The sequence below is a fragment of the Acinetobacter sp. WU_MDCI_Abxb74 genome, from assembly GCF_025513915.1.
GTDB classification, from domain to species: Bacteria; Pseudomonadota; Gammaproteobacteria; order Pseudomonadales; family Moraxellaceae; genus Acinetobacter; species Acinetobacter calcoaceticus_C.
Map to the genome: position 1 here is coordinate 1 of NZ_JAHPRP010000017.1, position 44,575 is coordinate 44,575.

Genomic DNA, 44,575 nt, shown 5'->3' on the forward strand with positions numbered 1-44,575 from the left:
CGGAGCATAGCACAGCCTGGTAGTGCACCTGGTTTGGGACCAGGGGGTCGTAGGTTCGAATCCTACTGCTCCGACCACTTAAAATAATATTTTAAGATCGGCGAAGTATCGCATGATAAGCATCATCGGTTAAGCGCCTGTAGCTCAGTTGGATAGAGCATCCGCCTTCTAAGCGGATGGTCACAGGTTCGAATCCTGTCAGGCGCGCCACTCGGTAGCTTGGTACATAGAACTATTTGATGGTGGATGTAGCTCAGTTGGTAGAGCCCTGGATTGTGATTCCAGTTGTCGCGGGTTCGAATCCCGTCATTCACCCCAATTTCGGAGCATAGCACAGCCTGGTAGTGCACCTGGTTTGGGACCAGGGGGTCGTAGGTTCGAATCCTACTGCTCCGACCATATTTAGAAGCGTTCAAGCTTTATAAAATATCCCAAATATTAAAAAGAATTTCTTCTTATCTTATAGATAGAAGAAATTTTTTTGTTTTCTATTTAAAAAATCTAATTCAAACGCATTTCAATGCTTGAACTCGTTTCCTTATACACATATAAGCTCTGTTCTCTGTTCTCTGTTCTCTGTTCTCTGTTCTCTGTTCTCTGTTCTCTGTTCTCTGTTCTCTGTTCTCTGTTATTGATATTTCTGTCTTAACTCATCTTTTTCTTGTTCTGATAAAAATGCGATTTTAAGACCGTTTTCTTGAGCTGTATAAATTTGCTCAGGAGTTAATCCTGCCAATGGGGCAGCACTTAAATATTCATGTTGTATCTCAATACCTTCTACAGCAGGGTCATCCGTATTAATCGTTGCAAGCACACCATGTTCTAAAAAAGTTTTTAATGGATGTTGTGCTAGTGAGGGTACTGTGTTTGTTTGAATGTTTGAGGTGAGGCAAGATTCAATGCCAATTTTATGTTTAGCTAAATAATCTAACAGCTTCAAATCTTGAACTGCTTTAACACCATGTCCAATTCGTTCAGCACCTAATTCTTGAATGGCTTGCCAAATACTTTCTGGGCCGGCAGCCTCGCCTGCATGCACCGTAATGTGCCAACCTGCATCACGCGCTTTTTTAAAGTGATCAATAAATAAATTGCCCGGAAAGCCAAGCTCATCTCCAGCAAGATCTAAAGCTTTAATATCATTTTTATGGGCAAGTAGAGCATTTAATTCTTTTTCGCAGGCTTCTTGACCAAAAGTACGGCTCATAATCCCAATTAAATTCGCTTTTACCCCGTAAGTCTGACTGCCTTCTTTTACACCAGCTATAACCGCTTCAACAACGCCTTCAAGTGGTAGTTGATGGGTCATTCCCATATAACCCGGTGAAAAACGCAGCTCTACATAGTCTAGACCTTGCTGTGCTGCATCTTGCATATTTTCAAATGCAATGCGTTTACAGGCATCTAAACTTGCTAACACTTTTACACCCCAATCCAGCTTAGATAAAAAACTTAATAAATCTGGTTCATTATTAATCACTTGTACGTGTGGGCGTAAAGATTCAATGTCGTAGGCAGGCAAATCTAAATGGTATTGTTGCCCTAACTCTAAAATGGTTTGAATACGGATGTTGCCATCAAGATGGCGGTGTATATCTGTAAGTGGAAGCGTTTTAGTAATCATAAATTTCTTCTTATCTGTTCGTATCAATTCATCATGCCTGTTTGGCACAATTGATAGAAGTTTGGATTTGCTATGTTTTTGTGAAAAGGGTTTGGTTGAGTTTTTTGAACTTAAGATATTCGTTTAAGTTTTAATTTTGATGACATTGTTCTGGCCTAAGAAGATAACGCAGTCTGTGTAAGATACAAGTACCAAGATTTTTATTGTTTTTAATCTCGCTGAGCCTGCCTCTTGTTGACTATTTAAGAATAGATTGGCTAAAGAATGGTCATTGGTATTTTGCCTTTTAGTTGTAAAGATGAGCAAAGGCTTGCTAAAGACCAAACTGATAAGGCGATTAATTTATCTGTAGAAATCTATTTCTAGCAAGTAAATGAAAAGAAGAAATAGGAAGCGTTCAAATGAAGTCGGTACTTTGTCATCAAGCAAAATTAGAAGTGGTAGACCAGCCAAAATTAACGCCTGCAAAAGGGCAGGTGTTATTAGAAGTGGTTCGATGCGGGATTTGTGGCTCTGATTTGCATATGCAACATCACTGCGACCACATGCATGATTTAGCCGCACGTGTTGGGTTTAATGGTTTAGCAAAATCTACCGATCCATTCGTACTGGGACATGAGTTTTGTGGCAAAGTTTTGGATTATGGTCCAAAAACTCGTCATAAATTTAAAGCCGATACACTCGTTTGCGCAATGCCTCTTTTAAATGTAGATCAGCATGGTTATTTGTCTACAGGGCTTTCACCAAATGCTTCGGGTGGCTATGCCGAGCAAGTACTAGCTCAATCGAGTTTAATGTTTGAAGTGCCCAATGGTCTAGATGCAGATAGTGCTGCCATGACTGAACCTATGGCGGTTGCATTGCATGCCGTTCGCCGTAGCCGCGTGAAAACCAGTGAACCTGCTATTGTGATTGGCTGTGGTCCTGTTGGGCTAGGTGTTATTTTAATGCTTAAAGCCGCTGGGGTTAAAACCGTAGTTGCTAGTGATTTTTCATCAAACCGCCGTAAGCTTGCCGAGCAATGTGGTGCCGATATTGTGGTAGATCCTAAACAGACATCGCCATTTGCCAACTGGAAAGAGTTTGGTTTGCTGGGCAATGTTTCTGATGCAATTAATATGGGCATGGGGCTGTTTGATAAGTTACAAGCGACACGCTTACCATGGTGGCATGGATGGCGCATGATTGATAAATTGGGTGCTCTGCCAAAGCGTCCCGTTATTTTTGAGTGTGTTGGCGTACCGGGTGTTTTACAGCAAATTATTGAAGGTGCACCTTTGTTTTCCCGAATTGTCGGGGTGGGCGTGTGCATGCAAAGTGACAAAATAGAACCTGCACTTGCGATTAATAAAGAGTTAGAAATTCAGTTTGTGTTGGGCTATACACCGCTTGAGTTCCGAGATGCGCTACACATGATTGCAGAAGGTAAAGTGAACTGCTCACCACTGATTACCGGTGTTGTAGGTTTAGAGGGGGTTACGAGTGCATTTGAAGCGTTACGCGACCCTGAACAACATGCCAAAATCTTGATTGATCCGAAACGTAGTGGTTCAGGCATTCAATTGATGAGTCATTAATTCAAAGTCATTTATATTTAATTAAAAAGGTTGTGATCTCATCACTCACAATCTTTTTTTATGAGTATGGATGTCGATATTAGGTATAAAAATCTATTCCTAGTTTGTACTACTTTTTAGCTGCTCTAATTCGTGGTGAATCCAGTCAACAAATTTCTGAATGGTTGGGGTTATGTCTTGGCTTGAGTGAATGAGATAGTACTTTCGGCTGCCTTTTAATTTTTTATTGGAAACAATCACAAGTTCTTTTTTTTGTAGTTCAGATTCAATCAACATTTGCGGGATTAAGGCCATTCCCATGTCATGACTGGCAGCAACTGCAAGCATCGAAAATAACTCATGGCGTTGTCCATCAAAAGGTTTAGGATGCTGCATCTGATGGGTGAGAAACCATTCTTGCCAAATGCTAGGCCGAGTCGTTTGTTGAAGTAAGGGAATTTTTAGTAAATCCTCGCAGCTTAAGTCATAGGTATTTTCATTGATCATCATGGCATCTGGAAAATACTTTTCGATCAGCCTTGGTGAGCAAACAGGTACAATTTCTTCATCCATTAAATAATGGGCTTGTATGCCGGGCCAGTGGTCAATCTGCTGCTGTGTACCTGCAAAAATAGCGGCGTCAAAAATATTGTCGTTAAATAAAAAAGGTTTGGTACTGGTTTCTAAATGAACCGTAATTTCAGGGTATCTTTGATTTAAAAGATGAAGCTTGGGTAACAGCCAGCGCGTTGCAAAGGTAGGCACCACGCCTAGCTTTAATGTTCCGCCTAAACCCTTATGAGAAATCACATCTGCCGTACATTTTTCTAGCCCTAGTAAGTAGGGTTTAATGCTTTTAAAATATTGTTGGCCCGCAATAGTTAGCTCGACGCCGTGCCGAGTGCGTATGAATAATTCAACACCTAAGAAATCTTCTAGCTGCTGAATTTGGCGAGAGACTGCGCTTTGCGTAATACATAACTCTTGGGCAGCATAGGTATAACTTAGATGTTTTGCTGCACTTTCAAAGCAAATCAGGCCCTGAATTGACGGGATACTTCTTCGCATAAATAAAATCCTTTTATTTGTCGTCATATTTCAAAAAAGCATATGACCTAAATACAGATAGCAGAGTTTAGTCTAAAAATAAGCCATTTTTAATGAAATACAACCAATTAATTATCTAAATTTAATGTGACTTATTTTAAATATGCGTAAGTCGCATATCTGCATGAAGATTTATCGTTTGATTACTGCATTTTTCACGCATAACATCGAGTTAAATAAAGAAGATCAAATCAAGCAGAGGATGCGATGAATCACATGGTGACAACTAAAAAAGCAAAAGTTCAATTTAATTGGCAAGACCCATTTTTAATTGAGCAACAGCTTACCGAAGATGAACGCATGATTCGTGATGCGGCTCATGCCTATTGCCAAGAACGCCTGCAACCACGTGTACTTGAACAGTTCCGTCATGAAAAAACAGATCCATCTATTTTTCGTGAAATGGGAGAGCTTGGCTTATTGGGGCCAACTATTCCTGAGCAATATGGCGGCGCGGGTTTGAACTATGTGAGTTATGGTTTGGTTGCGCGTGAAATTGAATATGTCGATTCGGGCTACCGCTCTATGGCGAGTGTGCAAAGCTCATTGGTGATGGTTCCAATTCATGAATTTGGTACCGAAGAGCAAAAGCAGAAGTACTTACCTAAATTGGCAACGGGTGAATACATTGGCTGTTTTGGTTTAACAGAACCTGACCATGGCTCAGACCCAGGCAGTATGATTACCCGTGCTAAAAAAGTTGACGGCGGTTACCGTTTAACTGGCGCAAAAATGTGGATTACCAATAGCCCAATTGCTGATGTGTTTGTAGTGTGGGCAAAAGAAGTTTCTGCGGAAGGTAATGTGGGTGATATTCGAGGCTTCATTTTAGAAAAGGGTTGGGAAGGGCTATCTGCGCCTGCCATTCATGGCAAGGTCGGTTTACGTGCATCGATTACGGGTGAAATTGTGATGGATAACGTTTTTGTACCCGAAGAAAATGCATTCCCTGAAGTTCGAGGATTACGTGGTCCGTTCACTTGCCTAAATAGTGCCCGCTATGGCATTGCATGGGGTGCAATGGGTGCTGCCGAGTTCTGTTGGCATACCGCACATCAATACACCATGGACCGTAAACAATTTGGTCGTCCGTTGGCTGCAAATCAATTGATTCAAAAGAAACTTGCAGATATGCAAACTGAAATTGCATTAGGCTTGCAAGTAGCTTTACGTTTTGGTCGTATGAAAGATGAAGGCATTGCGTCAGTTGAAGGCACATCTTTAATTAAGCGTAACAACTGTGGAAAGGCGCTTGATATTGCTCGCATGGCACGCGACATGATGGGTGGAAACGGTATTAGTGATGAATTTGGTGTGGCACGTCATTTAGTTAATCTTGAAGTCGTAAATACCTATGAAGGTACACATGACGTTCATGCCTTGATTTTAGGTCGTGCACAAACAGGCATCGCGGCATTTAGTAACTAACTCATTCATTTTTAAAAGATGGAGGTGTTCTTTCAAGAGCACCTTTAGGGATTTTTACGCAAAAAATTTATGGATAATGACAAGATTCATCGTAAGGATACTCATGTGAAGATGCGCCTCTGTGTACTTAAATTTGAATGTAAGATAATGAAAAGTATAGAAGATTAAGTCATACAGAAAACATAAGTAAGCTATCGATGACTCATTTGGGAAAATGAGGAACTAAAGATGAACAATGACGTTCAGGCAATATCGAAAGAGTTAAGAACTACATTTCCAAGCAATCTTGGAACATATGAAAAGATCGGACCTCATACATGGAAATGGGCGTTGCTATTTGCCTATTTTGCGATGGTGGTCGATGGCGTTGATATTATGCTGCTGTCTTATAGTTTGACCAGTTTAAAGGCAGAGTTTGGTTTAAGTACCTTTCAAGCGGGTGCATTGGGGAGTGCTTCTTTGGCAGGAATGGGCGTTGGCGGTATTTTGGGTGGTTGGGCATGTGATAAGTTTGGTCGCGTGCGAACGATTGCCAACTCGGTAACCTTCTTTTCGGTAGCGACTTGTTTATTAGGTTTTACGCAAAGCTTCGAGCAATTTATGGCTTTACGCTTTATTGGTGCTTTAGGAATCGGAGCACTCTATATGGCTTGTAATACCTTAATGGCTGAATATGTGCCAACCACTTACCGTACAACCGTACTGGGCACGTTACAGACTGGTCAAACAGTGGGTTATATTGCTGCGACGCTATTAGCTGGTGCGATTATTCCAGATCATGGCTGGCGTGTTTTGTTCTTTCTGACCGTAGTTCCTGCTTTCGTTAATATTTTTCTACAACGATTTGTGCCAGAGCCAAAATCTTGGCAGTTAACCAAAATTGAAAGTTTACAAGACAACAGACAGCCTAAAGAAATTGTAGCGACTGAGAAACCAAAAAGTAGCAGTATCTATAAGCAAATTTTTAATAACTTTAAGCACCGTAAAATGTTTTTGTTGTGGATGACTACAGCATTCTTCTTACAATTTGGTTATTACGGTATTAACAACTGGATGCCAAGTTATTTAGAAACAGAAGTGCATATGAACTTTAAAAACTTAACCAGTTATATGGTGGGTTCATATACAGCAATGATTTTAGGCAAAATTTTAGCAGGTTATCTTGCTGACAAATTTAACCGCCGTGCTGTTTTCGTGTTTGGAACAATTGCCAGCGCCGTGTTCTTGCCAATCATTATTTTCTTTAATACGCCTGACAATATTTTGTATTTATTGATCACTTTTGGCTTCTTATATGGCATTCCATACGGTGTAAACGCGACGTATATGGCTGAAAGTTTTTCAACTGATGTACGCGGAACAGCCATTGGCGGTGCCTATAACATTGGTCGTGTTGGGGCAGCTATTGCACCTGCAACCATTGGTTTCTTGGCATCGGGTGGTACGTTTACTATGGCATTTATTGTGATGGGCGCTGCATATTTTGTTGCGGGTGTATTGCCAGGCTTATTTATTAAAGATCGTCAGTACGATCCGCAAAAACAATCATAAACAATGAAGAAGGTGCGTTGAGTACCTTCTAAAAAGATAAGGAAGGGTATCGTTATGGGTGCATTACAAGGAATTCGGGTTTTAGATTTAAGTCGTGTGCTTGCGGGACCGTGGTGTGGACAAATCTTGGCAGACCTTGGCGCAGAAGTCATTAAAATTGAACGTCCTCGAGTTGGTGATGACACCCGTATGTGGGGACCACCATGGATGCCCAATCAAGACGGAAACATGACCCGTGAATCTGGCTATTTTCAGTGTACCAACCGTAATAAATATTCTGTTGCTGTGGATATTACAACTCCAGAAGGTCAGGCCTTAATTTATGAAATTGCCAAGACTGCCGATGTTGTAATTGAAAATTATAAGACAGGATCTTTGACTAAATATGGTTTGGATTACGCATCATTAAGTGAGTTAAACCCAAATCTTGTTTATTGCTCGATTACTGGTTTTGGGCAAGATGGTCCACGTGCAGAAGAACCCGGTTATGATTTTATTATTCAAGGCATGTCTGGCTTAATGAGCATTACTGGTGAACCTTATGATGTCACAGGCGGTGGTGCGCAAAAGGTTGGTGTGGCTGTGGTAGACATTCAAACTGGATTGTATTCAACCATTGCCATTCAAGCGGCCTTGATTGCACGTTCGCACACAGGGCGTGGTCAATATATTGATATGTCACTCCTTGATGTGCAGGTTGCGGCACTGGCAAATCAGGGAATGAACTATTTAGCCTCAGGTAAAGCACCACAGCGCATGGGTAATCAGCACCCAAGTATTGTGCCGTATCAAACCTTTAAGGCTAAAGATAAAGAATTTATTATTGCGTGTGGTAACGACAAACAGTTTAAAGATTTGTGCATTGCGATTGGTTATCCAGAGCTGCTCGAAAATGAAAAATTTGTGCGTAATCAAGACCGAGTAAAGTATCGAGATGAACTAATTCCTTTATTGTCGGAGCACTTTTTGCAGAAAACCGCTAAAGAATGGGTCGAGATGATTCATGCGCTTAAAGTACCTGTAGGTGTTATCAACTCTATTGAAGATGCCTTGGCTGAACCACAAATTGTACATCGCAATTTGGTGGTGAATATTCCTCATCGTTTAAATGAAAACTTTCAAACGATTGGCTCACCGATCAAGTTGTCTGATACTCCAGTTGAATATCATCACGCACCGCCAGAGCTCGGTGAACATACCGCTCAAATTTTATCGAGATTTAAAACAACTGATGAATTAGCAGCGTTAAAAGAGAAAGGCATTATTGATGGGGAAGTTTCGTAGCTAAAATTCCATTTATTCAATTGCAGCTATCGGGCTGCAATTATTAATTTTGATTGATATTAAATAATTGATTAATAGAATTTTTCATATTTATCGCAAGTGCCTCATCGAAGCCATCGACTAAAAAACGACTAATTAGCCCTTCAATCACCGTATAGATTAGTTCAGATAAAGTTTCACCATTTTGCATATTGCAGTTTGACGCAATCAGTACTTTAATCCATTGCTTATGGGCTTTAGAAATAGAAATAATGTCTTGATCATCTTGGTTAGATTCAGCGACCGCTCTTACAAATAAACAGCCCTTAAAAAAATCTTGTCTAAACCAATTGGTGTGCCAATCAAGAATTTTATTAATAGCCTCTAACCCCGTTGCATCTCCCACATAACCTAAAAGGCTTTGCTTAAAGCGTTCATCACGAGCAATCAGTACAGACTGAACCAATTGATTTTTATTTTTATAGTAAGTGTACATGGTGGTTTTGGAACAGCCAGACTCATCGCGAATCAGGTCAACGCCAACGCCAACAAAACTATTTTCATTAAATAACTTCTCGGCTGTATCTAATATTTTTAAGGCAGATTTTGACATAAAAATTTTCCAAAAAATAAAATAGTACAGATCTGTACTATTTTGAATTTTATCTATATGCTTTTTAAAAAGCAACTTTTTGTTAGAGGAATAAAACAATGTTCTCGATCTTTCATGGCAAAGAAAAACTGGCTCCATCGCCCACTAAAGTTGATATTTTAAGAAGTCTTATTGGGGGTACAGTCAGTATTTTTATACTTCTGTGGTTGAGTAAACTTACACATAATATCTTTATTATGGCGCCGTTTGGTGCGACCTGTGTATTGCTCTATACGGTGTCACAGTCTCCTTTGGCACAGCCGAGAAATATTATATTTGGGCATCTTATTTCGGCTTTTGTGGGATTGTTTTTTCTAAAATTTGCGGGTGTTTCTATTTTTACAATTGCTTTTTCAGTGGGTTGTGCCATTGCACTCATGCAAGTTTTTAAATGTGTTCATCCACCTGCGGGTGCCAATCCTTTGGTTATTTTGCTTACCGCGAGCAGCATACATTATGAGTGGAGTTTTTTGATTTTCCCTGTTTTGGTCGGCGCAGTGTCTTTAGTCTTGGTGGCGATGCTGATTAATAATATTAAAGCGAGCACGAAGTGGCCGATGTATGGCTTAGGAATTTTCAATAGTAAAAAGTAGGGAAGGCATGAAGTGTTCTAAGCCGAAAAACAATAAAAGCATTCACTACGCCAAGATAGTGAATGCTTTTGTGAAATTATGATTTCTTGGAAATACGTTCTTCGATGGCAAATTTGAGTAAAGAAGCACTGCGGTAAAAACCATGTGCGAACTTTCCAAATGGCATGGTAATAAAGAATGTCATGACCGTGGCTAAATGGAAAATCAGTAAAAGTGCCATGTAAGGGGTATTGCGAAATGCCATGAGTGCTAGCCCTGAAGCGCTAACGATAAGTAGAAGGAAGATAAAGCCTCGATCTATAGGTTTTTGCTCGCCGTCACCATGTAACGGATGGCGTTTAAGATTTAAATAGAGTAAGCCAGATGGCCCGACAACTAAGCCAATTCCACCTAAAGTTCCTAAAATCACAGGCAAGCTTAGGTAAGGATAAGGTGCATGTAGGTCAAGAAAGTAGTGATATAAAGTCGCTACGCTTGTAGCTGCAAAGCAGAGCATAAAGCCATAAAACGTCAGGTGATGGAACACACGGCGGATTTGTGTGTAGCGGTCATCTTGCTCATTACAGCCTTTGCCATGTCCACCATCTAAATATTTAAGCGTTAATACATTTTGGGTGGCTTGGAGCAGGTCGGGTTTCTCAACTTTGCCATGGATGACTTTAGAGGTTTGTCGCCAAAATTTACTAATTCCAATGCCGAGCAGAACAATCGCAATGGTAAAGGTTGCTCCAAACAATAGAGCTAAAAAGTTATGCGGGAAAATCGCATAGAAATTACCTTGGTAGCCTGCAAATAGGTCGGTGCCTTTGTACCACACCACACCTAACATGCAAAAAAAGAAAATAAGTGTTAACGCCGAGACAAACGGAATACCCACAGACTTATAAAGTCTACCTAGCGGTTGAGGCGTAGCAAACTCTTGGTAAGTTTCCAAACGTACTTGCGCCATTGCTTTTGGAATGTTTACACCAAACTCATGTGGTGGAGCATATTGGCAAGCGTGTAGGCAAGCACCACAGTTATGGCACAGGTTTGCGAGGTAATGAATATCGGCTTGATTAAACTCAAGGCGTTTGGTCATGGCCGCAAATACAGCACAAAATGACTCACAGTAACGACAAGCATTACAAATCTGTAGGGCTCTTTGAACTTCTTGCTCATGGTCAGAGAGCTGAACAACTGGAATTAGGGCTTTGCTATTAGCATTCATGTTCAACTCCTTGTGAAAGTGCATAGTGGGCTGCATTTTTTCCGGCAATTCGCCCAAACGTCGTCCCGATCGACATGCCAACGCCTGCGGTATAACCCTGACCGAGTACGTTACCTGCCATCATTTCACCTGCGACAAACAGGTTGCGGCTAGCTTTATTGTTAAAACGCACAGCAGCATCGTCTTCGACTTTTAAACCTAAATAGGTAAAGGTAATGCCGGGTTTGAGGGCATAGGCATAGAAAGGTGGGCGATCAAGTGGAACGGCCCAGTGGGTTTTGTTGGGCACAATATTTTCGGTAGTGCAGTCATCTAAAACGGTATGGTTAAAGGTGCCTTGCACGCAAGATTGGTTAAACTCTTCTACGGTGTGGCATAAGGTTTTTGCATCTAGCCCGATTTTTTCGGCTAACTCTTGAATGCTGTGAGCTTTTACACCCGCAAACACAGGTGGCATAAAACGACCAATCGCTTTTGAGTCAATAATTGAATAGGCAATTTGCTGAGGCTGTTTGGCAACAAGGCGGCCCCAAATCGCATAACGTTTTGGCCAGAAGTCTTCGCCTTCATCGTAAAAACGTTCGGCTTTGTTATTGACCACAATACCCAATGAAACGCAGTCAATTCGGGTACAAATGCCGCCGTCATATAAGGGTGCTCGTGCATCTACGGCTACGCAGTGTGATTGCGATGGATCACCAATAATATCGGCGCCTTGATCCATCATAAATTTGAGTAAGTTGCCTTGATTAAAGCGAGTACCACGAATAATGAAATTATCGGCAGGCCATTCGCCATTTTCATTTTGTCCCCATGCTTCTCTTAACCATTCTAGATTTGACTCAAAACCACCTGCGGTCAATACACAGCTTTTTGCTTTAAACACACGACCATCTTCAGCAATCGCTGCTTCAAACTGTCCTTGGTTTAACTTTAGATCTTTAATTTTTGTGTTGTATAAAATTTCGATGCCAAGCGCTTGGGCACTACGGTAATACGCATTAATGAGGGCTTTACCGCCACCCATAAAAAATGCATTGGTACGTGCAACATGTAAAGCACCCGATAGCGGCGGCTGAAAATTCACGCCATGTTTACGCATCCAGTCGCGGCAGGTTGCTGTGCTACGAATTACAAGTCGTGCTAAGTGTTCATTGGTTTTTCCAGCAGTTACTTTAAGCAGATCTTGCCAATATTCTTCTTCTGAGTAGACATCAACCAATACATCCTGGGGAGCGTCATGCATGCAGCGAAGGTTACGGGTGTGTTGTGAATTACCACCACGCCATTCTTTAGGCGCTGCTTCTAGCACCAGCACAGAAGCGCCATTTTCCTTTGCAGTGAGCGCGGCACACAGTGCGGCATTCCCACCACCAATTACAATCACATCATGCATGGATTTCTCCCTTTCTCAGCTAGGGCTAATGTAGCTTTAAAAGGGAGGGTGAAGTGAGAGGCTAAGCTTGAATGGGTGTTTATTAAAAATAAACACTAATGGCTTAAGTGTTTATGAGTTCCGCACCGGGCCAGCATTTTTCATTAACTAAGTTGGTGACACAGGCTCGAATCACCACTTTAGTGGCTAAAGTGGCAGGCGAAATTTCTTCTTCAGAGAGACTAATTAAATAGTTAATACGTTCAATGGCAGGTTCTACAATGCGTAGCAAACATAAGTCTTGCCGAGAGTTTAATGCTGCACCCGCAGGTTGGATGGTTGCCATTTCTAGATGGCTAATACTTTCCATTAGCAAATGTAGCCCATCAATTTCATAGGTGACTTTAAGTTGATGAATTTTCTGTTCGAGCAACAAGCGCAGTCCATGTCGTTGGCTTGGTAAAATAAGCGGAAGTTCTTTCAGTTGTGGATGGGTAATGGTTTGAGTGTCGATACAGCTTTCAAGATAGTACTGGCTCAGCACTTCTTTAGGCGAGATTAAAAACATTTGCTCTTTGACTAGAGGCTGTATGGCCCACTGCGGGTCGACATCGTCGCTAAAGATAATTGCAACATCGAGTTGTCTTGCATTGACCAATGTTTTGAGATCGCCCGATAAGCCTTCAATTAAACGGACTTTAATGTCGGGGTAACGATTTCTCATGAGCTTTAAAAAATGTGTGCCTATAACAGCCGCGACACTCGGCGAAAACCCCACGGTGACGTGGCCACTTAAGCGTGAAGAATGTGCAGAATCTACGGCATGGTCTAGGTGTCTAAGCGCAAGTTGAACCTGTTGAAAAAAAGCCAAACCCGCAGGGGTGGGAACTGTACCCAGCGCGGTACGTTGTAAAAGGCGAATGGAAAGCTCGCTTTCTAATTTTGAGATTTGCTGACTTAATGCAGAAGTTCCAATATCGAGATTTTTTGCAGCTTTACCCAAGCTTCCTGACTCGATCACTGCAATAAAATACTTTAACTGTTTGAGTTCCACGGTAAATACTACATTAACCTTTATTGATGATTCTACACTGGTTTATTACTATATATTTTGTTCTATTGCTTTGAGTAAACCGGCAATAGAGTAGAGGCAACATCACCTCAAGACGTTGCCTTTTATAGCTTTTATTGTTTGACCTGCTCAAGACCTTGTTCTTCAATAATTTGTGTTGCTTGTGGTGATTTCACAAACTGGATTAATTCTTTTGCCACTTTTTTATGTTCAGAATTTTTACCAATACCAGCCGCAAAAATGGTGACTTTTTGATAAGGTGCAGGAATTGGCCCCACTAACTCAACTTGTCCATATTTGCCAGTAAAAGGTTTGATTTCACTAATTTGTTGGAAACCAATATCAAACTGGCCTTCGGCGATACGCTTTGCAACGCGGTCACCTACCACTTTTTCCGCTTTACCAGAAATTACTTTGTATTCCACAGACGGGAAGCTTGGGAAAACATTCTTTTCAAGATGCGTGCCGCTTGCACTTGCTGAATAGCCTATGTGCTTTGCATTTAATAAAATCTTTTCGAATTTTGCAGCAGAACTAATGTCTGGTTTTGGGGTACCTTTAGGAATAGCCATGCCAATGCTTGAATTAACCAAAGCACTTTGTGAATTTGGGTCTACATAACCCTTTTCTGCAAGCTTGTTTAGTTCAGGAGCAGCTAACACCACCACATCAAAATGTTCACCACGATCGAGTCGATTTGGGATTGCCGTTGGTGATGCACCCATGGATGAACCAGACGAGAGGTGAACCGTGTGACCAGTTTGCTTTTCAAATATTGGAATGAGTTTTTCCATAGATGAGTAAAAACCACCTGAGCTAATCACTTCGAGTGTATCTGCATTAACAAAAGTAGATACTAAGCCCGCACCAGCTAAGCAAATAGTTTTGAAGATAGGGGACTTTTTCATAGTGCCTCACTTTAATTGTAAAAGAGCACAGTACGGTGACTTAGGGTCTGCCGTACTGTTCAGTAAAATTTCAGGTTAAGTAGTTGTTTTAAGCGCTAACCTTCACAGGTTCAGCAATTGCTTCAGAATTTTTCTGTTGAGAACCGCGGCATAGATATAAGCTTGAGATGAGGCTACATACCGCAGCTAACATCAGCCAGAATGCTGGTGCACTTGCATTACCCGTGTTTTCAACAAGATATGTACAGGCAATGGGGGTCATGCCACCAAAAATAGCGGCTGCAAGACTAAACGCTAAAGAGAAGCCGACTGTACGTACACGTTTTGGCATCACTTCGGCTAGTGTTGCCACCATAGTTCCGTTGTACATACCAAAGAAAAATGAGAAGTACGCAAGCGTAATGAGGAGGTTAGAAAAACTAATATCACTTACTAACCAGCTTAAAACTGGATAAGTTGTAAATATGGCAAGGGTAGTAATACCGACTAAAATAGGACGACGGCCAATTTTGTCTGAAAGTAAACCACCAATTGGCAACCAGAAGAAATTCGACAAACCAACAAATACAGTCGCTAAAAGGCTATCGGTTACCGACATTTCTAAAGTACGTTTTGCATATACTGTTGTGTAAACCGTAATAAAGTAGAACGTTGTTGTGGTCATGGCACTCATCATCATACCGGCAAGCACAATACGCCAGTTGCTCACCAGTGTGCTGAAAATCTCTTTAGAAGTTGGATGAGTTTTTTGAGCTTTAAAGTCTTCGGTTTCTTCTAAAGTACGGCGGAATAAAAAGATTAAAGGAATAATCAAACAGCCAATTAAGAACGGAATACGCCAGCCCCATTCACCCACTTGAGCAGTCGTTAAAATGGTGTTAAGCCAATAGCCAAGTAATGCAGCAAACACAACCGCAATTTGTTGGCTGCCAGACTGCCAGCTTGTGATAAATCCACGGTTTTTATCTGTTGCAATTTCAGCTAAATAAATAGAAACACCGCCAGATTCAACGCCTGCCGAGAAGCCTTGCAATAGGCGTCCAATCACCACCAAAATTGGCGCAATAATACCAATGGTTTCATAACCTGGCACAAAGGTAATTAAGATGGTTCCGATTGCCATAAGGCTTAAGGTCACAATAAGACCTTTACGTCGTCCAACTCTGTCGACATAAGCACCCAAGAAAATAGCGCCAAGAGGGCGCATAAGAAAGCCCGCAGCAAATACGGTAAATGTCATCATTAAAGAGACATATTCATTTTCAGAGTGGAAAAATTTTGCTGCGATATAAGTGGCATAGAAACCAAAAAGAAAAAAATCGTACTGTTCTAAAAAGTTGCCACTCGTTACATTTAATATTTTTTTTAAAGTAGCCCTAGGGTTATTCACGACATCCATTGAAGACCTCCTTGGCCTGACAGAATGGAAACATTCACGATTTTCGAGGTCGGACCTAAATCGGTTCAATCAATAAACCTAAATAAAAATGGGTTTGAGATGAGATTTAGAGAGACCCTTCGTAGAAAATGTGATGTCTTGTTTCCAGTTCAAACTACACATCTATATTTCGATAAACAGAAAACCACTTATCATTCGGACGAAAATGTAATCTCAAAAAGCAGGAGGGAGTGAGAGGGCAAAATTAATTGGGTGTTTAATATAATTAATGACCTTTTATAAAATAATTTCAGAACAAGGCCAGATTTGATTTTGAATAAGCTCTTTCACACACGCTTTAATTGCTGACTTAGCAGCGAGTGCCGCAGGGGATAATTCTTCTTCGGCAAGGCTAACCAAGTAATTGATTCGTTCAACTTCTGGATCAACCAATTTGAGCAATTGAAGCTTATGTTTGTATTCTTGCAGACAAGCACTTCCGGGGCGGACGCTGGCAAGTTCAAGATGAATCAGGCTATCCATGAGTAAGTGTAGACCATCAATTTCATAGACGACATTAAGCTGTCCAATCTTGTGTTCAAGTAATTTTCTTAAACTGTGACGCTGGCGTGGCAGCACTAAAGGAATGTCACCAATTTGTTGAGACTGAATAATTCCACTTTTGATGCATTCGGCAAGACCGTATTTTTCTAGTACTTCTTTTCGCGCCATTAAATACATTTGCTCGCGTACCAATGGTTGTATTGACCATTGCTTATCAATTTCATTGGTAAAAATAATGGCAATATCAAGCTGACGCGAATTAATGGATTGAATCAGGTTACCCGACAGTGTTTCGACAATCTCTAGACGAATATCTGGATAACGTTCAGACATTAATTTCATTAAAGGGATGCCAATTAAGGCGGTAATGGTGGGTGGAAAACCTAAGCTGACATGGCCTGAAAGCCTTGCAGAGTGAGCAGCATCAACAGCAAAGTTAATCTGTCGTAAAATGAGTTGAGAATGTTTTAAAAAGGCGAGACCAGCAGGAGTTGGTGTGACGCCAAAGGCATTACGCTGCAGCAAACGAATGCTTAACTCTTGTTCTAGTTTACTAATTTGTTGACTAATTGCTGAAGCACCAACATCAAGTTTTTGGGCTGCCTTACCAATACTGCCTGCTTCAACGACCGTCAAAAAATACTTTATTTGCTTGATTTCCATATATAAATGTCCGTATTAATTTTAGTAAGTGCCAAATTTTCATAGATTTTTTGTATATTAACAGCTGTATATTCTCTTATAAATAATTATCCATTCTCATAAAAGTGATCTTTAACTTTATATTCTAGGAATAATAAAACGATCCTTTTCAGTTTCTCTCACTCCCTTTGCTTGGATTTTTAAGCCTATTTAATTTTACTAATGCCCCCTTTAAATTGTTGGTATCACGATGATTTCTTATTCTGTGCTTTAATCTCCTCAAATTAGAAAGGGAGAGCATTAAATGCATGATGCATTAAAAAATATGATGGGTTTGCAAATTATGAAGAAGCGTACCTGATTAAATAACTATTGGAAAAACGTATGAGTATTTTGCTCACTTGGTCAGAAGGAAAGATTGGGTAAATAGGTTTATTTATTTGAATATTAAACGTTACCCATAGCATGGATATGTAAAAGACAACTCAATAGATTACTTTTTTATTATCTTATTGTTATTCATCAGTATTAATTAAAACCAGTATTTTTGGATATTTTTGCAAAGGTTTTAATTACTCATTATAGATCTGGTGATTGTCATAACTTTCCCTCCACTTAGCTATTTCTTTTAGTCGGTTGATTCGTAATTTTTATAGTAACGCAGCATTGCTGAAGTTCGCTGTGAAAGAGCGCATTTCAAAACACAAGATTAAAACTAAAAACCGGTAAACATGATCGTGCCAAGGAGGTCGATTATGGCGATTGGTAAAAATCAAAATATGAATAGAGCAAAACGTTATAAGGATGTATGTAACATGAAAAATTTAACTTTACTCGCATTAACATGCGTCAGTGTGACAATGGCTGGGTGTGGTTCAGGAAATGCTTCTAAAGAGGCTGGTCAGCCAAAACGTCCGGAATGTATAGCCCCAGCAAAGCCGGGTGGTGGGTTTGATATGACTTGTAAATTAATCCAATCTGGCTTTAAACAAACAGACCAGCTCAAAGACCCAATACGCGTAACCTATATGCCAGGCGGGGTAGGTGCCGTAGCCTATAATAAGATCGTAAACAGTGATCCTGCTAACAATGATGCGGTGGTTGCATTTTCGACTGGTTCACTCTTGAACTTGGCACAAGGAAAATTCGGAAACTTCACTGAAAAAGATGTGAAATGGTTGTCTGGGGTCGCCGTCGATTATGGTTTGGTTTCGGTACATAAAGACTCACCGCTGAAAAACCTTGATGACTTGATGAAAGTACTACGAGAAAACCCAAAAGCACTTAGCTTTGGTGGTGCTGGAAGTGTGGGTGGTCAAGACTGGATGCAAACAGCCATGTTGGCAAAAAAAGCAGGTATTAGTCCGGCCAATTTAAGATTTGTTGCACTTGAAGGTGGTGGGGAAGTGCTGACTTCATTACTGGGACAACATATTCAAGTTGGGGTAGGGAATATCAGTGAAGTAAGTTCATACCTAGAGTCTGGCGATATTCGGGTTTTGGCAGTTTTTGCACACAAGCGTTTAGACGGGAAGTTCTCAAAATTACCTACCGCAAAAGAGCAAGGCTATGACATAGAGTGGCCGGTAATTCGTGGTTTCTATATGGGACCACAGGTCAGTGATGAAGCCTATGGCTGGTGGAAAAATGCCTTTGATAAAATGATGGCAAACCAGAAATTTGAGGCAGTACGTAACAATCAAGATTTACTCCCATTTCAGCTGACGGGTGAAGAACTCACTGCCTATGTATATAAGCAGACTGAAGAAATGCGTCAGTTGTCGCAAGAATATAAATTATCAAAATAGCAAACAGGCTGAGCAGGGAAGCTATTTTTCAGCTCAGCTTTTTTTTTGAGGATAGAGGATGAAATCTGAACGGATTCTTACGGCTATTATTACGGTTTGCGGATTATTTTTGTTGATTCATGCAAGCAATTTTGAAGCCCCAATCTCCTACGATCCAGTAGGCCCTAAAGCTTTTCCTATTTTATTAATGGGGTTAATTACAGCGAGTGCAGCGTATCTAACTATTCGACCAGCCATTATGTTTGAACCCGTTGAGTTGGGGTGGACAAAACATTTAGTCGTTAAGTTAGCGTTGTGTGCGGTGGCTTTAACGTTATATGCATTAGTTTTTGAATGGCTAGGCTTTATTGTTGCAACTCTATTAATGACCATTGCACTGGGCAAACTTTTCCATGGCAAAACCATACCGGTTTTGGTGACAGGTTTGGTACTTAGCATGAGTACCTACTATATGTTTGACCGTTTCTTGGATGTGCCATTACCACTTGGATTTTTTGGTTAAGGATGACCCGATATGGATGTATTAAATTTTTTAATGATGGGGTTTGAGGTTGCCTTGCAACCGCAGAATCTTCTAATTGCCTTTATTGGCGCATTTATTGGAACAATTGTAGGGTTATTGCCAGGTTTAGGTCCAATTAATGGTGTGGCAATTTTATTGCCGTTTGCTTACGCCTTGGGTTTACCCGTAGATAGTGCCTTGATTTTATTGGCAGCAGTTTATTTGGGCTGTGAATATGGCGGACGTATTTCAGCAATTTTATTAAATGTACCCGGAGATGCTGGGGCAATTATGACCACGCTAGATGGATATCCATTGGCACAGCAAGGAAAAGCAGGGATCGCACTGTCTTTGTCATCGGTCAGTTCCTTTGTTGGGAGTACTGTTGCCTTTATCGGGATTGTATTGTTCGCTCCTATATTGGCGAAATGGGCAATTGCCTTTGGTCCAGCTGAATATTTCGCCCTGATGGTCTTTGCAATTGTCTGTTTAACAGGTTTAGTCAGTACACAACCATTTAAAACCTTAATTATGGCACTCATGGGCTTAGCGCTTTCAACTGTGGGAATGGATGCAATTACAGGTGTGTATCGCTTTACCTTTAATAGCGTGGGTTTAAGTGACGGAATTGCTTTTACTACTTTGGTTATTGGCTTATTTAGTGTAAGTGAAATTTTATTATTGCTTGAACGTACCACGATTGGTAACGTTGCATTAAAGCAAGGGAAACGTTCACTTTTCAATCTCAAAGAGTTCTTTTTCTCTTTATTTACTATTATTCGCAGTTCAGTGATTGGCTTCTTCTTGGGCATTCTTCCTGGAGCAGGTGCAACAGTTGCAAGTGCAATGGCCTATACCACTGAACGAAAAATGGCAAAGGATAGTAGCAAATTTGGTAAAGGTGACTTACGTGGGCTTGCTGCACCCGAAAGTGCTAATAACGCAGCAGCTTGTGGTTCATTTGTACCAATGTTGACACTAGGTGTGCCAGGCTCGGGGACGACTGCGGTGATGATGGGCGCGTTGCTTATGTACAACATAACACCAGGTCCACAGTTATTTGTTCAGCAACCTGTACTGGTGTGGTCACTGATTGCATCTTTAATGGTGGGTAATATCATTCTGTTGGTATTGAACTTGCCACTGGTGGGTTTCTTTGCCCGCATGTTAAGTATTCCTAATTATATTCTGATCCCGATCATTGCAAGTGTCAGCTTTGTTGGGGTGTATGCTATTCATAGCAATATCTTTGACTTGTTGTTATGTATGGGCTTGGGTGTATTTGGATATATTTTACGAAAATTTGATTTCCCATTAGCACCGCTGATTCTTGGTTTCGTACTTGGAGAGTTGATGGAATCAAATTTACGCCGTGCCTTGTCGATTTCTCAAGGGGAACTTGGCATCTTGTGGAGCAGTAACATCAGTATGGGGCTTTGGATCATGTCAGGATTGTTAGTAATCTTGCCAATCGTTCGTAAGTACTTGTTTATCAAAAAACAACAAGCTTAATAGGACAGCAATAATAGTCAGCATTCGTTGACTATTATTGCTCAGAATTATGGAAAAAATAAGCTCAAATCTCAAAGGATTAGCAATTGCTCTACTCGGAGCTTTAATTGCCAAATATTTACATATTCCCCTGCCTTGGTTGCTTGGGCCTTTATTGACAGCCTTATTGTTCGGTAGCGTTGGCCATCCACTTGCCTGTGTTCCCCATTGGCGACGCATAGGGCAGGTCATTATTGGTATGGCCTTAGGCCTATACTTTACACCAGCCTTAGTACAAGCAGTGGCAGCATATTGGGGTTTTATTCTAATTGGGTTGGCATGGTCACTTGCGTTGGGTACGTTACTGGCTGGTTTGCAATATCGAGTGAATGCCTTGGATTGGGCAACTGCATGGTTTTCTTCTGCCATTGGTAGCGCCAGTGAAATGGTGAATATTGCAGAACGGCATCAAGCTCAAGTTGAGAAAGTCGTTGCTGCCCATAGTTTGAGAATTGTGATTTTGGTTGTGCTGGTTCCAATTTTTATGGAGCTTTATTTTCATGTCGAATGGACTGGTTTAAATATACCAGTGTCGGATCAATTTAGCTTTTTTCAGGTCGTATTGCTGTTTTGTCTGGCCCTATTTGTTGGTAAGATTTTTCAATTTTTTAATCTTTTGAATGCTTGGATTTTGGGGCCACTCGCCATTATCGGGTTATTGTCATTTTGTGGAATACTGCAGATGAAATTGCCTGAATGGTTTACTGCCTTTGGTCAAGTCTGTATTGGTTGGTCATTAGGCAGCAAATTTCCATTTAGGTTTTTAAGAAAAAATAAAAAATTCATTGGGATAACATTGATATTCAATCTGCTGGCTTTGGTGTTATCGATCAGCTTTGCGTTATTACTGGTCAACTTAAGCCATACGGAAAAACAAATCTTGATTTTAGGCCTTTCCCCTGGAGGCATCGCAGAAATGTCACTGATGGCTAAAGCTTTAGGACTCACGGTGCCTATTGTAGTTGCCTTTCAACTCTCAAGATTAATTTTTGTAATTCTCACTACACATTTCTTTTATCAACGCAGTCTTCAACTGTTTTTTAAATCTAAAAAGTAAGTAAGACATTTCAAACAGCTGAAAAGGCTATTTAAGGGGAGAGTATATCTACAATTTTTGTAAATGGATGAACACCACGCTTTATTGAAATAAAACAAATGGAATTTAAAATGAAATTGAAGTCACCTAAGACTCGACTAACGGTATTTATAGCTAGCTTGACGACTATTACTACATTTACTCATGCCAACCAGAATAGTGAAATTGAACAATTGCGTACTGAAGTGAGTGAACTTCGACAAATGCTTCAGGCTCAACAAGCAACACCTGTGACTAGCGTACAGGTTCCATACGTACCTACAGCAAGTGTTGGCGCGCCGGCAGAAAAAAATAATCAAGCTATATTCAAATGGCAAACAAAATCCGGTGCTGATGTGAATTTGTACGGATTTGTTCGTGCTGATACTGCCTATCAGTTTGAAGGTGCGAAAGGTATGTTTAACCGCATTAATAGTGTGTTACTAGAAGGAGATCCTGATAAGCAATCTACTGAAGATCGCTTGGATTCGACCGTAAATGCCTCTCGTATTGGTTTAGATTTTAGCACTCCTGTAGGAGAACAAACGTTAAAAGGAAAACTTGAAATAGATTTCCGTGGTGGACCGAATAAAGATAATGCCCGTCTGCGACATGTCTATTTAAATTATGATCGTTGGTTGATCGGTCAAACGACGTCTACTTTTCTTTCCACTGAAACCGCGCCAGAAATGCTAGATTCAAATACCGCTTTAGGTGGGGGTACCAATCGTAATCCAATGTTGCGTTATTCAGGGCCAATCAATACATCCACCTCTTATTTCTTAAGTTTAGAAAAAGGCAATGATGAGAACCGTCTGCCTTTACTGGCAAGTAAATTGAAATATGAATTTGCCACTGATAAAGGTGTAATGACTGCACGGGGTCTGATTCAAGAAGTACGTCTACGTAATGAAAATGATGAAACTAAAATGGGATGGGGGGCTGCACTAGGTCTTCGTTATAAAATCACGCCATCCTTATTATTTAATAGCAACTATTCGCATGTTTCTGGAGACAATAAATTATTACTGGCTACTTCTGATAATGTCCGTCATATTCAAAACGGAGATGATGTCGAATTAATTGATTTTGATGCATTTCAAATGGGCCTTACTTATCAATTTAATAAAAAACTAAGAGGCACAATAGGACATGGTGCACTGATCTATGAAGATAAAGACGTAATAACAAAAGATGCAAATAAGAAATTACAACAGAGCTGGGCTAATCTGATGTTTAAACCCAATAAACCCCTAACTTTGGGGGTTGAATATATTTATGGCGAGCGCAACACGGTAAGCCAGCAAGTAGGGAAAGATAAGCGCATAGAAATGATGGCGAAATATGAATTTTAGATGAGAGCTTACATTGCTGATGTATGTACTATTTTAACCAGTGACTATATATCCGATAACTTTATAAGCTAAAGCGAAGGTATATAAATATCATCACTTTAGCATTTCTAGTTTGGTGTGCCGTGATTTATAGAGATATGAAGGATTGGGAAATTTATCATGCGCTTTAATATCAACAGCAATAAATACAAAAGTTTCTTAAAAAATTATCCGAAAGTTTTAAATCTTTGTCGTCTTTAATCTTGAGTTCAAAGCGAATTATCTCATTTCAGAGAGGCTATCTTATAATTTTTAAATATGGCATCCACAGTCAACGAATTGGCGTTTGGGGCTAAGCGCATCACTCAAAATCTAAATAAAGTGAACAATCAAAATAAAAAAATCCAGGATGGATCCATGATTTTTGTAGTAAGAAATAGAACATTAGTATTGGGAATCGCTTCAATTTGTACAAGTGCATTACATGCTGCGGCATTTGATAAAACAGGCCAATCCGTCTCAGCATTTTTACAACCGGGAAATTACTTTGAAGCAAGTTTAGGTGTGACAGATACTGATTTAAAAGGAGTGGAATCTGGTACGAACCCTTCACATCAGTCAATTTCCGATATTGCCAATACAGATTATCGGCCGACTGCGGCTTTAAAATTTCAGCTTGCACCGCAGTATTCATTTGGGTTGCTTTACGATCAGCCTTTTGGGGCTGACACCGAATATTCTGGAGTAAATGGCTTTGTCGCAACCCCGAAAGACACAGTCATGCTTCCCGGTATTACGACTACAAGCCTTGCAAATGCTACTTCTGGTCAAGTTCCCACAGGAAATGCAAAATCAGAATTTGATATTCAAAGTTTTAGCTTCATTGGGGGATATCAGCCTACTAAAAACTGGAATATTTTTGCAGGGCCGGTTTATCAAACCTTCAAAAGTCAGGTCAATTTAAGAGGCAATGTATTTAGTCTTTATAATGGCTATGACTTTCAAACTAAAACTGTGGGCGATTGGGGGTGGTTGGCTGGACTGGCTTATCAAATTCCTGAAAAGGCCGTTAAAGTTTCGCTTACCTATCGCTCTGCCATTACCCACAAAGTAAACGCAACTGAAAATGCACCGTTAATTGATATGTTAACGACTCAGCAAGGACGCGATTTAGTTAGCCAACATCTCGACTATATGATTTCTATCGGGCAGATGACTGAGCAAAAGAAAAACTATTTAAATCACATTATTTCAGCGTTACCTAATGGCGAAGGCTCTGGTACAACCAAATTTAAATCTCCAAACTCAGTGAATTTAGAGTTTCAAACGGGTTTACGTCAGGGAACTTTACTGTTCGGTAGCTTGCGTTGGGTAAATTGGAGTGATTTGGCACTACAACCTTATCGGTTTGGTGAAATTTCAAAAGTTGTCGGGGGCTTATCGACGCCAAGCCGTCCAGAAGGGTTTAATTTGGTTCGTTATGATGATGACCAATGGACTTTAAATTTGGGAGTAGGGCAACGTTTTTCACCTAAATGGTTAGGCTCTGTGTCAGTGGGGTGGGACTCTGGCGCGGGTGATAAAGTTTCAACGGGTGGCCCAACCAAGGGATATTACAACTTAGGAGTGGGAGCCCAATACAGTCCAACCTCGCAATACTTTATTTCTGGTGGTGTGAAATATTACTGGTTAGGCGATGCAAAAGGTCAGCTTGGCGCGCAGGCCGGTAGTGATTATTATGTAGGGGAGTTTAAGGATAATCACTCTTTAAGCTATGGATTAAAAATAGGATATAAATTCTAAATAATACAAAAAATTAAAAGAGGAAATAGAGAATGGATTCATTGATAATTACCATATTCTTACCCATAGCTTTGGCCATTATTATGGCTGGTATGGGGCTAGAATTAACCCTCAAAGATTTTAAACGTGTTCGCCAGCACCCCAAAGCGGTGTTTGTTGCATTGTTTTGCCAGCTCGTTATTTTAGTGGCTATTGCATTTATTATTTGTAAGGTTTTTGCTTTACCACCAATGATTGCTGTCGGGCTGATGTTACTTGCGGCTTCACCGGGGGGTGCCACTGCAAATTTATTTAGCTATTTATATAAGGGCGATATTGCACTTAATATTACTTTAACTGCGATAAATTCAGTGCTTGCTGCTTTTACATTGCCATTGATTGTGAACTTTGCATTACTACATTTCGTTGCAAGTGAACAACACGTTGGATTGCAATTTTCTAAAATAATTCAGGTGTTTGTTATTATTTTAGTTCCCGTCATCATTGGGATGTTGATCAGACATTTCTCACCAAAATTTGCAGAAAGGTTAAATAACCCCGTTCGTGTTTTCGCAATTGTATTTTTACTTTTTGTTATTGCGCTCGCGATTGCCAAAGACTATCAAAAACTTCTCAATTACATTGGGTTAGTGGGTGGAGCAACTTTACTTTTCTGTATTTGTAGTCTTTTGATTGGTTATTTGGTGCCTCGTTTATTTGGTATTAATAGCTTTCAAGCCAAAGCCTGTGCTTTTGAAATAGGAATTCATAACAGTACCTTAGCGTTAACAATTGCTTTAACTGTTATGGCGAGCTCAGACGCAGCTATGCCAGCAGCCGTGTATTCAATCTTAATGTATGTAATGGCAACGCTGTTTGGTACATTATTGAATCGATTAGAAAAGAAAGATTTAGCTAAAAACAAAATAATTATTAACTAACTGCAAAGATTATTAAAACGGAGCTTTATTCATAATGATCAAATTTTTTAAAAATACCTTATTTTTAGGGTTGTCGACTTTGATTTCAGGCTATGGAACTGTCCTTCATGCAGAAGCAAGTCCAACAACTTTGCCAGCGGTTTCACAAAAAGCGTTAAACATTATTGATGGGCAAACAGAGTGGTTAAGTAAGGTCTATAAAGACATTCATGAGCACCCAGAATTGGGATTTATGGAAACGCGTACTTCTGCCATTGTTGCCAAAGAGCTTAAGTCCTTAGGGTTTGATGTTAAAACCGGAATAGCAAAAACAGGCGTGGTCGGCATTTTGAAAAATGGAGCGGGACCAACAGTCATGTACCGTGCCGACATGGACGCCAATACTGTTCAAGAAGCAACTGGTTTACCATACGCAAGTAAAGTGCGGGTAAAACTCGACGATGGAACCGAAACACCTGTTGCACATATGTGTGGTCACGATGCACATGTGACATGGATGCTCAGTATGGCAAAAACCATGGTGGCTTTGAAAAAGGAATGGAGCGGAACCATTATTTTAGTGGCACAACCTGCTGAAGAGCCTATAACGGGTGCTAAAGCAATGGTGACTGATGGTTTGTGGACGAAATATAATTTACCCAAACCCGATTATTTCTTTGCAGTTCATACCACACCAGCGCCTGTTGGAGTGGTCATTAATGCACCGGGACCACGCATGGCGGGAACCGATCAGCTTGATGTTCTATTTAAAGGTGTAGGTGGGCATGGCTCATTACCCATGTTAACCAAAAACCCAATTAGCATGGCTGCAAATGCGATTACCCAATATCAGACTATTATGGGAAATACAGTTGATCCACAACAAGCAGCAGTTTTATCAATTGGCTCGATCCAAGCTGGAAATTCGAATAACGTGATTCCTTCGACTGCATTGGTCAAGATGAACTTACGCTGGTTTGATCCAAAAGTGCGTGAAACCATGTTAAATAATATTAAGCTTATGAGTGAAGGCACAGCCCAAATGCAAGGTATGGGTAAAGATCAATTGCCAACTTTTACATTCAAAGGTTCAAGCACGCCTGTAGTCAACAATAAAGAATTTTCTGCCCGTTTAAATGGGCCACTAAAAGCGTTATTAGGCGACAAACAGGTTTTAACCAATTTTCCTCCAGTTATGGGTTCAGAAGATGTGCACCATTTGTTAGGTGAACAAAAAGACATTCCATTTAACTTTATGTTTATTGGTGTGGCAGATCCAGTTGTGTTTGCAAATGCAGTAAAGCAAGGCAAACCCGCACCTTACATTCCGCACAGTCCGAACTATGTTGTAGATTTAAAAGCCTTGCCAGTCGGGGCTAAAGTCACCACAGTGTCCATGCTTGAACTTTTAAATAAAAAATAAAATATTCATAAAAAAGATGCATATGAATGCATCTTTTTTTTATCTAAAATTTTTAAAAATTTAAGAACAAGACAGATGCTTTTCCCGATAGTGTAGCGGTGATAAATCTGTCCAACGTCGAAAAGCACGTGTAAAACTACTCACATCGGTAAAGCCAAGAATATAGGCAATTTCGGTAATATTGTGGCTTGAGTTTTTAATATACGACAAAGCGAGTTCGTGCCGGGTATTGTCGAGTAGCTCGCTATAAGAGGTATTTTCTGCCGAAAGCTTGCGTTGCAGACTTCGTATACTTAAGCCTAAACTTTTCGCAACGTCTTGCTGTTGAAAGTCGCCTGTAGATAATTTTTCAATGAGTTTTACTTTCACACGAGCCAATATATTTTCTTTATCAAAGCGTGCGAGATAACGATTAATAATCTCATCATATTCTTGGGTGAGGCTAGGGTTCCCACCGTCTAAAGGCTGCTCTATGGTTGCTGTGTCAAATACAATCATGTCTTTGAGGGCATTAAACACAGTCGGGGCTTTTAAAATACTTTGAAAAGTTTCTAGATCTTCGGGTTCCGAGCGTCTCAGTTCAATACGTAATGGCGAAAAAACAGAACCTTGTAACGCGCGACTTGAACGAATAAAAACAGAGATAAAAGCATCAATAGATTCGGGTTGAACTTCGTCGGGAACATGAATAACGAAATAATGATTTTTTCCCTCGCCATAAAACTCAAGTTCAGGAATGTCGGTCACTATGCGGAAGTAACGAATAATTCTTAAAAACATTTCTTTTAGTGTTGTGCTGGTAATGAGTGAATGGCCCAACACATGAAATGTATTTTGATTGACTTGGCTGGCAACTTTAAGGCCAAAGCATGAGTCCTGAGTCGCTTGAACGGCTAATTTCCATAAATTTGCTGTGTTTTTTAATGAATAGCGCGCATCTGGATCGTTTAGGGCCTGAACATCTAAACCAGCTTGTTTTAATAAAGGTTGGCTATCTACACCTGCTTTCTCAAGCGCTTTTTGAATCGCTTTAACCCAGCTAGCCAGTGCCGTTGCTGTCTGTGGCATGTTATATCCTATAACTTGTGACTCATATTCCTCACCTCATTATAAAAGATTTCAAAAATAAAAGATCTTTTGTTTATCTCTGCTTTTTACATTTTGGCATCTATGGCTAATAGATTGGCGTTTCGAGTTAAGCATACAAAGGTAGATATAAATAAAGTAGGAACATGAGAAAACTGAGGAATAACGGATGACCTACATTTATAAAAATCCCGCTGGAATGACTGATAGCGAAAAAACGGAACACATTAAAAAAGTGGTCACGGCAGAAGGTGTGGCTTTACGCAAACGCCATCCCATTTTGAACCATCAAAACGCGATAGGAGCGATGATTCTATTTATTTCCCTCGTTGGAATGATTGCTACGGCCGTGCTCTATATAAATAATCAGCTTTCAGCTTGGTTCGCAATTCCAATGATTGCATTTTTTGCATCTCTTACCCATGAGTTAGAACACGACCTGATTCACTGGATGTATTTTAGAAAAAAACCATGGGCACATCACCTTATGATGGGTCTAGTGTGGTTAGCTCGCCCAAGTACCATTAACCCGTGGAAACGCCGTGAGCTTCATTTTAATCATCATAAAAATTCAGGCACTGAGGTCGATTTAGAAGAAAGAGCGCTCACCAATGGAGAGCAGTGGAGCATTCGCCGACTCGTCGCGATTGGTGATAATGGCTTTGCAGTTTTGCTACGCATTATTGCTGCAAGCAATTGGACTGTTAGAAAAGTTATTTTTAAACGTGCGTTCTTAGCTTATTTTCCACTTGGAATTATTCATTGGTCTCTTTGGTATATCTTTTTAGGCTTCCATGCAGTTGATATGGTTTCAAGCTTGGCAAATGCACCGATCGCATGGTCAGCTACAACCCTAAATGTTATGCATGTGATTAATATTCTGACTGTGGTGTGGATTGCGCCAAATGTGCTGCGTACTTTCTGTCTGCACTTTGTGACAAGCAATATGCATTACTACGGTGATGTTGAATTGGGCAATGTGATTCAACAAACGCAAGTATTAACACCGTGGTGGATGATACCGTTCCAATTGTTCTGTTTTAACTTTGGTTCGACGCATGCCATTCATCATTTTGTAGTGAAAGAGCCTTTCTACATTCGACAAATGACTGCGCCTGTTGCCCATAAAGTCATGCGTGATATGGGTGTTAGATTTAACGATGTCGGAACCTTTAAAAGAGCAAATCGTTGGAATGTAAATGATTTATCTGAATCGAATACTTAACAAATTGATTCTTAGCTCGCTTGAATGGACTGAGTTCTGCACGAAGTACTCAGTCCATTAATTTTTTCTAAACCTTGGAATTTTCAAGAATTTTGTTTTTTTATGAGAAGTAATTAGTTCTGTCACAGAACTAAAGAAACCCTAAACATGAATTTTACTCAGTTTTGAGTGAGACTAAATCATTTTTATTCATGTTGTGATTGCGGTATAAATCTATTCATGCTCTGAAGCGCTCCAGTAATTCAGTTTTGATAAGACCATAAGGCACAAATCTGACAAGGCTGGAAAGTTTAAAAGGAGCTCGAAATTTTTTTAGGTTTATCTCAGAAATTAGGGTACTGATCACAATGAGTAAAGAATTTACATTTACGATTAAGAGTATTTGTTTCGATGAGAACTATCGTCCAGCAGACAATACGCGTATTACAACCAATTTTGCTAACTTGGCGAGAGGGATGAGCCGCGAAGAGAATTTGCGCAACACATTACGGATGATCGACAATCGTTTCAATGCCTTAGCTCATTGGGACAACCCGAAAGGCGACCGCTATGGCGTTGAACTTGAAATCATTTCAGTTGAAATGAATATTGAAGCTGAAAATCGTACAAGCGGGCTTCCTTTAATCGAAATATTGAAAACCAATATTGTTGATAAAAAGACCAATGAACGCATTGAAGGCATTGTAGGCAACAACTTCTCGTCTTATGTACGTGACTATGACTTTAGTGTGCTCTTGTTAGATCACAACAAAAATAAGTCTACCTTTAGCACACCAGAAAACTTTGGTGAACTGCACGGCAACTTATTTAAGAGCTTTATTAACTCTGAGACTTACAGAGCCAACTTTAAAAAAGCGCCAGTGATTTGCCTCAGTGTTTCAACAACTAAAGAATATCACCGTACTGAAAATGAACACCCTGTTTTGGGTGTTGAATATAAGCAAGAAGACTATTCATTAACTGATGAATATTTCCAAAAAATGGGCTTAAAAGTTCGCTATTTCATGCCGAAAAATAGCGTTGCGCCTTTAGCGTTCTATTTTACAGGCGATTTATTAAGTGATTACACCAACCTTGAGTTGATCAGCACCATCAGCACCATGGAATCGTTCCAGAAGATTTACCGCCCTGAAATTTACAATGCAAATTCAGTTGCTGGAAAATCTTATCAGCCAAGTTTGAAGAACGAAGATTACTCACTTACTCGAATTGTGTATGACCGAGAAGAACGTAGCCGTTTGGCTATTGAGCAGGGGAAGTTTGTTGAAGAGCAATTTATCAAACCATACCAAGCGATTCTTGAGCAGTGGTCTGCTAATTACGCTCCTAATTAATCAACATACGGGTCATTGATCATGAAAAAATTACTACCGACTTCAACTGCTGGCAGCTTACCTAAACCGTCTTGGCTTGCAGAACCTGAAAAGCTTTGGTCGCCTTGGAAACTCGAAAACGAAGGCCTGATTGAAGGTAAAAAAGACGCATTACGTTTGGCGTTGCACGAACAACAACTTGCTGGCATCGACATTGTGAGCGATGGTGAACAAACCCGCCAACACTTTGTGACCACGTTTATTGAACACTTAAATGGCGTAGATTTTGAGAAACGCGAAACAGTTCGAATTCGTGACCGTTATGACGCAAGCGTACCGTCTGTTGTAGGTGCAGTGTCTCGTCAAAAGCCTGTGTTTGTTGAAGATGCCAAGTTCTTACGTCAGCAAACCAATCAACCAATTAAGTGGGCGTTACCTGGCCCAATGACTATGATTGATACTCTTTACGATGGTCACTACAAGAGCCGTGAAAAACTTGCTTGGGAATTTGCTAAAATCTTGAACCAAGAAGCGCGTGAGTTAGAAGCTGCTGGTGTAGATATCATTCAGTTTGATGAACCTGCATTTAACGTATTCTTTGACGAAGTAAATGACTGGGGCGTTGCGACTTTAGAGCGTGCAATTGAAGGTCTTAAGTGTGAAACTGCGGTCCACATTTGCTATGGTTACGGCATTAAAGCCAACACCGATTGGAAAAAGACATTAGGTTCGGAATGGCGCCAATACGAAGAAGCTTTCCCGAAACTGCAAAAATCTAACATCGATATCATTTCGTTAGAATGTCACAACTCACATGTGCCTATCGATTTACTTGAACTCATTCGCGGTAAAAAAGTCATGGTTGGTGCGATTGATGTTGCATCTAACCAGATTGAAACACCAGAAGAAGTGGCTAACACACTACGTAAAGCACTTCAGTTTGTAGATGCAGATAAGCTTTACCCTTGCACAAACTGCGGTATGGCACCTCTTTCTCGTGAAGTTGCACGTGGCAAGTTAAATGCTTTAAGTGCTGGTGCAGAAATTGTTCGCAGAGAACTTACTGGTTTTGATCTTACTGCTTAATATTTACCAATAAGTGGTATAAAGGGTTACTTTTTTGATGGCAGTTGATAATCAAACAAGTAACCCTCATTTTACTTACTACATGTCGTTCTAATCAGGACGTATGTTGATAAAGTACCTTCCTGATGGAGTTGGGCGGTATAGCAAACACTCAGGACAAGGTACGATTCAATTTAGGAATAATGTCATGGTTCAAGCAACAGACTTTAGAAATGCAATGTCTTTACTCACAAGTGCGGTTAGTGTTGTGACTACGGCAGGCATGTCTGGTCGTTTTGGATTTACTGCCTCTGCTGTTTGTAGTGTGACTGACACACCACCGACATTATTGGTATGTATGAACCAATCTGCGAGTTCACATGCACATTTCCTAGATAACAAAATCTTAACTGTGAATGTGTTAGGCGCACACCACGAACATATTTCAAAAGCATTTTCATCTAAACTGACTCCAGAAGAACGCTTTAAACATGGCACATGGATTGAGTTAGAAACAGGTTCACCTGTGTTAGATGATGCTTTGGTAAGTTTCGATTGCGAGATTGAACAAATTCAACAAGTCGGCACGCACACTATTCTGATTTGTCCGATTGTTGCGATTAAACAAAGCCAGCATGACCAAAGTTTGGTTTATTTTAATCGTGCTTATCACCAAGTGGGGCAGACGGAGATTGTTTAATCCCACTTATCATTTTGTTGTTTCACATTAAAAGTCTAATTAAGAAATCAATAAGCACGGATTGCTTCACTTAATTTAAAAATATAATTAAATATAATATCTAAAATAATAGTTAAGTTAATCTAATGAAAAATAATAATAAATTTAAATACTTGTCATAAAAGCTACATTGACACCTCTAAATTCTCAGATTATGCTTTGCCTGCTGGCCTACATTGCCAGCCGGTTTTAGCAGACCGTATAGTAAGAGCATCAGATTATTCCTTCTGAGGAGTAGTCTTATGTGTATCAATCGTCCCTCGCTCGTTGCGGTAGGGCGAGTGAGGGACACCTTCGGGTGTGCTGGTTCTTACTATCAGTCTGCTAACCCTTGCTCGTTCTGCCACCATAATTCTAAATTAATGCTTTGGCAGAACTCCCAAAATTAGGAGTTGGCTATGCACATCCATTATTTCTTGGCACTCAATGCCAAAAGCTATAACGACACCACTTAATTCATCTTTAAACAGTTTGAAGGCTTAACCGCTTTTCAGACTTTAAGTCATTACGGCTAAAAACTTATATCAACAATAAAACTTGAGATGTGCCAAGCACCGTCTTACGGCTTTGCTGTGCCTTTTTTTCTCCCAGAAGGGGCACAGGCTTTTTATCTCATTTAGAAACAACAAGAATTTATAACGGTAAAACTATGTCAACTTTAGAAACGGCTTCAAAAAAATTAAAAGTTATTCATAGCGCAGTAGATCTATTTAATATCTATGGATTTCACAACACGGGCGTAGACCTGATTGCTAAAGAAACTAAAATTCCAAAAGCCACGCTTTATAACTACTTTCATTCAAAAGAACGTCTGGTTGAAACCTGCATAAGCTTTCAAAAAAGCCGACTGAAAGAAGAAGTGCTGGCAATTGTCTACTCACACCGCTACCCAAACGCAGCCGATAAACTCAAAGAAATTGTGCGTTTACATGTCGATGTGAATAGCCTTTACCACCTTTTGTTTAAAGCCATGTTTGAAATAAAACAGCTTTATCCAACGGCTTACCGCATGGCGGTTGAATATCGAAAATGGCTACTTCGAGAGCTTTTTGATTTGGTCTTTAGTCTAGAAAACAACACACTAAAACCCGATGCCAACATGTTTTTAAACTTAATTGATGGCTTGATGCTACAGGTTTTGAGTTCAAATCGTGTGGATGAACGGGATGTGGTGTTGGAGTGGTTTTGGGGGAGGGAAACTGAGGCTAAAAGTTTGAAATTGAATTTTTATGATGGGGTGCCTGATTAGCTAAAGTGAAGAGAGTAGCGCTTAATTAATCAGTTTAGTCTTGGGTAAAATGGCAGTATGCTATTGAAAGAGAAAATTAATTAGCCCGAAATATTGGGAAAAGTCTGGAATCGAAAAATGATAAGGAAAAACACCAAGATCGGTGATGTATTTATAGTTAAGTTAGATAATGATGAGAAAAAATATTTTCAATTAATTGCTTTTGATTTAACTCAACTCAATAGTGATGTGATCAGAAGCTTTAAAAAATTATTCCCATTGGAAGCTGATATTGATTTATTGGAAATCGTAAACGGTGAAGTAGAGTTTTATGCTCACTGTGTGACTAAGTTTGGATTGAAAATGAATTTATGGGAAAAAGTTGGAAATATTAGAGAGGTTGGTGATATTTCTAATATTCTTTTTCGGGATACGAATGACTATGGAGCAAAAGTGGGGACAGAGAAGATTAAAGTATCTAACAATTGGTATGTATGGCATATAAATGATGAAGACTTTACTCGTGTAGGGAGGTTAGAGGGAGAAAATCGTAAGGCAGAAATTGGTGTAGTTGTGAATCCTTACGATATTGTTGAGCGTATAAAAACAGGAAAATACGATTTTGTATATCCTGATTTTGAGTAGTAATTAAATAAAATAACTAGAGTTTTGGGAACTAAACCTCTAAGCAAATTCATTTATTGAACATGTAGAGTTAATGATTATGTTGGATAATTTAATTTTAGTAAGTGTTTTAGGGGGAGTAGTAGGAATAGGAGTTGGTTTTTTCTACAAAAAGGTATTTGTCCTAACTTTAGATAAAATGAGTGAAGTATTTTATAAAATATTTTTTGTTCATAATTTTTTTAAATTGATTTCATTGCTTTTTGCATGTGTTTTTACTTTTTTATTTTTTCTAATAGGGTTGATCTTTTCACCAATTGTTTCTGATAGTTCATGGAATTATTTTTATATATCTTTCTTTATAGGAATTATGATTGGAATAAAAATTGAAAACTTTTCAAATAAATAATTTAGATCTATTTCAAATTTTATTTGGAGCATTTGATTAAATTAAGAAGATTAATTTTATAGGCAAAGTATAAGTTAGTACTTAATGTAGAAATTTTATTATGATTTTTAAAAGGGAGTAATCATGGATATCTCATTGAATTATTTTAATAAAGTATATCTTTCTATAATTAAAGAAAATTATAAAATAACTTTTACTAGTTTTAAGGAGGGAGAAGTTTTGGGATTCGGTGATTTAGAGCGAGTTGAGGTCGAAGATAGTAAAATTTTAGGGGGAATCGAATTTTGGAGTTCAGGATGGTTGGGCATTCATTTAATTAATCTAGTGAATGATGAAGAGATATTAAATTCTTTGATTGCTCCAGATGATTGTGTGGATAAACTTGAATTATTAGAGATTTTTTGTAGAAAACTAATGGAGTTAAAAGTGTAAAGATAGTTCTTAAAAATTTATGACCTAAACCTAAAGATGGTATGAATAAAATGAATAATAAAATGTTACTTGTGATTAGAGAAATTCTTCAGTCACGCTCATCTAATAATTTACACTTAGTTAAATGTCTGTCTGAAGAGAATTGCACAAAAAAAGAATATCAAGAGTTAATGAATTTAGTTGCGATTGAATTGTGTGATAAAGGATTTGATGATACTTCTGAACCTACAAGTTATGGACTTGAGCTTGAGAAAATAATCGATCAACTTAATCATTTAATTTGGCAATAAAATGGTGAAATAGAAATGTTTAGATTTTTTATAACAGCAGACTCAAATATCGAAACAGGTGTTGGGACTGCCTCAATGTCAATGGCTTCTACGAACTTTTGTAAATTTATCGAAAAACAGGATTATGGCACAAGCTTAAAAAGATTAAGCATAATTTTTATGTGTCGTTCTCCCCATCTCGAATTTAAGCAACGGATAAGGCATTCTAAAAAAGAACAGGTTTTATATATGGATATCATGCTGGATTATCATAAGTTTGTCGTAATGACGCACGAACAACGTGTTACAGCGTTGTGTGAAAAATTATTGCAAGAAATGCCGTCGATTGTTAGAAAGTACAAGTTTGATGATTTTGATTTAGATAAATTAGAGAATAATCTTACGACTTGGTTTGTTGAACATGGGTTTATCAATCATTTTTAATAATTTTAGATGTTTCTTATAATATCCTTATTTTTAAATTAATACTTAAATAAAATCTTATCTTCACATCAATCATTAAATTTATAGTAGAAATAATTGTAGGGGGATTATGTTGAAATTTTATAAAAAATCGAATGTAAAAAATATACAGATAAGTGTTGATAAATATGTACCATTAACTGTAAATTTTTCTGAAAATATTGCTTCTGAACTTTATTGGAGAGCTGGGGATGATATTTCTTCACTTCTTGAAATAGGTTTATTAAAGTCAGGTGAGCTTAACTCAATAACTTTAGTCTGTTTTGAAAAATCAGATATTAATTTAGTAACTAAAAAAATTAATGAAATTGAAAACGTTGAATCTGTATTTCCAATTTTTGATACTTCACTTTGGGTAAGTGAAATAATAGAGTATCGCGATGATTTTAGTGAAAATTTTACTATTCAATTATTAGATAATGTTTTATTTATAAGTTTTTTAAAAAAGGGAACTTCACTAAAATTAATTGGTTCTGATGAAATTATTTTTGGTGTTAATGAATCTGAAGAGCTTTCATTAATAGTAATTAAAAATTTGAGTAATGAAATGATTGAAACTTTACATAATTATTATAGTCTTTAAATTGATAGAGTTTGCCAATTACGACCAGAATAGCTACTGGTCGTGCAACTTAAAGATCATTTACGAACCTCTATAAAGAACTTTCATACTCCACATACCCATCTTCAATTGCAGGAATAATTTCTACAAACTCAAAATAGGGCACTGTACAAAACTCAGAGTCTCGAATCGCATCAATCACAAAATAATAATCTTGCAGAGATGCCGTCTCAAACACAGCAATATCACTCGCTTTAGTGCTAAACGCTTCAACGTCATACCAGCGAACTTTTACAGTTGGGTACTTCTCAAAAATAGGCTCAAGCTTTTGAGCACTAAACTCAGTACGCTTTTCACGAGCTAAAGCCAACCAAGCAGGCAAAGCTCTTAAATGAATAAAAAAAGTATAGGTTCTAGACATAACCACTCCATGACTGAGGCGAGTTGTAGTTCAACTGAAAGCATTTGCTTGTCATATCAACATGACTCAGTCAGTATAGGAGTGATTACTCACATTACATACTCGCATTTCGGCCCATGTCAGAAACACTTCCAGACCCACGCAAACGCCCGCGTCAAGCACGCTCAGTTGCTACATTCGAAGCTATTTTAGAGGCGGCAGCTCGCATTCTAGAGTCTTTAGGCTTTGCTGGATTTAACACAAATGCAGTGGCTGAACTTGCTGGCGTAAGCATTGGTAGCCTATATCAATACTTTCCGTCAAAAGATGCCTTAATTGTCGAGTTAATTCGACGTGAGCGAGTTGAGCTTTCAAATCGTATTGTTGAAGCCATACAGCAACACGACGCCGCAGACTTAAAGGAAAAACTAAAGCTCATCATACAGGCTGCTGTGCAACATCAATTGAATCGTCCTCAGTTGGCACGAACACTAGAATTTGCTTCTGAACTCATTGGAAAAGACTTTGAGGAAAGCGAGCTTCAACATGAGCTTGAAACCATAATTTCTGATCTGTTTATTCGTTCTGGCATTTCAGATGCACAGATAGCCGCACAAGATGTAATTGCTTTAAGCAAAGGAATGATTAACGCAGCAGGTATAGCAGGGGAAAGTGATTTAAATCATTTGCAGCAGCGAGTGGAAAAGGCTGTATTTGGCTATTTGGATCTCACATAAAGATCATATATTTTTTTATAGATGCCAATGTAAAAGGGTTACTATTGGCAACCTTTTTTAAGCACAACACATGTGCTCTAAAATAAATAGAAAATATTTTATTTTTTTTGATGTGTTTTAATTATATGTTTTAATTTTATTTTAAATTAATCCTTATTGATGAATTTAAATAAATAATATATTTTTGAAGAAGTATATATATTAGAGTTTATAGCCTACCACTTCCCCAAGAGGTAGGTTTTTTTTATGGAAATTATTTATTCTAATAATTGAATTTTATAGTTTTTATAGGTGTTTAATTGGTTTTAAATATATGTGTTTAAAACTCACTTTTATAATTTAAATTATAAGTAAATTAAATATTTAGTTTCTATTGTTAAAAATTAATCATTTTTTTCTTTATTTTTTCGCTAAGAAAATTATTCTGAAAATTATTTATTTAAAGTATGGAATTTAATATTTTTGATAATTTTTAACTGAGTTTTGGATTGTTTTACAATATTTCAAGAGATTAGATCTTCTAATGAGTAAATTGCCTTTTTCCCACAATGATTTCCAACTTATAATCAGATCAGGTACGAAGTTTTTTATATTTTTTTTTATTGCTTCTAGTGTATCAATATCAATTACAAAGGCAGATACCGCGTCTGTTAACTCAGGAAAAAGCTTAACAAAAAAAGTTTCTCAACTCTTTAAACCCACGCCAGATGAAAGTTACCGATCTGTCGATTTTCAAAAATTAAGTAATTTAGGGTTTGATCAGAGTCAATTTCAACGGCTAGAAAATGATGGGAACTATTTACCGACGTCTACTGCGATGTGGAACAATCAAGTCAGTTTAATTGATGCGATTCAATATGCAGTTCAACGAAACCCTAATATTTCTCAAGCCATTTCCACTTTAGCTGGCCAAAATGCGGGTATTGATTTTGCCAAGGCAGGTTATTATCCACAGCTTTCAGGTGGTATCAGTACAGGTGACTTAAGTAGTGGTGAGCGGGGGAGACAGTTACTCACGTTATCTGCAACTCAAATGCTTTTTGATTTTGGCAAAGTAAAATCAGGTGTATCGGTTCAGCAGGCTAAGGTTCAGGTTGAGCAGGCCAATGTGCTGGTCAGTATTGATGATATTGCACTTGATGTTGCGCAATCGATTGTCAATATTCAGCGCTATCTTCAATTAAATAAAATTGCCGAGCAGCAAATTGCAGGTATTCAGCGAATTCAGAATATTGCTAATTTACGTGCAAATGCAGGTATTAGTAGCCAAGCTGATCCAGTTCAGGCACAAACATATTTAGAATCTGCACAATCAACACTAATTGCTCAGCAATCCTTATTACGTCAGTACCAGCAACATCTAAGAACTCTGGTAGGAGTCGATGTTTTTAATAAAGTATGGGTCATTCCTGATGATTTGGTGAAGCAATCTGGTCTCTATAGTGAGCCTGAATTCAATACCATCCCAAAAATGATTGCGGCTCAAGCGGGTGTGGAAGTTGCCAAGGCACAAAAGGAACAGACTCGTTTAACACGTTATCCAACCTTGTCCGTTAAAGGTTCCTTAAGTCAGGCTATTAACGGCAGAAATCCAAACAATGATAAAGATGACGGTCTATATAGTTCCGTCATGCTTGAAGCAAGCAGTCAGTTTTATCAAGGTGGCGCAGTTTCTTCTCAGGTTAAAATGGCAAGCTATGCCGAAGAAGCAGCTAAATCTCAGGTCAATTCAGTTTATCTGGATGTTCTTGACCAGATCAGAACCAGCCGTGAGCAAATTGAAAATAAACAACGTCAAATGCAGGTGCTGACTAATCGTCAGGCAACAACCGTTCGTACACGTGAACTTTATCAAGAGCAGTACAAACTGGGTACACGTTCATTGGTCGATTTATTGAATGCAGAACAGGCCATTCATAGTGCCAATTCAGAACTCGAATCTGCACGTTATGATATTTACAACAGTATTGTTCAGTACATTTCGGCAACAGGACGTTCCCGCCAAGCCTATGGCTTAAATAATATTTCAATTCAGGGGTTCGAAGTACAACCATGATGACAAAAATAAACTACCAGCCCTGGTTGCAGTCGGTCTTAACGATTGCTAAACATTATCGAATTGAGCCTTCAGAAGAAAGAATCCGTTTACAACTTGACTGGAACCAGAATCAAAACCTTGATGATGTTTTACAGTTAATGACACGTCAGGTTGGACTAAATTTACGTAAAGTGCCTTTTTCATTAGATTTACTTAATCCGTGGCGGCTACCTGTTCTGGTCGAGTTTAATGACGGGCAAGTTGGGGTTGTTGATAAAGCAGATAGCCAAGGGAATGTCAGTATTCAGTTTAGTGGAGATCAAGGGCTTTCGCAGAATGTCTCTTTAGGTGCTTTAAAAGATAAGGTTAAGAATGTCTATATTCTGCGTCCTGAAACCTCTATTCCCGATGCACGTATTGATGAATATATCAAACCGTATGAAGCAAGCTGGTTCTGGTCAATTGTTCTAAGGGACTGGAAGCGTTACGTTGATATTATGTTTGCCTCGCTCATTGCCAATGTACTAGCACTGGCAACTATTGTTTTCTCAATGCAAGTCTATGACCGTGTTGTGCCTTCACAGTCTGTTCCAACCTTATGGGTTCTGGCAGGTGGTGTACTCATTGCTGCTGTTTTTGAGTTTGTCTTACGTGTTTCCCGAGTTTATCTATCTGATATTATTGGTAAACGTGCTGATTTACGGGTTTCTGACCGCGTATTTGGCCATGCATTAAGAATTAGAAATAAAGACCGTTCAAGGTCTACAGGTAGTTTTATTTCCCAGATTCGTGAGCTCGAAGGTGTTCGTGAACTGGTGACTTCAACCACCATTACGGCGATGGCAGATTTCCCATTCTTTTTCCTGTTCCTGACCATTTTTGCCATTATTGGCGGCAAGCTGTTTTGGGTGATGTTACTGGTTGTGCCACTTATGATTTTGCCGGGTATTCTGGTGCAGAAAAAGCTAGCACAACTCGCACAGGAAGGTATGAGAGAATCTTCAATCCGTAATGCCATTCTGGTTGAAGCGGTGCAGGGTATTGAAGATATCAAGTTGTTGCGTGCAGAATCGCGTTTCCAAAACCAGTGGAACCACATGAATGATGTTTCTGCCGATATTGGGATGAAACAACGTAAAATTGTCGGCACCTTAATGGCATGGACACAAAAGATTCAGGGACTGACCTACGCACTTGTAGTGTTAGTGGGAAGTTTTGCGGTAATGGAAGGGGAAATGACTACGGGTGCGTTAGTGGCCTGTTCAATTTTATCTTCACGTATGTTGGCACCGATTAGTCATATCACAGGTGTTTTAGGTCGTTTACAGCAGGCGAAAGTAGCAAAACAAAGCTTAGATGAACTCATGCAACGTCCGATCGATCAGCCAGAGCGTTCGCATCTGGTACACAAGGCTGCTTTAAATGGCGACTACGAATTAAAAAATGTCTTGTTCCAATATAGTGAGGATGAACCACGTCCGAGCCTTGCAGTTCGCCACTTAAAAATTCGTGCTGGTGAAAAAATTGCAATTCTGGGGCGCAATGGTGCAGGTAAATCGACACTGCTTCAGCTTCTATCAGGAATGCAAATTCCAACTCAAGGTGCCGTGCATTTAGATGGTCTGGATCTTTCCCTGATTGACCCATCTGATGTACGTCGTGATATGGGTTTACTTAACCAGAACGCTTGTCTTTTCTACGGTACGATTCGTGAAAATCTTACTTTGGGTGCTCCGCTTGCAACGGATGAAGATATTCTTCGGGCTTTAGTCATGACAGGTGCATTACCTTTTGTGCAAGAGAAAAAAGAAGGACTCGATCACCTGATTTTAGAAGGTGGGGTTGGTTTCTCGGGTGGTCAGAAACAAGCATTGTTATTGGCCCGTTTATTGATTCGTCAACCTAATATTTTATTACTCGATGAACCGACAGCATCCATTGATGATGTGGCAGAGAAGCAACTGATTGATCATTTAAAAGGATGGCTGGCACATCGGACCTTGGTCGTTGCGACACACCGCCGAGCTGTTTTAGAACTGGTGGACCGTATTATTGTCGTGAACGAAGGCAAAATCGTGATGGATGGTCCAAGAGATCAGGTCCTTAACCAATCGACAGCCCAACAAAAACAAGCGCAAGGGGATAATTCATGAGCGAACCACAAAAAGAACAAGAACTTACGCGTTCAATGAATGTCTCTTATAGCGAACCACCGTTACCCCGTGCCAGTTTAGTGATCTGGATTGTGGGGATTGGTTTAGTTATTTTCTTTATCTGGGCATGGGTATTTAAACTTGAAGAAGTTTCTACCGGCACAGGTAAAGTAGTTCCATCATCTAAAGAGCAGGTCATCCAGTCTTTAGAAGGCGGTATTTTAACCAAGCTGAATGTGCAAGAGGGCGACATTGTTCAAAAAGGTGAAATTCTTGCACAATTAGATCCAACCCGTTTTGCATCGAATGTCGGTGAATCAAGATCTTTGCTTATTTCTGCTCAGGCAACAGCTTCACGTTTGCGGGCGGAAGTAAATGGAACATCATTGGCTTTTCCTGAAATTGTGCTGAAAGAACCAAAACTTGTACATGAAGAAACGGCATTATATGCGTCCCGCAGGGCTAATCTCGAACAAACACTTGCAGGTTTTAGGCAGGCATTGCAACTGGTACAACAAGAACTGGCAATGACCGAACCGTTGGTTGCTAAAGGTGCAGCCAGTGAGGTTGAAGTTTTACGTTTACGTCGTGAAGCCAATGATCTTAGGAATAAAATGAATGATGTGCAGAACCAGTATTTCGTGGAGGCTCGTGAAGAGTTATCAAAAGCCAATACCGATATTGAAACGCAGCAACAAGTTGTGCTGGGGCGTACTGACAGCTTAGATCGTGCCATTTTTAAAGCACCAGTACGTGGTGTTGTCAAAGAAATTGCGGTCACTACCCATGGTGGTGTTATTCCACAAAACGGTAAGTTGATGACCATTGTTCCAATTGATGAGCAGTTGCTGATTGAAGCGCGTATTTTACCGCGTGACATTGCATTTATTCGTCCGGGACAAGAAGCGCTGGTTAAGATTACTGCTTATGACTACTCAATTTATGGTGGTTTAAAAGGTAAGGTAACGGTTATTTCACCAGACACGATTCGTGATGAGGTTAAACAGGATCAATTCTATTATCGTGTTTATATCCGGACTGATTCTGACAAGCTTTATAATAAACAAGGTAAGGCATACGGTATTACACCGGGTATGGTGGCAACGGTAGATATTCGTACTGGTGAAAAAACGGTACTGGATTACTTGCTTAAACCATTTAATAAAGCCAAAGAAGCTTTAAGAGAAAGGTAAAAAATATATATCTATATGGCTTTTAAATATTTAAAAACCATATAGATATTAATCGAGATAATATCTTGTTTTAAATGTGTGGTTTTTATTGTTTGTGTTTTAAAACATAAAAATATTAAAAGCATATTTTTATTTTAATTTGATTCTAATTCTTTGAAAAATAATAATTAATAATTTTGGTTTTATTTTGGTTAATAAATAAACTTCTTTTTGCTATTTTTTTGTGACGTAATTCATGTTTACAATTAAATTATGCGTTGAGGTTGGCCCTTGTTTTATCTAATTTATCCCTTAATTTGGGCTCTTCTTATTTAATAAAATTTAAGAGCTCTAAATTGGATTGGTTTAATTAAATAATCCTGAGAAGGGGAATAAATATGTCTGAAATAAGGGTGGTTTCTAAGGATAGTCATGAAACCTTAGAAACTACGACAAAAGATACAGTCACTCTTTCCGAAGCATCAGTTATTTTAATAAAAGTAAATAAAGATGATGTTTCTGAAATTAGACAAGACGGTAGAAATGCAATTATTACTTTAAAAAACGGTGAGCAAATAGTAATAATTGATTTCTTTAATGGTGGTAATTATTCAACCGATAATAGTTTAGTTTTTGAAGATAATAATCATAAATTACTGTGGGTACAGTTTACTGACAGTAATGGGGCCTTATTAGACCATATCACTTATAGTTATATCGATAGTATTGAACCATTGCTTTATCATGATGGTGCTGCATCTCCATGGGCATGGTTATCTGTACCACTAACCGCAGCAGGAATTTTGTGGTGGGCTCATGACAGCGATAAAAATAATAGTTTAGAAAGCGACTCTGATTCGGACAGCGATTCGGACTCTGACAGCGACTCTGATTCGGACAGCGACTCGGATTCGGACAGCGATTCTGATTCGGACAGCGATTCGGATTCTGATAGCGACAGCGATTCTGACTCTGACAGCGACTCTGATTCTGACAGCGACTCTGATTCTGACAGCGACTCTGATTCGGACAGCGATTCTGATTCGGACAGCGACAGCGATTCTGACAGCGACAGCGACTCTGATTCGGACAGTGACTCGGACTCTGATAGTGACTCGGACTCTGACAGCGATTCTGATTCGGACAGCGACTCGGATTCGGACAGTGATTCGGACTCTGACAGTGACTCGGATTCTGACAGTGACTCTGATTCGGACAGCGACTCGGACTCTGACAGCGACTCAGACTCTGATAGCGACTCTGAGTCTGACTCGGACAGTGACTCTGATTCTGACAGAGAATCAGACTCGGACAGAGACACG

At 39.3% G+C, this 44,575-nt stretch carries 40 protein-coding genes and 4 tRNA genes; 33 read left to right on the forward strand and 11 right to left on the reverse strand.

What is annotated here, in order from left to right; translation table 11 throughout:
* The 4 genes from KTH84_RS18260 to KTH84_RS18275 all read left to right on the forward strand — a co-directional run bounded on the left by KTH84_RS18260 (position 1) and on the right by KTH84_RS18275 (position 399).
* Positions 1-77: transfer RNA gene (locus tag KTH84_RS18260), tRNA-Pro, on the forward strand.
* Between the two features lie 56 nt (positions 78-133).
* Positions 134-210: transfer RNA gene (locus KTH84_RS18265), tRNA-Arg, on the forward strand.
* A gap of 32 nt (positions 211-242) precedes the next feature.
* Positions 243-318 (forward strand) — tRNA-His (locus KTH84_RS18270).
* 4 nt (positions 319-322) lie between these two features.
* A tRNA-Pro gene (locus KTH84_RS18275) sits at positions 323-399 on the forward strand.
* Positions 400-628: 229 nt separating this feature from the next.
* Here the strand turns inward: KTH84_RS18275 and add are convergent.
* On the reverse strand, positions 629-1,624 hold the full coding sequence (gene add / locus KTH84_RS18280; RefSeq protein WP_262474628.1) for an adenosine deaminase: 996 nt from the start codon (positions 1,622-1,624) through the stop codon (positions 629-631).
* A gap of 401 nt (positions 1,625-2,025) precedes the next feature.
* On the opposite strand from add, the gene KTH84_RS18285 reads away from it, so the two are divergent.
* Positions 2,026-3,201, forward strand: a complete 1,176-nt coding sequence (locus KTH84_RS18285) for a zinc-binding dehydrogenase (RefSeq protein WP_262474629.1) — start codon at positions 2,026-2,028, stop codon at positions 3,199-3,201.
* A gap of 99 nt (positions 3,202-3,300) precedes the next feature.
* On the opposite strand, the gene KTH84_RS18290 is transcribed toward KTH84_RS18285, so the two are convergent.
* Positions 3,301-4,248 (reverse strand): LysR substrate-binding domain-containing protein, encoded by a 948-nt coding sequence (locus KTH84_RS18290; protein ID WP_262474630.1) that lies wholly within the window; start codon positions 4,246-4,248, stop codon positions 3,301-3,303.
* A gap of 246 nt (positions 4,249-4,494) precedes the next feature.
* Here KTH84_RS18290 and KTH84_RS18295 point away from each other — a divergent pair, with 246 nt between their 5' ends.
* The 3 genes from KTH84_RS18295 to KTH84_RS18305 all read left to right on the forward strand — a co-directional run bounded on the left by KTH84_RS18295 (position 4,495) and on the right by KTH84_RS18305 (position 8,550).
* Entirely contained in the window at positions 4,495-5,715 is a 1,221-nt protein-coding gene (locus KTH84_RS18295) for an acyl-CoA dehydrogenase (RefSeq protein ID WP_262474632.1), read from the forward strand.
* A 228-nt stretch (positions 5,716-5,943) separates the two neighbouring features.
* Positions 5,944-7,266 (forward strand): MFS transporter, encoded by a 1,323-nt coding sequence (locus tag KTH84_RS18300; RefSeq protein ID WP_202743698.1) that lies wholly within the window; start codon positions 5,944-5,946, stop codon positions 7,264-7,266.
* Positions 7,267-7,320: 54 nt separating this feature from the next.
* Positions 7,321-8,550: a CaiB/BaiF CoA transferase family protein gene (locus KTH84_RS18305; RefSeq protein WP_262474634.1), complete on the forward strand. Its 1,230-nt coding sequence runs from the start codon at positions 7,321-7,323 to the stop codon at positions 8,548-8,550.
* A gap of 43 nt (positions 8,551-8,593) precedes the next feature.
* Here the strand turns inward: KTH84_RS18305 and KTH84_RS18310 are convergent, their stop codons facing one another.
* Entirely contained in the window at positions 8,594-9,142 is a 549-nt protein-coding gene (locus KTH84_RS18310) for a TetR/AcrR family transcriptional regulator (RefSeq protein ID WP_262474636.1), read from the reverse strand.
* A 98-nt stretch (positions 9,143-9,240) separates the two neighbouring features.
* Here KTH84_RS18310 and KTH84_RS18315 point away from each other — a divergent pair, with 98 nt between their 5' ends.
* Entirely contained in the window at positions 9,241-9,774 is a 534-nt protein-coding gene (locus KTH84_RS18315; RefSeq protein WP_133975240.1) for an HPP family protein, read from the forward strand.
* Between the two features lie 76 nt (positions 9,775-9,850).
* Here the strand turns inward: KTH84_RS18315 and tcuB are convergent, their stop codons facing one another.
* From tcuB to KTH84_RS18345, 6 genes are all read right to left on the reverse strand, one after another.
* On the reverse strand, positions 9,851-10,984 hold the full coding sequence (gene tcuB / locus KTH84_RS18320; RefSeq protein WP_262474638.1) for a tricarballylate utilization 4Fe-4S protein TcuB: 1,134 nt from the start codon (positions 10,982-10,984) through the stop codon (positions 9,851-9,853).
* A complete protein-coding gene (gene tcuA, locus KTH84_RS18325) occupies positions 10,974-12,380 on the reverse strand; it encodes an FAD-dependent tricarballylate dehydrogenase TcuA (protein WP_133975236.1) in 1,407 nt (468 codons plus the stop codon). Before tcuA ends, tcuB begins: the two co-directional genes overlap by 11 nt.
* A 103-nt stretch (positions 12,381-12,483) precedes the next feature.
* Positions 12,484-13,413, reverse strand: coding sequence for a LysR family transcriptional regulator (locus tag KTH84_RS18330; protein ID WP_262474640.1), 930 nt, complete (start codon positions 13,411-13,413; stop codon positions 12,484-12,486).
* A 131-nt stretch (positions 13,414-13,544) separates the two neighbouring features.
* Positions 13,545-14,339, reverse strand: coding sequence for a substrate-binding domain-containing protein (locus KTH84_RS18335; RefSeq protein WP_262474641.1), 795 nt, complete (start codon positions 14,337-14,339; stop codon positions 13,545-13,547).
* Between the two features lie 88 nt (positions 14,340-14,427).
* Positions 14,428-15,738, reverse strand: coding sequence for an MFS transporter (locus tag KTH84_RS18340; RefSeq protein ID WP_133975230.1), 1,311 nt, complete (start codon positions 15,736-15,738; stop codon positions 14,428-14,430).
* A 276-nt stretch (positions 15,739-16,014) separates the two neighbouring features.
* A complete protein-coding gene (locus tag KTH84_RS18345) occupies positions 16,015-16,944 on the reverse strand; it encodes a LysR family transcriptional regulator (RefSeq protein ID WP_133975226.1) in 930 nt (309 codons plus the stop codon).
* 734 nt (positions 16,945-17,678) lie between these two features.
* Here KTH84_RS18345 and KTH84_RS18350 point away from each other — a divergent pair.
* From KTH84_RS18350 to KTH84_RS18385, 8 genes are all read left to right on the forward strand, one after another.
* Positions 17,679-18,731, forward strand: coding sequence for a Bug family tripartite tricarboxylate transporter substrate binding protein (locus KTH84_RS18350; protein ID WP_262474644.1), 1,053 nt, complete (start codon positions 17,679-17,681; stop codon positions 18,729-18,731).
* A gap of 58 nt (positions 18,732-18,789) precedes the next feature.
* The gene (locus KTH84_RS18355) at positions 18,790-19,233 is read left to right on the forward strand and encodes a tripartite tricarboxylate transporter TctB family protein (RefSeq protein ID WP_133975222.1); all 444 of its coding nucleotides are present in this window, start codon (positions 18,790-18,792) and stop codon (positions 19,231-19,233) included.
* A gap of 12 nt (positions 19,234-19,245) precedes the next feature.
* Positions 19,246-20,745: a tripartite tricarboxylate transporter permease gene (locus tag KTH84_RS18360; protein WP_133975221.1), complete on the forward strand. Its 1,500-nt coding sequence runs from the start codon at positions 19,246-19,248 to the stop codon at positions 20,743-20,745.
* A gap of 49 nt (positions 20,746-20,794) precedes the next feature.
* Positions 20,795-21,841, forward strand: a complete 1,047-nt coding sequence (locus KTH84_RS18365) for an AbrB family transcriptional regulator (RefSeq protein ID WP_262474646.1) — start codon at positions 20,795-20,797, stop codon at positions 21,839-21,841.
* Positions 21,842-21,951: 110 nt separating this feature from the next.
* Positions 21,952-23,214, forward strand: coding sequence for a DcaP family trimeric outer membrane transporter (locus KTH84_RS18370; protein ID WP_262474648.1), 1,263 nt, complete (start codon positions 21,952-21,954; stop codon positions 23,212-23,214).
* A 396-nt stretch (positions 23,215-23,610) separates the two neighbouring features.
* Positions 23,611-24,996, forward strand: coding sequence for a long-chain fatty acid transporter (locus KTH84_RS18375; protein ID WP_262474649.1), 1,386 nt, complete (start codon positions 23,611-23,613; stop codon positions 24,994-24,996).
* Positions 24,997-25,028: 32 nt separating this feature from the next.
* Positions 25,029-25,916, forward strand: a complete 888-nt coding sequence (locus KTH84_RS18380) for a bile acid:sodium symporter family protein (protein WP_202743693.1) — start codon at positions 25,029-25,031, stop codon at positions 25,914-25,916.
* Positions 25,917-25,950: 34 nt separating this feature from the next.
* Positions 25,951-27,318 carry an amidohydrolase gene (locus KTH84_RS18385; protein WP_133975211.1) on the forward strand — a complete coding sequence of 456 codons (1,368 nt, stop codon included), beginning with the start codon at positions 25,951-25,953 and terminating at the stop codon, positions 27,316-27,318.
* Positions 27,319-27,378: 60 nt separating this feature from the next.
* On the opposite strand, the gene KTH84_RS18390 is transcribed toward KTH84_RS18385, so the two are convergent.
* Positions 27,379-28,386: an AraC family transcriptional regulator gene (locus tag KTH84_RS18390; RefSeq protein WP_133975209.1), complete on the reverse strand. Its 1,008-nt coding sequence runs from the start codon at positions 28,384-28,386 to the stop codon at positions 27,379-27,381.
* Positions 28,387-28,603: 217 nt separating this feature from the next.
* Between KTH84_RS18390 and KTH84_RS18395 the strand changes: the two genes are divergently transcribed.
* From KTH84_RS18395 to KTH84_RS18445, 11 genes are all read left to right on the forward strand, one after another.
* Positions 28,604-29,629 carry a fatty acid desaturase gene (locus tag KTH84_RS18395; RefSeq protein ID WP_262474678.1) on the forward strand — a complete coding sequence of 342 codons (1,026 nt, stop codon included), beginning with the start codon at positions 28,604-28,606 and terminating at the stop codon, positions 29,627-29,629.
* A 347-nt stretch (positions 29,630-29,976) separates the two neighbouring features.
* Entirely contained in the window at positions 29,977-30,963 is a 987-nt protein-coding gene (locus tag KTH84_RS18400; protein WP_262474653.1) for a DUF1852 domain-containing protein, read from the forward strand.
* 21 nt (positions 30,964-30,984) lie between these two features.
* Positions 30,985-32,028 carry a methionine synthase gene (locus tag KTH84_RS18405; RefSeq protein WP_005042905.1) on the forward strand — a complete coding sequence of 348 codons (1,044 nt, stop codon included), beginning with the start codon at positions 30,985-30,987 and terminating at the stop codon, positions 32,026-32,028.
* 187 nt (positions 32,029-32,215) lie between these two features.
* Positions 32,216-32,707: a flavin reductase gene (locus tag KTH84_RS18410; protein WP_262474680.1), complete on the forward strand. Its 492-nt coding sequence runs from the start codon at positions 32,216-32,218 to the stop codon at positions 32,705-32,707.
* Between the two features lie 688 nt (positions 32,708-33,395).
* Entirely contained in the window at positions 33,396-33,995 is a 600-nt protein-coding gene (locus tag KTH84_RS18415; RefSeq protein ID WP_262474656.1) for a TetR/AcrR family transcriptional regulator, read from the forward strand.
* A 117-nt stretch (positions 33,996-34,112) separates the two neighbouring features.
* Positions 34,113-34,619, forward strand: a complete 507-nt coding sequence (locus KTH84_RS18420; protein WP_262474658.1) for a hypothetical protein — start codon at positions 34,113-34,115, stop codon at positions 34,617-34,619.
* Positions 34,620-34,698: 79 nt separating this feature from the next.
* Positions 34,699-35,007 carry a hypothetical protein gene (locus KTH84_RS18425; RefSeq protein ID WP_262474659.1) on the forward strand — a complete coding sequence of 103 codons (309 nt, stop codon included), beginning with the start codon at positions 34,699-34,701 and terminating at the stop codon, positions 35,005-35,007.
* A gap of 123 nt (positions 35,008-35,130) precedes the next feature.
* Positions 35,131-35,439 (forward strand): hypothetical protein, encoded by a 309-nt coding sequence (locus KTH84_RS18430; RefSeq protein WP_262474661.1) that lies wholly within the window; start codon positions 35,131-35,133, stop codon positions 35,437-35,439.
* 50 nt (positions 35,440-35,489) lie between these two features.
* On the forward strand, positions 35,490-35,729 hold the full coding sequence (locus tag KTH84_RS18435; protein WP_262474662.1) for a hypothetical protein: 240 nt from the start codon (positions 35,490-35,492) through the stop codon (positions 35,727-35,729).
* A 15-nt stretch (positions 35,730-35,744) separates the two neighbouring features.
* Complete coding sequence (locus KTH84_RS18440; protein ID WP_262474663.1) at positions 35,745-36,152, forward strand: hypothetical protein; 408 nt, start codon at positions 35,745-35,747, stop codon at positions 36,150-36,152.
* A gap of 109 nt (positions 36,153-36,261) precedes the next feature.
* Positions 36,262-36,774: a hypothetical protein gene (locus KTH84_RS18445; protein ID WP_262474665.1), complete on the forward strand. Its 513-nt coding sequence runs from the start codon at positions 36,262-36,264 to the stop codon at positions 36,772-36,774.
* A 70-nt stretch (positions 36,775-36,844) separates the two neighbouring features.
* Here the strand turns inward: KTH84_RS18445 and KTH84_RS18450 are convergent, their stop codons facing one another.
* A complete protein-coding gene (locus tag KTH84_RS18450) occupies positions 36,845-37,174 on the reverse strand; it encodes a darcynin family protein (RefSeq protein WP_262474667.1) in 330 nt (109 codons plus the stop codon).
* A 116-nt stretch (positions 37,175-37,290) separates the two neighbouring features.
* Here KTH84_RS18450 and KTH84_RS18455 point away from each other — a divergent pair, with 116 nt between their 5' ends.
* The 5 genes from KTH84_RS18455 to KTH84_RS19105 all read left to right on the forward strand — a co-directional run.
* Entirely contained in the window at positions 37,291-37,890 is a 600-nt protein-coding gene (locus KTH84_RS18455; RefSeq protein WP_262474669.1) for a TetR/AcrR family transcriptional regulator, read from the forward strand.
* Positions 37,891-38,413: 523 nt separating this feature from the next.
* On the forward strand, positions 38,414-39,946 hold the full coding sequence (locus KTH84_RS18460; protein ID WP_262474671.1) for a TolC family outer membrane protein: 1,533 nt from the start codon (positions 38,414-38,416) through the stop codon (positions 39,944-39,946).
* Complete coding sequence (locus KTH84_RS18465) at positions 39,943-42,081, forward strand: type I secretion system permease/ATPase (RefSeq protein WP_262474673.1); 2,139 nt, start codon at positions 39,943-39,945, stop codon at positions 42,079-42,081. The genes KTH84_RS18460 and KTH84_RS18465 overlap by 4 nt, the downstream gene beginning before the upstream one ends.
* The gene (locus KTH84_RS18470; RefSeq protein WP_262474676.1) at positions 42,078-43,274 is read left to right on the forward strand and encodes an HlyD family type I secretion periplasmic adaptor subunit; all 1,197 of its coding nucleotides are present in this window, start codon (positions 42,078-42,080) and stop codon (positions 43,272-43,274) included. Before KTH84_RS18465 ends, KTH84_RS18470 begins: the two co-directional genes overlap by 4 nt.
* A 377-nt stretch (positions 43,275-43,651) precedes the next feature.
* A partial coding sequence (locus KTH84_RS19105) for a BapA/Bap/LapF family prefix-like domain-containing protein (RefSeq protein WP_410374406.1) occupies positions 43,652-44,575 on the forward strand: 924 nt, incomplete at its 3' end.

Excerpts from the sequence above, each read along its gene's own strand:
- add (WP_262474628.1), bottom strand. The coding sequence starts at position 1,624 with ATGATTACTAAAACGCTTCCACTTACAGATATACACCGCCATCTTGAT.
- KTH84_RS18285 (WP_262474629.1), top strand. The coding sequence starts at position 2,026 with ATGAAGTCGGTACTTTGTCATCAAGCAAAATTAGAAGTGGTAGACCAG.
- KTH84_RS18290 (WP_262474630.1), bottom strand. The coding sequence starts at position 4,248 with ATGCGAAGAAGTATCCCGTCAATTCAGGGCCTGATTTGCTTTGAAAGT.
- KTH84_RS18295 (WP_262474632.1), top strand. The coding sequence starts at position 4,495 with ATGAATCACATGGTGACAACTAAAAAAGCAAAAGTTCAATTTAATTGG.
- KTH84_RS18300 (WP_202743698.1), top strand. The coding sequence starts at position 5,944 with ATGAACAATGACGTTCAGGCAATATCGAAAGAGTTAAGAACTACATTT.
- KTH84_RS18305 (WP_262474634.1), top strand. The coding sequence starts at position 7,321 with ATGGGTGCATTACAAGGAATTCGGGTTTTAGATTTAAGTCGTGTGCTT.
- KTH84_RS18310 (WP_262474636.1), bottom strand. The coding sequence starts at position 9,142 with ATGTCAAAATCTGCCTTAAAAATATTAGATACAGCCGAGAAGTTATTT.
- KTH84_RS18315 (WP_133975240.1), top strand. The coding sequence starts at position 9,241 with ATGTTCTCGATCTTTCATGGCAAAGAAAAACTGGCTCCATCGCCCACT.
- tcuB (WP_262474638.1), bottom strand. The coding sequence starts at position 10,984 with ATGAATGCTAATAGCAAAGCCCTAATTCCAGTTGTTCAGCTCTCTGAC.
- tcuA (WP_133975236.1), bottom strand. The coding sequence starts at position 12,380 with ATGCATGATGTGATTGTAATTGGTGGTGGGAATGCCGCACTGTGTGCC.
- KTH84_RS18335 (WP_262474641.1), bottom strand. The coding sequence starts at position 14,339 with ATGAAAAAGTCCCCTATCTTCAAAACTATTTGCTTAGCTGGTGCGGGC.
- KTH84_RS18340 (WP_133975230.1), bottom strand. The coding sequence starts at position 15,738 with ATGGATGTCGTGAATAACCCTAGGGCTACTTTAAAAAAAATATTAAAT.
- KTH84_RS18345 (WP_133975226.1), bottom strand. The coding sequence starts at position 16,944 with ATGGAAATCAAGCAAATAAAGTATTTTTTGACGGTCGTTGAAGCAGGC.
- KTH84_RS18350 (WP_262474644.1), top strand. The coding sequence starts at position 17,679 with ATGGCGATTGGTAAAAATCAAAATATGAATAGAGCAAAACGTTATAAG.
- KTH84_RS18355 (WP_133975222.1), top strand. The coding sequence starts at position 18,790 with ATGAAATCTGAACGGATTCTTACGGCTATTATTACGGTTTGCGGATTA.
- KTH84_RS18360 (WP_133975221.1), top strand. The coding sequence starts at position 19,246 with ATGGATGTATTAAATTTTTTAATGATGGGGTTTGAGGTTGCCTTGCAA.
- KTH84_RS18365 (WP_262474646.1), top strand. The coding sequence starts at position 20,795 with ATGGAAAAAATAAGCTCAAATCTCAAAGGATTAGCAATTGCTCTACTC.
- KTH84_RS18370 (WP_262474648.1), top strand. The coding sequence starts at position 21,952 with ATGAAATTGAAGTCACCTAAGACTCGACTAACGGTATTTATAGCTAGC.
- KTH84_RS18375 (WP_262474649.1), top strand. The coding sequence starts at position 23,611 with ATGATTTTTGTAGTAAGAAATAGAACATTAGTATTGGGAATCGCTTCA.
- KTH84_RS18380 (WP_202743693.1), top strand. The coding sequence starts at position 25,029 with ATGGATTCATTGATAATTACCATATTCTTACCCATAGCTTTGGCCATT.
- KTH84_RS18385 (WP_133975211.1), top strand. The coding sequence starts at position 25,951 with ATGATCAAATTTTTTAAAAATACCTTATTTTTAGGGTTGTCGACTTTG.
- KTH84_RS18390 (WP_133975209.1), bottom strand. The coding sequence starts at position 28,386 with ATGCCACAGACAGCAACGGCACTGGCTAGCTGGGTTAAAGCGATTCAA.
- KTH84_RS18395 (WP_262474678.1), top strand. The coding sequence starts at position 28,604 with ATGACTGATAGCGAAAAAACGGAACACATTAAAAAAGTGGTCACGGCA.
- KTH84_RS18400 (WP_262474653.1), top strand. The coding sequence starts at position 29,977 with ATGAGTAAAGAATTTACATTTACGATTAAGAGTATTTGTTTCGATGAG.
- KTH84_RS18405 (WP_005042905.1), top strand. The coding sequence starts at position 30,985 with ATGAAAAAATTACTACCGACTTCAACTGCTGGCAGCTTACCTAAACCG.
- KTH84_RS18410 (WP_262474680.1), top strand. The coding sequence starts at position 32,216 with ATGGTTCAAGCAACAGACTTTAGAAATGCAATGTCTTTACTCACAAGT.
- KTH84_RS18415 (WP_262474656.1), top strand. The coding sequence starts at position 33,396 with ATGTCAACTTTAGAAACGGCTTCAAAAAAATTAAAAGTTATTCATAGC.
- KTH84_RS18420 (WP_262474658.1), top strand. The coding sequence starts at position 34,113 with ATGATAAGGAAAAACACCAAGATCGGTGATGTATTTATAGTTAAGTTA.
- KTH84_RS18425 (WP_262474659.1), top strand. The coding sequence starts at position 34,699 with ATGTTGGATAATTTAATTTTAGTAAGTGTTTTAGGGGGAGTAGTAGGA.
- KTH84_RS18430 (WP_262474661.1), top strand. The coding sequence starts at position 35,131 with ATGGATATCTCATTGAATTATTTTAATAAAGTATATCTTTCTATAATT.
- KTH84_RS18435 (WP_262474662.1), top strand. The coding sequence starts at position 35,490 with ATGAATAATAAAATGTTACTTGTGATTAGAGAAATTCTTCAGTCACGC.
- KTH84_RS18440 (WP_262474663.1), top strand. The coding sequence starts at position 35,745 with ATGTTTAGATTTTTTATAACAGCAGACTCAAATATCGAAACAGGTGTT.
- KTH84_RS18445 (WP_262474665.1), top strand. The coding sequence starts at position 36,262 with ATGTTGAAATTTTATAAAAAATCGAATGTAAAAAATATACAGATAAGT.
- KTH84_RS18450 (WP_262474667.1), bottom strand. The coding sequence starts at position 37,174 with ATGTCTAGAACCTATACTTTTTTTATTCATTTAAGAGCTTTGCCTGCT.
- KTH84_RS18455 (WP_262474669.1), top strand. The coding sequence starts at position 37,291 with ATGTCAGAAACACTTCCAGACCCACGCAAACGCCCGCGTCAAGCACGC.
- KTH84_RS18460 (WP_262474671.1), top strand. The coding sequence starts at position 38,414 with ATGAGTAAATTGCCTTTTTCCCACAATGATTTCCAACTTATAATCAGA.
- KTH84_RS18465 (WP_262474673.1), top strand. The coding sequence starts at position 39,943 with ATGATGACAAAAATAAACTACCAGCCCTGGTTGCAGTCGGTCTTAACG.
- KTH84_RS18470 (WP_262474676.1), top strand. The coding sequence starts at position 42,078 with ATGAGCGAACCACAAAAAGAACAAGAACTTACGCGTTCAATGAATGTC.